Source organism: Xylanibacter brevis P6B11 (assembly GCF_000621825.1).
In the GTDB taxonomy this organism is placed as follows: Bacteria; Bacteroidota; Bacteroidia; order Bacteroidales; family Bacteroidaceae; genus Prevotella; species Prevotella brevis.
The window spans coordinates 1-57,671 of the sequence record NZ_JHXG01000012.1; the positions used below are offsets into that span (position 1 = coordinate 1).

A 57,671-nucleotide genomic window follows, 5' to 3' on the forward strand; every position below is an offset into this window, starting at 1 on the left:
CAGGAGGGGAGGGGGAAATGTACTTTCGTACTTCGTACTTTCGTATTTTAAGATGTTTTCAAATTGTGTCTATAATTTATATATTATATATAATATTATAATATTATATATAATATATAAATTTATAAAATAATATCTACCATCTTTGCCTCCTGTAGGTGAAAGTAAAAATATTGCTTATCGTACAAAAGTACGAATACGAAAGTACGAAACTATACGCTCATACCTGAATTAATCAAAGCAAAATTTGGTGGTGTAGGTTTTTAAATTTGGTTTCAGGTTTCAGGTTTCAGGTTTCAAGTTCCAGGTTCCAAGTTCTTGGACAAGCCAAGCGGCGAAGCCGAGCGCCAGGTGACAGTCCCTTGTCAGAACCTGAAGTCTAAAGTCTGATACTTGAATCTTGAATCTTGAAACCTGAAACTTGAAACCTGAAACTTGAAACCTGAATCTTGACGCTTGTCTTTGTCATCTCCGCAAGGGAGAAGTGTGGCATTAATTGTAATTATAGTTTTGGGTATTTTCTCAAAAAAAACAGCAAAAAGTTTCCTGATACCGAAACTTTTTCCTAATTTTGCAACGTCTAACAATTAGAATTACGATGAAAGATGAATAAGGATTTTATTACGTTAGAAGATTCAAAGGACCAGCTGATTGGTAAAGTAGGCACCCCGGAGCGTGATGCCTATGAGGATGAGTTAAAACTCTACGCCATTGGCGCTGCCATCAAACAGACACGTAAGCAGCAGAACCTTACTCAAGAGGAACTTGGTCGTATGGTTGGTGTACAGAAAGCCCAGATTTCAAGAATTGAGAACGGCAAGAACCTGACTTTTACTACAGTTCTCAAGCTGTTTAAGGCAATGAACATCAGCGTTAAGTTGGATATTGACAAACTCGGAAGAGTTGCTCTTTGCTGAAACAAATAAAAGTGGTCAATTTCGACCACTTTTATTTGTTAAGGTACTTATATGAACATCCGTCGGTCTAAAGACAAGTGGCAGGGGCTCAGAGCCCAGCAGACAGACGCTGCGTTCTGGCAGTTTGAAACAATGGCACTGGCCATGGCTAAACATGAAAATGGCGACAGCGCCGACATCGACACTTTCGCCATGTTGAAAGGGTGGGAAATAAAATAATCTCTAGCAATACTGTCTCAGCGCACCTATCAGCTCGTTGTTCTCATCACGATTGCCGATAGTGATGCGCAGGCAGTTTTGGCACAACTGAACGCGCGTTCGGTTGCGCACAATGATGCCCTGCTGCACCAGATAGTCGTAGATGCGCTGAGCATCGGTGACCTTAGCCAGGAAGAAGTTGGCATCGGTGGGATAGATCTTCTCGCAAAGGGGCAGGGCCTGGAAGGCCTCTATCACACGCGTGCGCTCGCTCTTGATCAGCTGCACCCAGCGATCCACCTCGTAGGGGTCGCTAAGCACCTTGATGGCCTGCTCCTGCGTCAGGAGGTTGACGTTGTAGGGATACTTCACCTTGTTGAACAGGCCGATGATCTCGGGCGAGGCGAAAGCCATGCCCAGACGGATGGCGGCAGAGGCCCACGCCTTGCTGAGCGTGTTGAGCACAACGAGGTTGGGATAGCGGGGCAACTCGAAGCGCAGCGGACGCTGCTGGGAGAAGTCGCTATAGGCCTCGTCGACCACCACGATGCCCTCGAACGAGGTGAGCACCTTCACGATCTCATCGCGATTGATGTCGTTGCCCGTGGGGTTGTTGGGGCTGCATATCCAGATGACCTTGGTATGGGCGTCGCATGCGGCCAACAGGGCATCGGCCGAGATCTGGAAGTTCTCGTCGAGCAGCACGGGGCGATACTCTACGTCGTTGATGTCGGCACACACCTTATACATGCCGTAGGTGGGCTCGATAGCCACCACATTATCCTCTTTAGGCTCGCAGAAGCAGCGATAGACCAGGTCGATGGCTTCGTCGCTGCCATTGCCCAGAAAGGTATAGTCCACGGGAATGCCCTTGACCTTCTCGATGACGTTTTTCAACTCTATCTGCAGCGGGTCGGGGTAGCGATTGAGCGGACCTCCGTAGGGATTCTCGTTGGCGTCAAGAAACACGGAAGCCTTCTTGCCCGAAAATTCGTTTCTTGCACAGCTATATGGAGCCAGGTTCCAGATATTCTTGCGTGCAAGTTTTTCAAGACTTATCATAATGATATGTGTATTATCCTCTGTAATCTACAAAAAAATACTTCTACTTTAATGCGTTCAGTCTCACGGTCATGGCATTCTTGTGAGCATCCAGCTGCTCGGCCTCGGCCATCAGCTCCACGGCATGGCCTATCTGGCGGATGCCTTCCTCAGACAGGTGCTGGAACGTGATCTTACGGCAATAGCTGTCCAGATTCACGCCGCTATAGGCGGTGGCATAGCCGTGAGTGGGCAGTGTGTGGTTGGTGCCGCTGGCATAGTCGCCGGCACTCTCGCAGGCATACTGACCCAGGAACACACTGCCGGCGTTGACAACACGTTCGGCCATCTGCTCGTAGTTGGCGGTTTGAATGATGAGATGTTCAGGCGCATAGGCATTAGAGAGTGCCATCATTTCGTCAGACGTCTGCACCAGCACCAGTCGGCTGTTTTCCAGCGCACGGGCTGCTATCTCCTTGCGGGGCAGCAGGTCGAGCTGTCTGTCCACCTCCTGTTGCACAGCGTTGAGCATGGCCTCTGAGGTGGTGACCATCAGCACCTGTGAGTCGATGCCGTGCTCGGCCTGTGAAAGCAGATCGGCTGCCACGAAAGATGCGTTGGCCTGCTCGTCGGCAAGCACGCATACCTCACTGGGGCCGGCAGGCATATCGATGGCCACATCGCCCATAGACACTTGCTGCTTGGCGGCCATCACATACTGATTGCCAGGACCGAAGATCTTATAGACCTTGGGCACGGACTCTGTGCCATAGGCCATGGCACCGATGGCTTGAACGCCACCTATTTTAAATATCTTGCTGACGCCGGCAATGCGCGCAGCCACAAGTATAGAGGGGTTGATCTTGCCTTCGCGGTTGGGGGGCGTGCAGAGCACAATCTCCTTGCATCCTGCAATCTTAGCGGGTGCTGCCAGCATCAAAACGGTGGAGAAGAGGGGAGCCGTGCCGCCAGGGATATACAATCCGACGCGCTCGATGGCTACACTCTTCTGCCAGCAGACGACGCCTTCGCGGGTTGTGATCTTGCGACCCGTGAATTGCTGGGCTTCATGAAACTTGAAGATGTTTTCATGTGCCAGCGTGATGGCCTGTTTCAGCTCGTCGCTGACCTGTGTCTCGGCCTCACTGATCTCGGCCTCGGTGACGGCGAGCGACGCCAGCGCCACGTGGTCAAACTGCTGCTCATACTTTCTGACGGCTTCGTCGCCATGCTGGCGCACGTCGGCCAGAACGCCGCTGACGGTGGTTTGCAGTTGGGTCATGTCGAGATGAGGACGCTGACAAATCTCTGCCCACTGTTCTCGCTTTGGATAACGTATAATCTTCATAACAAGATTAGTTTGTGGAATCAAAGAATCATCTTCTCAATAGGTGTGACAAGGATGCCTTGTGCGCCCAGGTCTTTCAGCTGGCCGATAATCTCCCAGAAGCGCTTCTGGTCGAGCACGGTGTGAACAGAGCACCACTCCTCGTCGGCCAGAGGAATGATGGTGGGGCTCTTGAGTCCGGGCAGAACATTGATGATTTCATCAAGCTTGGCCTTGGGAGCATTCATCCGTACGTACTTCTTGTCCTCGGCCTGCTTCACAGCCTCAAAGCGGAACAGCATCTGGTTGAGGATGTCGCGCTTCTCCTGGCTCATGTCGGGATGACCAATGAGCAGGGCCTCGCTCTGCATCACAACCTCTACTTCACGAAGATTATTGCTGACCAGTGTTGAGCCTGAACTTACAATATCGAAAATGGCGTCGGCCAATCCGATACCCGGGCTGATCTCTACACTACCTGTGATAACATGTACGTCGGCATGGATATGATGCTCGTCTAGAAAACGATTCAAAATGACAGGATAAGAGGTGGCAATAGTTTTTCCGTTGAACCACTCTAATCCCTGATAGTCGATGTCTTTGGGAATGGCCAGCGACAAACGACAACGACTGAAACCTAATCGCGAGATAATGTCGGCCTCGGCTCCGCGCTCCTGGTATTCGTTTTCACCAACGACACCGATATCGGCAACACCCGTTGCCACGCTCTGAGGAATATCGTCATCTCGCAGATACAAAACCTCTAATGGAAAATTCTGAGCTGAAACCAACAGTGTTCTTTTACTGGCAGTAACCTTGATGTCTGCCTCACTGAGCAACTGCATGGTATCTTCATACAGTCGTCCTTTTGATTGTACTGCAATTCTTAGCATAAGTCTAATTATCTTGAAAAATCGCTCGCAAAATTACTCTTTTTTTTTCTAATATGCAATAAAATATATAATTTTGCACCAAAATTTCAAATAGTTTGAGACTCTTTAGTGTAATTATACTCCTCGTTGGGATGCTTTCTGCTTGTCAACAACAGAAAGACACAACACCGCCTTGGGCTACGAACGAGAACAGCGACAGCCTGTTTGACCTCTCTGAGATTGAGCAGACGGGCGAGCTGATCGCCGTGACCATGAGCGGACCTGACACTTACTACGACTATCACGGTCATCATCTGGGCGTACACTATCTGCTGTGCGAGCAACTGGCTAAGCATCTGGGCGTTGAGCTGCGCATGGAAGTGTGTCGCGACAGTGCGGAAATGATGGGCAGGCTGGAGGCCGACGAAGCTGACATTGCCGTCTATCCCTTCGACAACGACTCGGTGCTGTTTGGATGGCGAGTGGGCAACAACAAGCCAGAACTGATACAGGAACTTGAACAATGGTACAAGCCTGATATGCTGAGCAACATGAGGGCCTACGAGCATCGCCTGCTGACCGAGTCGAGGGTGAGACACAGGGTGTATGCGCCAATGCTGTCGAAGGGGGTCATCTCGCGCTACGACCACCTGTTCAAGCGCTATAGCAAGACCTGCAACTGGGACTGGCGACTGCTGGCGGCGCAGTGCTATCAGGAGTCAACATTCGACGAGAAGGCGCAGTCGTGGGCTGGCGCAAAGGGACTCATGCAGATCATGCCTAGCACGGCCGACCATCTGGGATTGCCCAGAGACCAGGTGTTTAATCCGGAGAAGAACATCGCTGCCGCAACGCGCTTTCTGCACGAGCTGGAGTCGATGCTCAGCGATGTGCACAACAGAAACGAGCGCCAGAACCTGGCGCTGGCTGCCTATAACGGCGGCATGAACCATGTGCGCGACGCCATGCGACTGGCTGCAAGAGACAAGCGCAACCCGCATGCGTGGAACGACGTAAAGCCTTACATTCTGAAGTTGAGCCAAAGGGAGTACTACCAGGACACACTGGTGCACTATGGCTACATGCGCGGACAGGAGACTGCTGAATACGTAGATAAGATCAGAAAAAGATATCAAATTTATAGACGTTCTATCCGATGAATAATCACATGAAACTAGTAGCAGACAGTGGCAGCACCAAGACGGACTGGGCCATGGGCAATCTTCGCTTTAAGACCCAAGGAATCAACCCATTTCATCAAGACGATGAAGCAATACTAAAGATACTGTCGGAGGAGCTGTTGCCACAGGTGAAGGACTACGAGATACAGGAAATTTGTTTTTACGGAAGTGGCGTTCGCCAGGAGTTGGAAGACAAGATGACGGCGGCTCTGAGAAAGGTGTTCCCCAGCGCCACCTCCATCGAGGCGCACAACGACCTGCTGGGGGCTGCCAAGGCACTGTGTGGCGACCAAGAAGGTATTGCCTGCATCCTGGGCACGGGGTCTAATTCCTGCATCTACGACGGGCGCGCCATCGTATCGAATACGCCTGCACTGGGATATATCCTGGGCGACGAGGGTAGTGGGGCCGTGCTGGGCAAGCGCTTCCTGAACGCGCTCTACAAGAACCGTCTGCCAGAACAGCTGAAACGCGAATTTGAGCTATCGCAGCAGATGACGATGGCTGACGTCATAGCGCGGGTTTACAAGCAGCCGATGCCCAACCGATGGCTGGCGTCTTTATCGACGTTTATCAGCAAGCACCAGTCAGAAGAGGCAGTGCATCAGCTCATCGTAGATAATTTCAGCGATTTCTTCCGCTTCAACATCAACCCCTACGACAGGCGCGACCTGCCTGTGTCGGCCGTGGGTAGCATCGCTTTCTATTATGAATCCCAATTGCGCGAAGCCGCAGAAAAAGAGGGCTACGTCATGGGGAAAATCATGCGTAGCCCTATAGATGGTTTAGTATAAGTCCTGATTTAGAGGTTAGACTAAGCCCTGTTGAGGGTTAATCTAAATGGAATAGCTCAGGAAGGGGTATGGTGACAGGCGAATTGTCGGGATTCACCTCCATGATATCTGCCATCATGTCCCACCATTTCTGTGTGATGGGGTCCACGTTCTCCGTGTCCTGCGAGTTGCCTTCCTTGGTGCACTCCTGATAGGCAAACAGGATGTTGGTGTCCTTATCCCAGTAGATACTGTAGTTCTCCACGCCCTGCTCCTTGATCATCTGCTTGAGTTCGGGCCAGATGGCAGCGTGACGTTTTGCATACTCTTCCTCAAATCCCTTCTTGAGGAACATTTTAAAAGCAAATCTTTTTCTCATTGTTTTAGTCGTTTTTTGTTAATGATATATAGTAACCTAGTCGATATAGATTAAATACTGCCAGAACAGGATGCTTCCCGCATAGTATTCTTCGCTCTAACGCCCCAAACAGGCGGTGCCAACAGCGAATGAGGGTAAGCACCTGTTTGATGTGGATGCCGTTGACGATGGTGAGCATGCGAGAATAGCCTCGCAGTTCGTCTCTAAAAGAATATAAGGTGCGCAAACTCCGCTCTATCTTTTCCACATAGCAGACATTGCTCTCGAAGTCCACCATCATGGTGGGGTTGTCGATATGCGTAATGCGGATGCGGTGCTCTTTCAGCGTCTTTCCAAACATCACATCTTCATAACCGCTTTTCTTGAAGCGCTCGTCAAACGGATGACTGATCATCAGCGAGCGCTCTATCATGAAGTTGGTGGAACGAAACGACTGATAGGGACGCTCGCTGCGCTTCGTATAGTGGTGCATCGGAGCGCAATGGGTCTCGTAGAGACAGCGCAGATTTTGCGTATCTCCCTCTTTGATGCAGATGCCGCCATTGACGACGCCATCAGACGCACAGTCGAGATAGCGGGCGAGAAAGTCTTGACACACTATCTGCATATCGCAATCCAGGAACAAAAGCCACTGATACTGACTCTTTTGGGCCAGAAAATTGCGCGTGGCAGCACTGCCCGTATTGCGCTCTTTCTCAATAAAGGTGCAGTGGGGAATGGTGTTTATCTGCCTGTTCTGCTCGATGCTCGACACACGAGGGGAAGCATCGTCGGCCACAAGGATCTCGTACGTAAAATCAGGACGACGGGCACGCTCATTTTCACACATAGCAGCCAGTCGTCTCACAATATCAACACAAGCCTCGTTATAGACAGGAAGTAATATGGATATTTCGTTTTTACTCATTTCTTGAGCAAAATTACACAAAAAACCATAAAATGAACAACAAATCAAAGAAAAAGTTTGCGAGAATAGATAAAAAATAGTAATTTTGCACCCGCTATTACGAGATAATAGCATGAAATTCAAATTATTAATTAAATCAAAACAAAAAAACATGGCAACAAAAATCAGATTGCAGCGCGGTGGTCGCAAAGGTTATGCTTTCTATAGCATCGTAATCGCTGACGCTCGTGCACCACGTGATGGTCGTTTCACTGAGAAGATTGGTTCTTACAATCCTAACACCAATCCCGCCACAGTAGACTTGAATTTCGAGCGTGCATTGTACTGGGTAGAGGTAGGCGCACAGCCCACCGATACTGTTCGCAACATCCTCAGCGGTGAGGGCGTTTACCTGATGAAGCACCTCCGCGGTGGTGTGAAGAAGGGCGCTTTCGACGAGGCTGCTGCACAGAAGAAGTTCGATGCATGGAAGGCTGACAAGCAGAAGGGCCTTGACAAGGTTCGCGAGGAAGAGGCTAAGGCAAAGAAAGAAGCTGCTGCAAAGGCTCTCGAGGCTGAGAAGAAGGCCAACGAGGCTATTGCTCAGAAGGTTGCTGAGAAGAAGGCTGCAGCTGAAGCTGCTGCCGCTGAAGCACAGGCCGAGGCAGCTCCCGCAGCTGAAGAGGCTCCCGCAGAGGCATAAGCTTTTATGCTGAAATGAAGGTTAAGGTTGCGATCCTTTCAAGGGATTGCAACCTTTTTTAATTGTTTAACAAGTTTTTTTGTTAAAGATTTGCCGTTCAAAAAATAATTGTTATCTTTGCAAGCGAAAAAATCGACAGACAACATATAAACTTAAAATAATACATATTACTTTATGTCACAAATTACAGGTCACATCTCGCAGATCATTGGTCCTGTTATCGACGTTTATTTCGATACCAAAGGCCTGGATGCAGAGAAAGTGCTGCCTAAAATTCACGAGGCTCTGACTATTAAGCGTCCTAACGGCAATCAGCTGATTGTCGAAGTACAACAGCACATTGGCGAGGATACCGTGCGCTGTGTGGCTATGGACAACACGGACGGACTGCAGCGTGGACTTGAAGCACAGCCCATGGGCACACCTATTGTGATGCCCTCTGGCGAACAGATTAAAGGTCGTATGCTGAACGTGATCGGTCAGCCTATCGACGGTATGAAACAACTCGATATGCAGGGCGCATATCCCATCCACCGCGAGGCTCCTAAGTTTGAGGAGCTTTCCACAACTAAAGAGGTGCTGGCCACTGGTATTAAAGTGATCGACCTGCTGGAGCCCTATCTGAAGGGTGGTAAGATCGGACTTTTCGGTGGTGCTGGTGTAGGTAAGACGGTGCTCATCATGGAGCTTATCAACAATATTGCCAAGGGGCACAACGGTTTCTCGGTATTTGCCGGAGTAGGCGAGCGCACCCGTGAGGGCAACGACCTGATTCGTGAGATGATCGAGTCGGGCGTTATCCGCTATGGCGATAAGTTTAAAGAAGCGATGGCCCAGGGTAAGTGGGATCTGTCGCTGGTTGACCCCGAGGAACTGAAGAAGAGTCAGGCAACCCTCGTTTATGGACAGATGAACGAGCCACCTGGTGCTCGTGCTTCTGTAGCCCTTTCAGGTCTGACCGTAGCCGAGGGCTTCCGCGATGGTGGCGGTAAGGACGGCGGTGCTGCCGATATCCTGTTCTTCATCGACAATATCTTCCGTTTCACTCAGGCCGGTTCTGAGGTATCTGCGCTTCTGGGTCGTATGCCCTCTGCCGTAGGTTATCAGCCGACGCTGGCCTCTGAGATGGGTGCCATGCAGGAGCGTATCACTTCTACGAAGTCTGGTTCTATCACCTCTGTTCAGGCTGTCTATGTGCCTGCCGACGACTTGACCGACCCTGCTCCTGCTACTACGTTTACCCATCTGGATGCAACCACCGTGCTCGATCGTAAGATTGCCGAGCTGGGTATCTATCCTGCTGTGGATCCACTGGGTTCTACCTCACGTATTCTCGACCCACTCGTAGTAGGAAAGGCCCACTATGACTGTGCGCAGCGCGTGAAAGAGATTCTTCAGCGCTACAAGGAGTTGCAGGATATTATTGCTATTCTGGGTATGGACGAGCTTTCTGATGAGGATAAACTCACTGTGAACCGCGCACGTCGCGTACAGCGTTTCCTCAGCCAGCCATTCTCTGTTGCCGAACAGTTTACTGGTCTGCCAGGCGTGATGGTGCCCATCGAAGAAACAATCAAGGGATTCAATGCCATTCTGGATGGTGAGGTCGATGACCTGCCCGAGCAGGCCTTCCTCAACGTTGGTACTATCGAGGATGCTAAGGCTAAGGCCAAGAAACTGCTGGAGGCAGCCAAGGCCTAATGCCTAATGGCACATGTTCAACGTTCAATGTTCTATGATTTATGTTGCAGCTTAAGATAGTTTCTCCCGAAAAGATAGAGTTTGAAGGCGATGTAGAGAGTGTGCTCGTACCAGGAATGCTCGGACAATTTGAGATCTTGGTCAACCACGCACCTATCATCTCTTCGCTCGACAAGGGTAGGGTGGTTTACACACTACCAGGAGGCGAGAAAAGAACTCTCGATATTTTTGGAGGTTTTGTCGAGGTGCAGAAGAATGTTGTCAGCCTCTGTATAGAATTAATCGAAGCATGATAGAGAAGAAGTTGTTTTCTACAGCCATCCATTACAGCATTCAGCTTCTCATCATAGAGTGCGTGCTATTTGCAGGATTCCTGCTGATGGCACCACCTACGACCCTAGTTGGCTCTGTAGCTGGCATCTGTGCCACTTCTTTCTTCTATCTTCTTTGTGGTTGGATATGGTACATGGTCGCATCCAGACACCACGACTATCTGACCTCGTTCTATACGGGAACATCGGGATTTCGTTTCATGATGGCTCTTGCCGTGATAGGCATCTATTACATGACTGCCAATGAGCCTGATATGAAGACGTTTATCTGCGTGTTTGGCATCTATTATCTGGTAACGCTGATTCATTTCAGTATCTTCTTTTCGAGAGTATCTAACCGTTCGTAACGAGTTAATAAACAAAGAATTAAATGAAACGACTAAAGTCATTAATTATCCTGATAGCGTTAGCACTCCTGCCTTTATCATCATTGCTGGCTGAAGAGACGCCCAAGACCGAAGAACCTCTGAACATCTCAGAGATTGTCTTGGAGCATTTGGCCGACTCTTATGAGTGGCACATCGCTTCGTACGAGGGTAAGCATATCAGCATTCCGCTGCCCATCATCATCAGGAGTTCACATACTGGCGAGTGGCATTTCTGCACAGAGCACTCTCTGCCGGCAGGCTTCTTCTTCAACCCTGAAGCTCATGGCAAGATATACGAGCAGATGCCAGACGGCACCACCGAACGTCCGTTAGACCTCAGCATCACTCGCAACGTGATGCAGATCTGGATCGTTGTGGCACTACTGCTGGTAGTATTCCTCAGTTGTGCCAGGTGGTATAAGAAGCATGATAAAACCAGTAATGCTCCAGGCGGATTCGTCGGTGCTGTCGAGATGCTGGTGATGATGATTAACGATGATGTCATCAAGTCATCCATCGGCGAGAAGCACTATAAGCCCTACGCTCCCTATCTGCTGACGGTGTTCTTTTTCATTCTGTTCACCAACCTGTTAGGACTACTTCCTGTCTTCCCTGGTGGATCGAATGTCACAGGCAATATCAACATCACGTTCTTCTTTGCATTGTGCACGTTCCTGGCTATCAATCTCTTTGGTAATAAAGAGTATTGGAAAGAGATTTTCTGGCCCGAAGTGCCAATGTTCTTGAAGGCTATTCCACTGATGCCTGCTATCGAGTTGTTTGGTGTGTTCACCAAGCCATTCGCGCTGATGATCCGTCTTTTCGCCAACATGATGGCAGGTCACGCTATGATACTCAGTTTCAGCTGCGTCATCTTCCTGGGTTGGACAATGGGTGTTGGTCTTGGCATCGGACTTAATCTGTTCAGCATCCTGATGTTGCTATTCATGAATGCACTGGAACTCCTGGTGGCCTTTGTCCAGGCTTATGTGTTCACGATGCTTAGCGCTGTGTTCATTGGTTTGGCGCATCCGGAACATCATGCAGAATAAACTAAACAATAAAGAATTGAAAATATAAACATTATTAATAATTTAAAACTTTTAAAATTATGATTACATCATTATTATTGGCCGAAGGTCTGGCTCAGCTGGGCTGCGGTATTGGTGCTGGTATTGCAGTGATTGGTGCTGGTTTGGGTATTGGTAAGATTGGTGGTAGCGCTGTTGACGCTATTGCTCGCCAGCCAGAGGCTTCTGGTAAGATCTTCACACAGATGATTCTGACCTCTGCCTTCGTCGAGGGTTGTGCCCTTTTCGCAATTGCAGCTTGTGCATTCTTGATCAAATAAAACCGTATAGCAAATGGATTTCACTCAATTACCAGCAATCCTGACGCCAGATCTAGGACTTCTGTTCTGGATGTTGCTGGCGTTCTTGGTGGTCTTTGGTGTACTTGCTAAGTTTGGTTTCCCCGCCATCATCAATATGGTGGACGAGCGAAACAAATTTATAGACGATAGTCTGCGCAAGGCACACGAGGCTCAGGAGCGTTTGGCCAATATCGAGAAGGAAGGTGAATCCATCTTGCAGGAGGCACGCGAGAAGCAAGCTCAGATACTGAAGGAGGCCGCCGAGTCGCGCGACGCTATCGTCGAGCAGGCTCAGCAGAAGGCTAGGCTAGAGGGCGCCCGCTTGATGGAGGAAGCAAAGATTGCCATCGAGCAGGAGAAGAAGGCGGCCATCGCTGATATTCGTCAGCAGGTTGCAACCCTCAGCGTAGGCATCGCTGAAAAGGTTCTCCGTCAGAACCTCCGTGACGATAAGTCGCAGATGGATTTGATAGATCGCATGCTGGATGACTCTACTGTTAAATAATTAAGGTAAACGCGTATGGATATCGGAGTAATCTCTACGAGATATGCAAGGGCACTGCTGAAGAGTGCTACGGATGCCCAGCTTGAAGCACAGGTGTATCAGGAAATGATGACACTGGCTAAGAGCTATACCGATGTGCCCATGCTTCGACAGACCATCGACAACCCCATGCTGGACAAGTCCGAGAAGCAGAAGTTGCTGGAGGTAGCTACTGGTGGCACACCCTGTCCGCTGATGCAAACCTTCATATCTCTGGTATTGAAGGAGGACCGCGAAAGCATGATTCAGTTTATGGCCTACTCGTACATGACGCTTTACCGCAAGCAGAAGAATGTCATTCGTGGCAAACTCACCACCGCCGCGCGCGTTTCCGCTGAGACGGAACAGAAGATGCGCCAGATGGTGGAGAGCCGAACTCAAGGCACAGTGGAGTTTGAAACAGAGGTGAACCCCGACATCATTGGTGGTTTCATATTGGAATACGACACGTTTCGCATGGATGCAAGCGTGAAGACTAAGCTCAACTCCATTCTTAACATACTTAAGAAATAACGTTATCACGCAAAAACGTCGTAACGTCATAACGAATAAAAATTAAAACAATGTCAGATAAAATAAAACCAAGCGAAGTCAGTCAGGTACTTCTTGAGCAACTGAAAGGCATTCAGAATGCTGCACAGTTTGACGAAGTTGGTACCGTACTAACCGTTAGCGATGGTGTAGCCCGTATCTATGGTCTGCGAAATGCCGAGGCCAACGAGCTGCTCGAATTCGAAAACGGTACGATGGCTATCGTCATGAACTTGGAGGAAGACAACGTAGGTTGTGTGTTGCTCGGCAGCACATCAGGCATTAAAGAGGGCATGGTTGTTAAGCGTACCAAGCGTATTGCTTCAATTCGTGTCAACGATAATATGCTGGGACGCGTCATCAACCCTCTGGGTCAAGCTGTCGACGGCAAGGGCGACATTGATCTCACTGACGCTTTCGAGATGCCGCTTGACCGCAAAGCGCCTGGCGTTATCTATCGTCAACCAGTGAAAGAGCCGCTACAAACCGGTCTGAAGGCTATCGACTCGATGATTCCTATTGGTCGTGGTCAGCGTGAGCTTATCATTGGCGACCGTCAGACAGGTAAGACTGCTATTGCTGTTGATACGATCATCAACCAGAAGAGTTTCTATGAAGCAGGCAAGCCCGTTTACTGTATCTACGTAGCCATCGGACAGAAAGCTAGTACTGTAGCCAATCTTGTTCAGACACTGAAGGAGCATGGCGCTATGCCTTACACGATTATCGTGGCAGCTACAGCAGCTGATCCTGCAGCTATGCAGTATTATGCACCTTTTGCCGGAGCTGCTATCGGTGAGTACTTCCGCGATCGCGGTCTTCCTGCACTCGTGGTCTATGATGACCTTTCAAAGCAGGCCGTAGCTTATCGTGAAGTATCGCTGATTCTGCGTCGTCCTTCTGGACGTGAGGCTTACCCTGGTGATGTGTTCTATTTGCATTCTCGTTTGCTTGAGCGCGCTGCCAAGATGAACGAGCAGCAGGAAGTAGCCGAACAGATGAACGACCTGCCCGAGTGTATGAAAGGCCACGTGAAGGGTGGTGGTTCGCTCACCGCGCTGCCTATCATTGAGACTCAGGCCGGCGACGTATCAGCTTACATCCCAACCAACGTTATCTCAATCACCGACGGTCAGATATTCTTGGAGTCAGACCTCTTCAACCAGGGTTTCCGCCCTGCCATCAACGTAGGTATCTCTGTATCTCGTGTAGGTGGTTCGGCTCAAATCAAGAGTATGAAGAAGGTGGCCGGTACACTGAAGATTGACCAAGCTCAGTATCGCGAGTTGGAGGCTTTCTCTAAGTTCTCTAGTGATATGGATGCAGTGACCGCAATGACGCTGGATCGTGGTCGTAAGAACAATCAGTTGCTCATTCAGCCACAGTATAGCCCCATGCCCGTTGGTGAGCAGGTGGCCATCCTCTATTGTGGTGTGCACGGTTTGATGCGCGAGGTACCCATCGACAAGGTTCGCGAGTGCCAGAATCAGTTCCTCGACAAGTTGCGTTCGTCAGCTCCGGAGGTTATCGAGACACTGGCCAGTGGCAACATTGACGATGCCACCACGCAGAAGATTGAGTCAGTGATGGCTGATATCGCCGGAACATACAAAGCATGATAGCCTATGCCCAGCCTGAAAGAAATTAAAGGCCGTATTGCCTCGGTCAACAGCACGCGTAAGATCACTTCCGCTATGAAAATGGTGGCAAGTTCTAAGCTGCATCATGCTCAGGTGGCTATCCAGAACATGCTGCCCTATGAGTCAATGCTTGAGCATATTCTTAAGTCATTCCTCGCTGCCGAGGCAGAAGCTCAGTCTATTTATGATCAGGTGCGCCCAGTAAAACGAGTGGCTTTAGTTGTTTACTCTTCTAATTCTTCACTCTGTGGTGGGTTCAACGCCAATGTCATCAAGATGATGCTGAGCACCGTGAAGCAGCTGTCTGACCAACTAGGCGCAGAAAATGTCGAGGTGTATCCAATCGGAAGAAAAGTAGCAGAGAAAGCCAGGAAGATGGGTTTTAACGTGATGTATGATCAAAACGAAATGGTGGATCATCCTAACGTTAATCAATGCATCAAACTGGCCGCCGAGCTCGGCCAGCGTTTTGCCGATGGGGAAATCGACAAAGTGGACTTGATCTATCATCACTTCAAGAGTGCCGGATCGCAGATTCTTTGTAAGAAGACCTTCCTACCGATTGATGTTGAAAGCGAGTTGGAGCGTGATCACGAGCGTGATCTCACTTCGAATATTGCTACTAAGAAGTCGCAGGAATATCTGAAGAAGCATGGTGCTTCACATGATGAGGGTTCAAAGAAAGAGGAAACAAAGCCTCTGAATGACAACTTCATCGTTGAGCCTGATATGGATAGTGTGCTTTCTAGTTTGATTCCTAAGTACGCTCATCTGATGCTCTACACCGCACTTCTCGATAGTGTTGCCTCAGAGCATGCAGCGCGTATGGTTGCGATGCAGACAGCTACCGACAATGCCGACGAGCTCTTGCGTCAGTTGAATCTGCAGTACAACAAGAGTCGTCAGCAGGCTATCACTTCAGAATTGCTTGATATTGTGGGAGGATCTGTCAATAACTAACGTATTGACAAATCACTTTTCGAATACTAAACAAGCCCAGTGGTCATCCAGCCGCTGGGCTTTCTTTTGCAATCCCAGCTCAGTTGCTTTTCTTGTAAGTATTTCAATGTCATCCTCATAAAAACCACTTAATATAAGGATCGCATGTTCTTTCATTTTACCCACAAAGGCAGGCATATCTGCCAGCAGGATATTCCTATTGATATTGGCTGTTATGATATCGAAATGTCCTTGTATTGCATCATCCAAAACTTTAGCATCGCCAAGATATGACTGGAAGTGATCATCTACACGATTAATCACCGCATTATGCCTGGCATTATCTACACTCCATTCGTCGATATCATAACCAATGGCTTCGCAGGCCCCCAGTTTCAAAGCCGTTATAGCTAAAATACCGGTGCCTGTGCCACAATCTAAAAAGCGCTTGTTGTTCAGATCCAAGTCAAGAAGCGAGGTTACGATCATGCGGGTTGTTTCGTGTGTTCCTGTGCCAAAGGCCAAGTGTGCATCTATTTCAATGCCCATATCCATTTTCTCTGGCAGATGTCTTCCGTCATGAATCGCTAAGACACCTTCTCCACGCGAAACAGGCATCTGGATACAAATTGGCATGAATCCTTCCTTCTCCCACTGTTCATTCCAATCTTTATCCTCAGCTTCCTCAACAGTATAGCTGATAGAAAAGGGTAGGGGGAAATCTTCTATAATGCCATCAAGTGCAGACCTATCGAATAGGTTCTGCTGAACATATCCCTTAAGGCCGTTTTCGCACTCTTCAAAAGTTTCAAATCCAGCTTCTGCTGCCATCGAAGCAAAAACGTCACAAGCTGTCTGCTGCAGTTCTTCTGCTCCCTTTATAATAAATGTAACCTCGTAATACTTCATTTCTTTGTTAAATTTACCCGCAAAATTACAAAAATTAGGGAAAATCCTACTATGTTTTAGGGTTTTTCCGTAAATTTGCATGGAAATAAGTTTTATTTTTGCATCGTAAAAGAATATAAACTAAAGGATTTAAGAGATATGAAAAAGTTATTGTTACTGACCCTCAGCTTTGGCATCCTGCCAACTACCTTGCTGGCTCAGGATGACATGTACTTTGTTCCCAAAAAGTCGAAGCCCGCTAAAACGTATTCTTCTGCAGAGCGTTCTGCCGAGAATACTTATTATTCTGGTAGCTCCAGAAGTGTCGATGACTACAATCGTCGCGGCAACTCATACGATGTCTTGGCAAATGATTCGGCTAACGACGTGATAGATTTTGACGAGACCATGGGTGTCTATCCAGATTCAACCCAAGAGGATTACAGCATCACTAAGAAAATGGCTCGCTGGGAAGACTATACGCCATCGGAGTCTTACTGGGATGGCTATCTTGATGGACGGCGTGATTCCTGGGGCTTCCGCTCTTGGCATTCACCCTGGTATTACGCATCGTTCTATCCTTGGTATGATTACACCTGGTACGATCCTTGGTATGCTGGATGGGGATGGCACTATGGATGGTATGATCCTTGGTACTATGGCTCATGGTCATGGGGGTGGGGTGGTTACTACTCCTGGCACTACTACCATCCTTGGCATTATGGCTGGTATGGTGGCGTAACGCACAACTGGAATAGGGGATACCACGGCAACTATCGTGGTGTGGCTCATGGTTCTGGTGCCTACAGAGGTTCTTCGTTGGGAAGCCGTCGCACCACTACATCTTCTGTTGGTTCACGCAGTTACTCTGTTGGCTCTCGTGCCTCTTCAATAGGTTCGCGTGGCACCACAAACCGAGCTCAATCTGCTTCACCACGCTCTACAGGTTCACGCAGATCAGTAATCGGTGGCTCGTCTTCTACGCCAACTCGCAGCAGTGGAAGTGTGTTTGACTCTGGAAGCCGTCGTTCAAGTTCATCGTCATACGAAAGCCGTAGCACCGGTTCGTTCGGATCTAGCGGAAGCCGCGGATCATTTGGCGGAGGCTCATCCATGGGCGGCAGTCGTGGTGGCTCCATAGGTGGAGGCAGTCGCGGCGGTAGTCGTGGTGGCAGTCGCAGATAAAAATGGAAAAGTACTATAAATCAATTACGAAATAACCATTATGAAAAGATATATCGTTTTAGCAGCAGCTTCGCTGGCCATGCTGTCGGCAACTGCACAGGACACCTATGAGAATGCGCGTGTGTTAGGTTCAGACCTCAATGGTACTGCACGCTATGTTGGAATGGGTGGCGCACTCGAAGCACTTGGAGCCGATATCTCTACGATGTCAACCAACCCAGCTGGTATTGGTATGTTCCGCCATTCATATGCATCCATCTCGTTCGGTGGCGTCAATCAGGAAGAGGTGAACAAGTTTGATAATCTTGGCAAGACCAATCTGAGTTTCGATCAGGCTGGTTTCGTTTTAACCTTGAATCTATTTGACGAAGATGCTTATGTCAACTTCGGCTTCAACTACCACAAGAGCCGCAACTTCGACCAGATTATTCAGGTCAACAACCGCTTTGCACATGCCGCATCGCTCAATAAGCTGGCTTTTGCCAAGCATACATTTGGCAGTGATGTAGCTGGAGGATATTCATTAGGTTATAACAATTACACCAATAAATGGATGGGGTATAGAAATCTCAATGAGAATAATGACTATGGCTATCCATTCACTCAATGGGATTATTTATACCATAATGTATATAATGTGGATGATCAGAATACCTCAGCATTCCCGACGGGGGCCGATCATGCAATGCTTTTTAATGATGCAGATAACTACTACTTTGACAAGTCTCATCGTGGCTGGATAGCTGACTACGATTTCAACATCAGTGGTAATGTTCATAATCGTTTCTTCTGGGGCTTCACTTTAGGCCTGCACGATATCAACTATAAAGGTTATAGCCTTTACGATGAGGAAATAATTGATGCTAATGGATTTTCAACTGGCACAATGGTTCTTGAAGATGAGCGTCGCATCAGCGGAAAAGGTGTAGATATGAAGGCAGGTATCATCTTCTTGCCAATCGAAGAATCTCCATTCCGTATCGGACTTTCTATTTCTACGCCTACATGGTATGAGATGAAGTCAGAGAACTACACTGTGCTTCATAATAATACTGCTATCCCTGAAGGATTTGAACCCTGGGGCTATGATAATCTGTCTAGCGACGATGTCTATGAGTACAAGTATTACACACCTTGGAAGTTTGGATTGAGCTTAGGACATACCATCGGAAATTACCTGGCTCTTGGTGCCAGCTACGAATATAGTGATTATAGCACAGCAGACACCCGCATCTATGATGGCACATACGATGAGTACGACAACGAGAATTCATACTCTGACCGCGTCATGAACAATCATACAGATCGTACCTTGAAAGGTGTTTCATTGTTGAAACTTGGTGCCGAGTTCAAGCCAGATCCATCAATTGCTGTTCGTCTGGGTTACAACTACCAGTCGGCTGCCTACAATGAGAAAGGCTTCCGTGATACCACATTGGATTCTCCTGGCACATATTTCTCATCAACACCTGATTATGTCAACTGGAAGGGTACCAATCGTATCACAGCAGGTTTTGGTTATCGCGTTAACAAAGTATCGTTTGACATTGCATATCAGTACAGCATGACAAAAGGAATGTTTTATCCATTCCAGCCAGATGTAGAATTCAATGATAATGGTGCTTGGGAAACAAATATTTCAACTCCAAGCTCTTTAAATTTCAAACGTCATCAACTTCTGTTTACGTTGGGATATACTTTTTAAAACACTAAAAATATAGTTCCATATATATGAAATATAATTTCTAATATAAAAGGATTCTAACATAAAAGGATTTCTAGTTTAAAAGGATTCTAACATAAAAGAATTTCGATTATAAAAGGTGCAGATTCAGCTTTACACATGAACGCGAATCTGCACCTAAATTTATTTGTGCGTAACATCCATTCCTTTATTTGTAGTTTATCCTCTAAGACTTCATTTTAAATTCCTCCTTATTTTACTTTCAATCTTATATTACTTTCCACCTTATCTTACTTTTCACCATATATTATATATAAGCAGACTCTCATTGATAAAATAGGAGATAAATTATTTATGCCCTAATTGCCTATTTATCATAATGCCGATTATCGTTTGTTTGGTATTACCGTTTTATAGGGACCAAATGCAGCACCAAATCAATACAACTCATCAAAACAAACAGTCGCTTTAGGCTTACAAAAATTATTCTTTCAATAAAAGAAAACTTATCCTTTTAAGTAACTATACTTATACTTTTCAAAGACAATACTAATACATTTCATTTGCAAAAGCGTTACTATTGACTTGCAATAGCGTTAGTTTTGACTTGCAATAGCGTTAGTTTTGACTTGCAAAAGCGGTACTTTTGGTCTCCATCTAGACTCTAGATCACATCATTCTAGCCCCTAGATCGTCCGGTTCTAGACTCTAGATTGAATCATTCTAGACTCTAGAATCATCATTTCTAGCCCCTGGATTAAATTCAATCTACAAACAATTGTTTTATCAAAGTATCAGTATAAAGCTATTAAAGTTGTCGAATGAACGTTTAATAGCATTCTTTCACCAATACAACAACTACGATTTACAATTTGTAAAGCAACTCATAAAAAAATGATGCTATTTGTCATTTTGAAGTCTGTCATTCTAGCTTAAAATACCCTTTTGGCTTGATATGAATCAAGAACTGACGTTTATAAGTATCAAAAAGTACATTAATCCATAAAATAATTGATAAAATGTTTGCGTTTTCATATTTTTGCTATAACTTTGCAACCGCAAACGCAAAAAAAATAAACTTTAGTTCAAAAATTAATTAAAAAGGTAAAAGATTATGAATGCAGCACAAGTTGTAGAGAATCTTAAACTTAGATTCCCCAACGAGCCTGAATACATTCAGGCCGTGAGTCAAGTTCTTCCTACGATCGAAGAAGAGTACAACAAGCACCCTGAATTTGAGAAGTACAATCTGATTGAGCGTCTTTGCATTCCCGATCGCGTGATTGAGTTCCGCGTAACATGGGTTGACGACAAGGGCAACGTTCAGACAAATATGGGTTATCGCATTCAGCACAATAACGCCATTGGTCCTTACAAAGGCGGTATCCGTTATCACAAGTCTGTAAACCTGGGTATTCTGAAGTTCTTGGCTTTCGAGCAGACCTTCAAGAACTCACTGACAACACTTCCTATGGGTGGTGCTAAGGGTGGTTCAGACTTCTCTCCCCGCGGTAAGAGCGACGCAGAAGTAATGCGTTTCTGCCAGGCCTTCATGAACGAGCTCTATCGCCACATTGGTCCCGATGAGGACGTACCTGCTGGTGACATCGGCGTAGGTGGTCGTGAGGTTGGCTATATGTTCGGTCAGTACAAGAAGCTCACACACCAGTTCCAGGGTGTGCTCACAGGTAAGGGCATCCAGTTCGGTGGTTCACTGATTCGTCCTGAGGCTACTGGTTACGGTACTGTTTACTTCCTCACATCTATGCTGGCAACTCGCGGCATCGACCTGAAGGGTAAGAAGGTTCTGATTTCTGGTGCTGGTAACGTAGCTCAGTATGCTGCTGAAAAGTGTCTGCAGTTGGGCGCTATCCCCATGACTATGTCTGACTCAGATGGTTACATCTACGATCCAGACGGTATCGATCGCGCTAAGCTCGACTTCATCATGGAGCTGAAGAACGTAGAGCGTGGACGTATTAAGGAATATGTTGAGGAGTATCCTACAGCTAAGTACTACGAGGGCAAGCGTCCTTGGTACGAGAAGGCTGATATCGCTCTGCCTTGCGCTACTCAGAATGAGATCAATGGCGACGAAGCTGCTGCACTCGTAAAGAACGGTGTTATCGCTGTAGCTGAGGGTGCAAACATGCCTTCACTGCCCGAGGCCATCAAGATCTTCCAGGATGCTAAGATCCTGTACGCTCCTGGTAAGGCTTCAAACGCTGGTGGTGTATCAGTATCTGGTCTTGAAATGTCTCAGAACTCTGAGCGTCTGAGCTGGACTGCTAAGGAAGTTGATGACTACCTGAAGCGCATCATGAACGACATTCACGAGAACTGCGTGAAGTATGGTACACAGGCTGATGGCTACATCAACTACGTGAAGGGTGCAAACGTTGCCGGCTTCATGAAGGTAGCTAAGGCTATGATGGCTCAGGGTATCGTATAATCCAAGAAATACCATTTCAACACATAAACTGAATTCATAAAGAGGAAGGCCACCTGTAGATTCATCTATTAGGTGGCCTTTTTTAATTTTCTAGACAATTTGTGATAACAAAGAAGCCACTCAGCTGAATAATTAGCTGAGTGGCTTTAACTTGGTAAGAAATATAAACTTACTTTCTAATGATCTTCACTCCCCCATCCTGCTCTAGTTTAATGATACTAGATGGCTGATGTGGTTTGTGCTCTTGTCTGCGTGTCCAGCATACATAATCAACTTGTTCGATGATTCGTGGGTCGATGTCGCAGTAATTCTGGGCAGCTGGTTCACCACTGATATTTGCAGAGGTTGACACAAGTGCTTTCTGGAAACGGAAACAAAGCTCCTTTGAAAAAGCTTCTTGAGTGATGCGAATACCAATAGAACCATCTTCGGCAATCAGATTCTCTGCCAAATTAATGGCGCCATCGAGAATCAGCGTAGTTGGTTTTGCTTCTGCATCATTCAAACTGTCAATCAGCTGCCAGGCCACATCGGGCACATTTCTAACATAACGTTGAAGTCTTGCATCTGAGTCCACCAAGCAAATCAAAGCTTTTGAGTCGTCGCGCTGTTTAATCTGATAAACGCGTTTAACTGCATCTGCGTTAGTTGCATCACAACCAATACCCCAAACCGTGTCAGTAGGATAAAGAATCACCCCACCCTTTCTCAGTATTTCTACTGCATTTTTGATGTCTTGTTGCTGTGTCATACAAATATTATTTGCAATTAAAACTCACTTGTGAAATGGAATTGGATATGTTCAAAATCCTGTTGAGCCATCTGAAGGACATAGCCAGAGTCTGCTAAGAACACATCACGTCCCTGCTTGTCTTTGGCCATATATTGATATTTACGCTTCTTGAAATTCTCCAACTCCTGTTCGTCGTCACTAGAGATCCAACATGCCTTATACAGATGAACTGGTTCCCATCGACATTTGGCATTGTATTCATTCTCCAAGCGATATTGAATTACCTCAAACTGAAGCTGACCTACAGTGCCGATAATCTTTCTGCCGTTGAACTGGTTTACGAACAACTGAGCCACACCTTCATCCATCAGCTGGTCAATACCCTTTTGCAGCTGCTTAGACTTCATGGGATCGTCGTTTTCGATGTATTTAAAGAGTTCTGGTGAGAAAGAAGGCAATCCACGGAAATGAAGCTGTTCGCCAGCAGTTAGCGTATCGCCAATTTTAAACACGCCACCAGAATCAGGCAAACCAACAATATCTCCGGGCCATGCCTCGTCGATAGTAGATTTACGCTGAGCCATAAATTGCGTAGGAGATGTGAAACGCATCGTTTTACCCTGGCGCACGTGTAGATATGGCACATTGCGTTGGAACATACCGCTGCAAACCTTGCAGAAGGCGATACATGAACGGTGATTGGGATCAATGTTGGCAGTAATCTTGAATATGAAACCGGTAAACTTCTGCTCATCGGGTTGCACTTCGCGCTCCTCTGCCTTTGTGGGTCGGGGTGACGGTGCAATCTCAACGAAGCAATTCAAAAGCTCCTGAACGCCAAAGTTGTTCAGTGCAGAGCCGAAGAAAACGGGTGCCACCTCTGCAGAACGATATGACTCAACATCGAACTCTGGATAAACACCATCTACGAGCTCCAAGTCCTCACGCAGTTTCTCTGCATCGCTACTTCCAACTCTCTTATCCAGTTCTTCGCTATCAATATTTACTTCAACCTTCTCTGTGACACGCTGTTTATCAGGTGTAAAGAGATCAAGCTTTTTCTCGTAAATATTATAGACGCCCTTGAATTTTGCACCTTGGTTGATAGGCCAACTTAAAGGACGAACTTTGATTTCCAGCTCTTGCTCTAGTTCATCGAGCAGATCAAAAGGATCACGGCCTTCACGGTCCATCTTGTTGATGAAGATAATAACAGGTGTCTTGCGCATACGACAAACTGTCATCAGTTTGCGTGTCTGAGTCTCAACACCCTTAGCTCCGTCAACAACGATAATAGCAGAGTCAACGGCTGTCAGTGTGCGGAACGTATCTTCAGCGAAGTCTTGGTGACCTGGTGTGTCGAGGATATTTACCTTGTATTCAATATCTTTTCCTTCAGGGGTATAGTCAAACTCCATCACAGAGGTACTAACCGAAATACCACGCTGCTTTTCTATCTCCATCCAGTCACTGGTGGCCGTCTTCTTAATCTTATTGCTTTTAACAGCACCGGCTACCTGAATCTGTCCACCGAAAAGCAGGAACTTCTCAGTCAATGTGGTCTTACCTGCATCTGGGTGCGATATAATCGCAAATGTTCTTCTTCTTTCTATTTCTTCGCGCATTGCTTACTTTTATTTGGATTTCAAGCGAACTTGCCTAAAACTCTATTTATAATTTTTCTATACACTCTCTTAACGACTCCTCCCAATAGGGTATTTCTATCTGATAAGTCTCTTTTATCTTGGATTTGTCCAAAACACTATAGTGTGGTCTGGCTGCGGGTGTAGGATATTCCACAGTATGTAATGGGCGCACATGACAGTCTTTCACTCCTGCGATACGATGGATCGCTTTTGCAAAGTCATACCAAGAGATGACACCCTCGTTACTAAAATGATAGACGCCAGGAACAATTCCTTTATCAATGACTGTCATAATGGCTAAAGCTAAGTCACGAGCATAAGTTGGTGTTCCTATTTGATCAAAGATCACGCCTAGCTCATCACGTTCCTGCCCTAAACGAATCATGGTCTTCACAAAGTTGTTGCCAAACGTAGAATACAACCAAGCTGTACGGATAATCACTGACCTTTTGCAAGATTCACGTACAGCAATTTCTCCTTCTAATTTAGTACGACCATAAACGCTATTGGGGCATACGGGAGCGGTTTCTACATAGGGCACATGACTCGTGCCGTCGAACACGTAATCTGTACTGATTTGAATCATCCATCCGCCACGCTGTTCTACAGCTTTAGCTAAGTATCCTGGAGCGCTGCTGTTCAACAGTGTACATAGCTCCGTGTTGCTTTCTGCTTTATCCACTGCAGTATAAGCAGCGCAGTTGACAATGCCGTCAATCTCATGGATATTAACGAATGCCGCAATAGCTTCTTGATTCGTGATGTCCAATTCATTAACGTCAGTATTAAAGAATGTATGCAGAGGATACTTACCCTCCAACAGCTGCATCTCGTTACCTAATTGACCATTACAGCCCGTGATAAGAATATTCATGACCTACTCAAACTTTAATCCTTCTTCTTTATCTTTTTTATAATAGTCAGACAGCATCCCAATAAAAGTCGATACCTCTTTTACGGCATGCGATGTGCTAGTCGAAACCTCTTTTTTCTGCAAACGGAGCATCATAACACCATACAACAGATTCAAACAGGTCTCGATTTCACCCTCTTCCTTATTGGCACCATGATTGCGCAATTCAACAATAAAAGGTAAAACCTTATAATAGGCAGTGTTGTAAAAGGGGAACTTGGGCGATGCTAAAAGCTGTGCATGCAGTTCTGACAACAACTGAAGTGTTACTTTGTTGATCTGCAAATGACCTTGCGCCCGACAACCTTCCTCGTTCATCATCTTTATAAGATTGCCGAACCAATCAGCTTCGTCATCTTTTTGTTCTTCTGTATAATCAAAACAATCGATATATTCGCGACGAATACGAGAAAGCGAACAATCAAAAGCTCGAATAGTATCCTCTACCTGCCACATATAAAGCAGGTATTCCGCAATATTATTTTTACGTAATTCCTGTGCAATAAACATAATAAGAAATAACTAAAAAATATGATAAAGATGCAAACTTGTAAGCGTTGAGAGTAAAATAATAACACTACCGACAATCACTAACATGCCGATAATCTGATTAATCAGCTTGATACCATTCTGGTCGAACTTGGTTCTGATCTTATCAACTAACCACGACAGCGACCACCACCATAGCAAAGCACCGCCTATAATGCTAAGGAAACCAACAACCATATCAATAGGAAGATCTGGCTGAAGTCCAAATGCAAACTGGGCATAGAGTGCCATAAACAGAAAGATAATAAGAGGATTGCTTAAAGTCACCAGAAAAGCCGTTATAGCATTATGTGCCAATGTACCTTTCTTCTGACCAGGCTTTCGTATGTTTTTTGTAGGATCCGTGCGATAGGTAAAAATACCAAATAAAAGAAGCATCACACTTCCTGCTATCTGAAGATAGAAACGTGTGGTATCGTTGCTAACAAAATCTACCACATATCCCATACCCAAACCGGTAATTCCCGCATAAATCATATCACTTACAGAAGCGCCAACTCCTGTAACAAAACCATACCATCGGCCCTTGTTCAGTGTGCGCTGAACACAGAGTACTCCAACAGGCCCCATAGGTGCAGAAGCGATAATACCTATGAGCATTCCCTTAAATACAATATCTAGTATGTTTGGTATCGTGTTAACAACAAACGGCATAATGTTTGCAAAGGTACTAATTTTAATTAGAAATGAAGAATCCGCTAATAATAATTTTTGTTTCACTTATAAAAAATGTTAAGTAAGCAAATTATTCCAAATAATTAAGTTATCTTTGCAGTTGATTTTACTCACACTAAATGTACAATAATGGAGACTCAATCAACTATTAAGCCATACGTTATAGGCTTGGACTTAGGAGGCACAAACTCAGTATTTGGAATTGTTGATGCCCGCGGCGATATTAAAGCCACAACTGCTATAAAGACCGGAGGATTTACCTCTGCTGAAGATTATGTAGCAGCTTCTGTAGAAGCATTACAACCCATCATCGAGCAAGTTGGAGGTATTGATACCATTAAAGCTATGGGTATTGGTGCTCCTAATGGTAACTACTATAATGGAACAATCGAATTCGCTCCCAACTTACCTTGGGCACATGATGGCATCGTTCCCTTGGCAAAAATGTTCAGTGACAAGCTGAATGGTATTCCTGTAGCACTTACAAACGATGCCAATGCAGCAGCTATTGGCGAGATGGTTTATGGCGTTGCTCGCGGCATGAAGAACTTTATCGTTATCACTCTTGGTACTGGCGTTGGTTCTGGTATCGTGGTAAATGGCCAGTTGCTCTATGGTCACGATGGATTTGCCGGTGAGCTTGGTCACGTCATCATGCGTCGTGAAAATGGTCGTAGCTGCGGATGTGGTCGTACTGGCTGTCTTGAAGCTTATTGCTCAGCAACAGGTGTTGCACGTACAGCTCGCGAAATATTGTCAACTACTGAACGTCCTTCCCTACTCCGCGATATCAATCCTGCAGACATCACTTCACTCGATGTTTCTATTGCAGCCGAAAAGGGTGATGAGTTGGCAAACGAGATTTATGAGTTTACCGGAAACATGCTCGGAGAGGCTTGCGCAGACTTTGCTGCATTCTCATCTCCTGAAGCATTTATCTTCTTTGGCGGTATGACCAAAGCTGGCGAACTTATTATGAAACCTATCCGTGAGTCATACGACAAACACGTATTAAAGATCTTCAAGGGAAAAGCCAAGTTCTTGGTTAGCGGTCTTGATGGTTCTTCTGCAGCTGTACTTGGAGCATCTGCAGTGGGATGGGAAGTGTAAGATTAAAAAAGAATTAATATAAAAATCCCCTGTTATCTAATGATTGACGGATAACAGGGGATTTCGTTTATTAGAGTTCGTCGCATTCTTTCAGCCAAAGAGCACTCGAAGCATCGCTTGGCATGCGCCAGTCACCTCGTGGAGAGAGGCTTACGCTTCCCACCTTCGGACCATCTGGCAGGCATGAGCGTTTGAACTGTTGATTAAAGAAACGACGACAGAAGGTCTTTAACCAATGCTTAATCGTGTCGTCGTCATACTTGTCGCCGAAGGCATGCTGTGCCAACAAGAATATCTTTGAAGGACGGAAACCTACGCGCAGATGATAATACAAGAAGAAATCATGCAGTTCGTAGGGACCGACAAGATCTTCGGTTTTCTGAGCGATATTTCCATCAGCATCCGCTGGTGTCAACTCTGGCGAGATGGGGGTTTCTATCACATCTATCAAGGTTTCTCTTTCCTGAAGGAATGCTGGCTGGTTGGCAATATACTTGATGAGGTACTGTACCAATGTCTTAGGAACACCAGCGTTCACACCATACATAGACATATGATCACCATTATAGGTACACCACCCTAAAGCTAATTCTGAAAGGTCGCCTGTACCGATAACCATACCACCTACTTGATTAGCCACATCCATCAGTATTTGTGTGCGTTCGCGAGCCTGAGAATTCTCGTATGTTACATCATGATTCTCTACCTGATGGCCTATGTCTTCAAAATGCTGGAGAACAGACTTTGAAATATTGATTTCGCGAATCGTTATACCAAGTGACTGCATCAGTTTGACGGCATTCTCATGAGTACGGTCTGTGGTGCCAAATCCAGGCATCGTAATACCTGTGATACCACGACGAGACAATCCCAACTTGTCAAAGGCGCGAATGGTAATAAGCAATGCTAATGTTGAATCAAGACCACCACTAATACCAATAACGACATTCTCACAACGCGTGTGATGAAGACGCTTGCATAAGCCCATCGTCTGAATATTAAGAATCTCTTCACAAGCATCAATCATATCTTCATCCTTGGGAATGAAAGGATAAGGATTAATTGTTCTGATGAGTTCAAACTCACGATGTTCTACCAGTTTGGTATTAATCACACGAGCTACAGCTCCAACCTGGGCCGAACGGAATGTTGTGTTGTTTTGGCGTTCAAGACGAAGTCTGTCTATATCTATTTGCTGAATACGCAGCTGAGGGTCGATAGAGAAGCGATCAGCTTCAGCGAGCAAGATGCCATTTTCATAGATAAGTGCATTTCCGCCATAAACGACATCCTGTGTTGATTCGCCAAAACCACAACTGCTATACACGTAGCCACACATCATGCGTGCACTCTGCTGAGCAAGAAGCGAGCAGAGATACTTATGCTTTCCATTTAATTCATCTGTGGCAGAGAGATTTAAGATAATATCTGCTCCAGCCAAGGCTAGATTATTGCTTGGTGGCAATGGAGCCCAGACGTCCTCACAAATCTCAATGCCAAAGCAAGCACCATCGCAAGTACGGAAGACGATAGGCTCGTTTGATATGTGAATAGGACTACCAGCCAGATAAATGTCCTGTGGAATCAAATCGGCAGCAGAAGCGAACCACCTTTTCTCGTAAAACTCATTATAATTTGGCAGGTGCGTTTTGGGAATGACACCAAGGATGCTACCTTGCTGGATGACAACTGCACAATTGTACAATAAGGCGCCAACACGAACAGGAAGTCCCACAACAGAGATGATGTTCAACTTGCGAGTAAAGTCAAGAAGAACTAGCAGGGATTCTTCTGCCTTGTCGAGAAGGAGTTGCTGGCTGAATAGGTCCTGACAAGTATATCCCGTGATGCTTAGTTCTGGGAACACAATAAGTTCTACGCCCTTTCCTTCAGCCTGAACAATAAGACTCTCAATCTGCTGGACATTAAATTCCACATCAGCCACACGAATACTTGGTATTGCTGCGGCTACTTTCATTAATCCGTATTTCATTTGATTGTCACTTGTGTGGCACCATAACCGTATTCGCGGAAAGATGCATCTTGGTAAATATAATGTTTATACTTATACTGTAGCTCATTGATGATAGCTTTACGCAACACGCCCTCACCTTTTCCATGAATAAAGATAATCTTTGTTCCCTTTTTCTTTTCATAGGTTTTAAGTGTCTTGCGCAAGACATCCAATTGGTAGTTAAGGATGTCTGTGGCATTCATGCCATTCGTTGTTTCCAGAAGAGCATCTGCGTGCAGATCAACAACAATGGGGTCGCCTTCTTTATATTCCTTTTTGATTTCTGGGCGTGCCTGGGGGGTATTATCGCCTTTCTGATACATATTCGCCTTCAGCTGTTGAGCGTCGATGACCAAAGGTCGTACAGGCTTGTCGTCCTTGATAATGGTATATACCAATGCTGGCTGCTCAAAGAATGCATTATTCTGAAAGGTATGTAGCTTATAGAACTTGACAGCATCTATGCGAAACTGAACATCTACAGAGGGTTTCAGCAAATAATGCTTGGTCGTTTTATAAGGCAGAATTTGTATGGCCACACGCTCTAAATCATTAAGATCCTCACGGCCAAACTCCTCTAAAAAGAGTTTCGTATTTGGTTCTACCTCTTCGGTGACTCTTAACTTCCAACTATTTCCTTCTGCCGTAGCATAGGTGAAACGCATATAATAATTGGAGTCGTTGACAAAATAGGCCTCAAAGCGCGTATTGGTCAACTCCTTGATATCGATAGGCACAAAAGCCAAATATGCAGAGAGCGCTTCCCCACCCTTTCTCTCTTCTGGTTGAGCTTTAAAGGTGATTGGTTTGTCAGCTGGTTCTACTTCTTTTTCTACGGAATTATTGGTCTGCTGTTTCATCTCTATGACATGACTCGTGTCATAGTTTTCCTCGCCAATGACCACCACTTCACTCATTTGCATTGGTACCTGAAAACCATCCTCGTCTTCAACCAATACAATATTCTTACCCTGGAAGCCTGCGACCTTTCCGCCGCCAATTTCGCTCAGGAATCTTACTTTATCTCCTATCTTCATTTTCAAGTACAATTAAGGTATCAACAAAGAACTATCGCCATAGCTCAAGAAGCGGAAATCGTGAGCTAATGCATAATCATATATTTTGTGCCAGTCGCCATTAACAAACGCACTTACGAGTAAGAGTAAGGTGGATTGTGGTTGATGGAAATTGGTTACCAGCATCTTAACAATTTTATATTTGTAACCAGGAGCTATAATAATCTGTGTGCTGCTATGAAGTGCAGGCAAATGATTATTATCAAGCCAATCAATCAGAGCCTGGATAGACTGCTGAACTGTAGCTAACGCAGCATCATCGCTTTCATATGGTTCCCATTGGTAAACATGAAGTTCTGCTTCTGAGATCTGAGGGTTCTTAAGAACCTTTAATCCCATATAATAGAGACTTTCAAGCGTGCGCACACTGGTTGTGCCAACAGCAATGGCACAACAATCATGTTTCAGCAGTTTCTCCAATGTCTGTCGACGCACGCAGATATATTCTGTATGCATCTCATGATCGCTAATTTCCTCGCTTTTCACGGGTTTAAAGGTACCTGCTCCAACGTGAAGAGTGAGTTCTTCGCGATCGATACCATGATTATCTAAAGAACTGAGAACACTGGGAGTAAAATGAAGACCGGCTGTAGGTGCAGCAACACTACCTTTGATCTTAGAATAGACCGTCTGATAGGTGGTCTTATCACTCTCTTGGGTTTCTCTGTTCAAATAAGGCGGAATGGGTAGTTCACCCATTGACTCTAGAATCTCAGCAAAAGAGATGTGATCATTATCCCAGGAAAAATCTATCCAATGACTAGTGCCATGAATTTCCCCACGCGTAGCAGTGAAGTTCAACGTTTCATCATTAATGGTCAACTGTCGTGTTAAAGTACCTTCTTTCCATTTCTTTAAATTACCTACAAGACATAGCCAAGAACAACTACCTTTGGTTTGAAACATCTGCTCATAATCTGCCGGTTTGGCAGGTTCTAAGAGGAAAACCTCGATAAGCGCCCCCGTTTCTTTACGGAAATGAAGTCTTGCTTGGATTACTTTTGTATTGTTGAAGACCATCAATGCGCCTTGTGGCAGATATTTGGAAAGATTGAAGAAACGATCTTCGCTAACAATCCCTTTATTATAAACCAGCAGTTTTGAGTCATCGCGTTTAGCTAAAGGGAATTTTGCAATTCGCTCATCTGGCAAGGGATAATTATAATCACTGATATGAATATGTTTTGTTTCCATTTTCTTTAAATATATAAATAGCAACAAGCTCTAAGAATTGAATACAATATGGTTAGCATAAAAACAGTGAGAACGATATCGACATCCGACTTCTGATAGCCTGTTTTTGTATAATGAGAGGATATATAACTATTTGAAGAATATAGTTGCTTCTTAACACGGAAATAAATAAAGCCGATGCTTAAACCGACGATGCCACCCCAACATAAACCGCAAAGGATATCGCCAGGAAAATGAACACCTAAATACAGACGTGTCCAACAATTAATGAATGACCATGTAAATAAAGTGATGGATAGAATTCGACTTTTAATCAGTAATGCAAAGAATACCGCAATACTGAACGTATTGGCAGCATGCGAAGAGAAAAAACCATATTTCCCTCCTCTATAGCCATTTACCACATCAACATATTGACCAATAACATCGTCATGAGTGGGGCGCCATCTCATAACAAATGGCTTCATAAACACGTCATTTAAGGTTCCTGCCAGAAAAACACATAGACCAGCACCTCCTAATATTAATAATATTTTTTGGATGCTGTCATTATTCTTTAATACAATATAGAATAGCGACAAGTATAGAGGAATCCAAGTTCCAGCGGTGGTCAGTGTTTTTGCTAATCCATCAATGAACAAAGATTCACTACCATTAACTGATAATAGTAGTTGTCTGTCTATATCTATAAGTGTATTTATATCCATGATTGCAATAATTAAATGATTTCCATCTTATCAGCCTCAATCCATCCTATTTTGCCATCAGAGAGGCGTATCTCTTTCCATTCATTCATTGTGTCGTCGGTAATACTTACTTTTGTTCCTTCATGCAACAAAAATATGTCTTTTCCCCCTTGAGATGGCGCACTTTTAATAGGTACGGCAGAAACTGTTATGATAGCTTGATCGTGTATTGACATCTTATATTGCTGTTGCCAAGCACAGATGATAGCAACAACAAACAAAAGGAAAGCCGAAAGACCTCCGAAAAAGCCAACCTTTCTAATCCACAGAGGGTTAGAAAACAGATACAGTAACAATAACAATATAGCGAGAGCCAAACTGGCAAGTGAAAGGTATGCCCAACCATTGGCACTCATTAGATTAATGACTGCATGATACCATGTGACGAAGAACAGTTCACTCTCTGGTGCAATCTTATCAACGGTCTTACTACGAGCCATCTGAAGATTGTGTTTAATATCGGCATCGGCTGGCGATAATCTCAAGGCACGCTCATAAGAAATAATTGCCTGTGTAATCTCGTCTGTTCTGTAATAAGAGTTACCCAAGTTATAATACAACTCAGCACTAACTCCTGTTTCCAGAATCTGCTTATATTGTTTTATTGCTAATTGATAATTACCACTTACATACGAGCTGTCTGCTTCAGCTTTGCTAACTGCATGACTGCTAATGGGCGCAAATACAAATATAAGAAGTAACACCAAATACTTTTCAATATGTTCTATTGCAGTCATTGCTGAATTATATACTTTTGTCATGTTTACTTTTGAATCACCAGGGGCGTATCTTTCAAACTCACACTCGTCTATTGCTTCAACAAATTGATCAATAGTTTGTTGGTTTACTTGTCGTTCATTTAAACGCTCACTGATATTGTCTCTTGAAAGTTTCTCTACTGAGATATTCAATTTGTCGCCAACATAACCCCACAAAGCTCTTAGCACTTCATCGAAGAACTGATCAGGAAGATTATTCTTCATGAGTTTAGCTGCTTTCTTTAAGCGTTTGGCTGCAATTTTATTGGCTTTCTTTCCGCGCATCCTTACAACATCGGCATTCTCTATAGCGCGTTTCCTAAAGATAACAAACAGCGCAATAAAGATAATCAATAACACACCTATTGATATCCAATAATCCATAGATGCAAAAAATGACTGATCCTTTTGTTGAAGAATAACATCACCAACTTTGATGTGATGAATATCGCTATCTAATAATTGCAATTCTTCTTGATTAGCAAAATTCTCAATTTCATTATCATTGCCATCACCTTTTTCTACCATGAGATGAAATGGCTCCGTAGTGAGAGTCTTATATTGGCGCGTTTTAGTATCGAAATAGGTAAACTCTACTGCAGGTATATCGTATTGACCTTGATGACGTGGTACGGCTAAATACTCATAAGTAACGTCTCCCTCTAGCCCATTTGCTGTCAAATGCGTTTTTTCTGTTAGCTTAGGATCGTATGTATCAAAGTCCTTAGGAAACTGAATTTCCGGTTGCTTAATAAGTTTCAGATTTCCGACACCACTAATTACGACTTTGATTGTTAGCGGGTCGTTAGCCTTAAGTCGTGTTTTGTCAATTTCGGATTTAATAGAAAAATTACCCACTCCACCTGAGAAGTCACTGGGTTTGTTGGGAAGAGGATCGACATGAATAGATATGCCGGGGGCCTTTATCTGTTTCTTGACTTCCACATAGCCAGAACCTCCGTTAAAGAAGGCTTCAAAAGGATCAACATTTCTATTCTCTTGTACAACGATACCATTGAACGTAATGCTGGGAACTTCAAGTTTACCCGTTATCTGCGGGAACATGACATATTGGCTCCATGTGACTGTCTTGTAGTTTCTTCCATTATATTGCTCAATCTTAAAGCTCTTTTCCTGTGGCAAGGGAATTTCCTGCGTATGAAAGCCTTTCAGGTCTGGCATTTTTCCCTCTAGTTGTGAAAGACGCACCAATGTATATACTTTATAAGTAAGCAATATGGGTTCCTGCTCTACAACATGTTGTTTTGATGCTGTAACTTTAATAAACAAGTCTGCTCCGGATATATTAGAACCTGAAGCACGTGTTTCTCCTTGCTGTCCTCTGCTCTGGTTAGAGTTTGACGAAGAACCAACAACCTGAATCTTGACAATGTTTGACTTTACATGCTTACCGCCAATACTAATGGTAGCAGGCGGAATCGTAAAAGTACCATTCTTTTCTGCACTAAGAATATATGTATATGTAATGGTAGAAGAATGCGATGTCTTACCATTAACCATGCTGAAACTACTCTGACTTGAGGTACTTGGCCCCATCAAAACCTCAAAAGCATCTGGTATTTGACCAATACGGAATCCAGACACATCTTGAGTTGTGGCTGTATAAGTAAGCCTGAATTGCTGGCCTTTTTCCACCTGTTGAGGCGCATTTGCAGTCAGTTGCTGTGCTGCTGCTGTTGTGTGAAGCAACAGCAACATCAATATTGCGTGTAGAAGTCTATTTTTTAATATCATAATGCAATTAACATTACCAGTTCTTTTCAATACGTCTCCTTTGAGGTTGTTTCTGGGCATCCTTCATCCTTTCTTGAGTTTTCTTCTCTTGTTGCAATGCAGCTTTCAGAAGTTGCTCTGCATTTTCCTTGCTCATTGGAGGTTCTTGATTTTGTTGCTTATTTTGTTCGTTTTGCTTATTCTGCTCTTGCTTTTGCTGTTCCTGCTTTTGTTTATCTTGTTGCTCTTTATCTTTATTCTGGCCGTTATCTTGGTTTTGCTGAGGCTGATTTTTAAGCTGACGCTGACACAACACTAAATTATAACGTGTCTCATCATCATTTGGATTAATTCTTAAAGCATTCTTATAGAATTCAATCGCTTTCTGAAAATCCTTTTGCCCTTGGTAAATAACGCCAATGTTATGATAACCCATAGACTTGCGCATGGGGTTTTGTTCTGCTTCAATAGCCTTCTGAAAAATAGCGACCATAGAGTCGCCAAGTTCCTTAGGCGTAGATTTCCATTCCATAGGAAACATGGATGTCGCAAGATTGTATTTTGCACGAGCCAAGTTTTTGTCAGCATCAACAGCCTTCATATATATGATTTGTGCATCCTTTCTTTTTCCTGCATGAAATTGCTTGTTTCCACGTCGGATATATTTCCTAGCTTGTATATTTTCCTGCTCTTGAGCGAATGCGGAAGTGCAGGAAATAATGAAAACGCCTATGAAAAGAATAAATTTATTCATCATTATCATTTGAAGATTTTAATCTTATTCAGTAAATGATTCTTTCGTTCTAATACGATTACCTCCAATAGAAGAAGTATAAGGGCAATTACGCCAAACGTCTGGAACTGTTCCGAATAATTACTGTAAACAGACGAGTCGCTCTTCTCAAGTTTATCAAGTTCATTATCCAGGACCTGTTGCGCATTTGAGGTGTTGTCAACATGTATATAGACGCCACCACCTGCCTGAGCAATCTCTTTACACATATCCTCGTTGAGTCTTGAAATAACCGTCTCACCAGTACGATCAATCATATACCCACCGGTTTCCTTATCAGGAATAGGTGCACCTTTTGATGTTCCAATACCCAACATATAGATATTCATGCCTTTGTCCTTAGCATCTTTAGCAGCTTCAAGTGCCCCTCCTTCATGGTCTTCACCATCAGTTATCACAATGATTGCCTTTCCTACGTGTTCTTGCTGGGTAAAACTATGAGATGCTATATTAATAGCACTGGCAATATCTGTGCCTTGATTAATAATCATGGAAGGCTCAATACTATTCAGAAACATCTTGGCTGATACATAGTCACTAGTGATAGGCAACTGTACAAAAGCATCACCCGCAAAGACAATCAATCCGATTTTATCGTCGCTGAAGTTTTCTACTAGTCCTTCAACCAGCATCTTCGCTCTATCCAAACGACTGGGAGTGACGTCTTGAGCTAACATCGAGTTACTAATATCAATCGCAATCATAGTTTCAATGCCAGAACGTTTCTCCTCACTTATCTGACTGGCCTCTTGAGGACGGGCTAACATCAGAACCATAAAGATCAAAGCAAATTCTAGTAACAGAAACTTTATAATACCACGCCATTTTGAAACATCTGGCATCAGCTGTTTTAAAAGGATGGGATCGCCAAACTTCCGAAGGTTATACTTTCTTTTGAAGAATTGAGCAATATAAATAAGTGCCAATATAATCACTATTGACAAAAGCCATAAATATTCCGGATTTTCAAATCTAAACATCTTTCTTTTCTTTTATGGAATACGACGAAATACTGTCACCCTCATCAAAACCTCTATCAAAAGGATGATCAAAGCAATGAAGGCATATCTTTGATAGTCTTCATAGAATCTGCTAAATTTCTGGACTTCCAATTTCGATTTCTCCAATTTGTCAATCTCATGATATATATCTCGCAATTCTTCAGCATTTGTAGCTCTATAGAACTTTCCATTTGTAGTGGAGGCTATGTCGCTTAGCGTCTTTGTATCTATTTCGACTGGCACCTGGATATACTGAACGTCATTGCCAACCGTCAGCGGATATGGAGCTGTTCCATTAGTACCCACACCGATGGTATAGATTCTAACACCTAAACTGTTTGCAATCTCTGCAGCTGTCATTGGCGATATGTCACCTCGGTTATTTGTACCATCCGTCAAAAGGATAACTACACGACTTTTGGCTTGAGAGTCTTTAAGTCTGCTGACAGCATTGGCAATACCCATACCTATTGCTGTTCCATCCTCTATCAATCCTCTTGCGGCTATGTCTGTACGAACATTCTGCAATAGAGATAATAACGAAGCATGGTCTGTTGTCATTGGACATTGAGTAAATGCTTCTCCCGCAAAAATAGTTAAACCTATATTATCATTTGGGCGGTCTGCCACAAACTCTGCAGCAACTACTTTAGCTGCTTCAAGTCGATTGCGAGCATGATGGGCACGATCTTTTATATCTTCTGCCAACATAGACGTGGAAACATCCATTGCCATCATAATATCAATGCCCTCGATATTCTCCTTGGTTTTTGAGTCATGTGTTTGAGGTCTTGCAAGAGCTATGACTAGAAAAGTAAATGCAAGAACACGAAGAATTGGCAATACAGGTATGAGAAGCACTCGCCAACTACGTGGCGCCTGACTAAACGGGAAAGTGTTTGCAAGGCGAATCGTTGGCTCGTTTTTCTTTCTGTATAAAAGATACCAGATTATATATGGTATTATGAGAAAGAGTAGAAATAAATATTCTTTATTAGCAAACTCCATTTATATGTTACTTTTAAATAAGTTCATAAACACAATATAGAACATAGCCAAATAACAACAGCAAGAGAGTACACAAAACAGAAATAGTTATCTGTAAGGCCAACCTACTGTTCTTTGAACGTATTTCTTCGGTTGTCAATTGTTCTTTTATGGTCGATTGAGACTCTGGGATTTCAACCTTAGTCTGATTGATAAAATCAACCGCATTGACAAGATTGGCATCGTTCTCATTAATGAGCGTCGAATACTTCGCAAACTTGACAAGATCCGCCGTATTAAATAATTGTTTTAACTCTTCGAGTGATTTAGGATCATCTGTAGACATAAGTCTTTCAATAATCTCTTGGCTTGTCATCTCCATGGCATTAAAACCATAACGTTCCTCAATGTACTTACGAAGTGTATCAGTAAGCTTTGTATAGTAATCCTTAGGATCCTCTGCCATAACCATCTTATCAGCCTTGATCTCCTCTATAACCATCATTGCTTTCTGATGAGGAAGTACCCTTTTGACGATTTTAATCTTTGCAATAATAGGTTTATTATCCCTTAAACGCAAATAGAGATAATAAGTTATAGAAAAAAGAATGATGATAATGAAACTGAGCCAGAAAGGGGCACTCCATTCTCCACTCCACATAAAAGGATTGTCCTGAACGCTCTTTGGACCATAGTATTTCTCATAATTGGTCGTATCAACATCAACTGTTAACACCTTAAGAGCTAACTTGTTAGTTTTATACTCCTTACCATCAACTTTAACAACAAAAGGCGGCAAATAATAAAGTGTATCTTCAAAAGAAGTCAATACATATGAACGAGAATGACGCACGCGACCATCTTCAATAGTTTCCGGCTCTTTTTCTATAGCCCCAAGAAATTCAATGCCAGCAGGTATTAATCCCTCCTTGGGAAACTCAACGTGAGAACCTTGAGGTGTTGTGGCACAAATATTAAGTTCTACCTGCTGACCTACAAGCATTTCTACAGAGCTAAGATTAGATTCAACCTTAACCTGTGAATAAACTTGTATAAACAACAAGAAGAGAAAAATACTATTTATAAATCTTTTCATTAACCTCTTTGTTTAAACAGTACCATTAGAGATTTCACAAAGTCTTCGTCGGTTGCAATGCTGACATTATCAACATTGCTTCTAACAAACATATCCTTTAACTCAGATTGCTGCTTCAACCAATATTGGTGATACATCTTTCTGAGCCTTTTACTCGATGTGTCCACATATTGTTCGTGACCCGTCTCTGCATCAACGACTTTCATTAATCCAATATTTGGCAATTCGCTAGCACGTTTGTCGTATATCTGTATAGCTACTACATCATGTTTACGATTTGCAATGACAAGTTGTTGCAGAAAACTATTCCGTACGTAGAAGTCGCTCAGAATAAAAGCAGTACAACGACGTTTCGAAACACTTGTTAAGAACTCAACAGCTTTTCCGACATCCGTTTTTTTACTATCTGCCTTAAAATCGAGCATTTCTCGAATAATATATAATATATGCTTGCGACCATTCTTGGGGGGGATGTATTTCTCAATCTTATCAGAGAAGAAAATCACTCCTATCTTATCATTATTCTGTATTGCAGAAAACGCAAGTGTTGCAGCTATTTCGGTAGCTAGGTCTCGCTTCATCATACGTTGAGTACCGAATTCAAGGGAGCCACTAACATCTATAAGTAACATGACGGTCAATTCGCGCTCTTCTTCAAACACCTTGACGTAAGGCTTATTAAAACGAGCTGTAACGTTCCAGTCGATATCTCTTACATCATCACCGTATTGATATTCGCGAACTTCAGAAAAGGCCATACCACGACCTTTGAAGGCCGAATGGTATTGGCCCGCAAAAATATTTGAACTAAGACCTCGAGCCTTAATTTCAATCTTTCTGACTTTCTTTATGATTTCTGATGTTTCCATCAGGGTACTTCAACTTTATTTATGATTTTACTAACAATTTCCTCGCTTGTCACATTTGACGCTTCAGCTTCATACGTTAATCCGATACGATGACGCAATACATCATGGGCAACTGCTCTAACATCTTCAGGTACTACATAACCGCGACGTTTGATAAACGCATATGCACGAGCAGCCTTTGCCAAATTGATACTTGCACGTGGAGAGCCACCAAAAGAAATGAGATCTTTGAGTTCCTTAAGCCCATAGCGTTCTGGGAATCTTGTGGCAAAAACAATATCTGCGATATACTGTTCAATCTTCTCGTCAATATAGACTTCTCGTACAATTTCACGAGCTTTCAAAATCTCTGCTGCAGTAGTTACTGGTGTCACCTTGGGAAGTGAGCCACCAATATTTTCGCGAATAATTTTCTTCTCTTCTTCAAGAGTTGGATAGTCTATAACCACTTTGAGCATAAAACGGTCAACCTGAGCTTCTGGAAGTGGATACGTTCCTTCTTGTTCTATTGGGTTTTGTGTTGCCATCACAAGGAAAGGACTAGGCATATCGAAAGTTTCGCTACCGATAGTTACTTGCTTCTCCTGCATAGCCTCCAATAACGCACTTTGAACTTTGGCTGGAGCACGATTTATCTCATCTGCTAATACGAAGTTAGCAAAGATAGGTCCCTTTTTAGTTTGAAAGCGTTCGTCTTTTTGAGAATATATCATTGTACCAGTCACATCTGCAGGCAAAAGATCCGGAGTAAACTGAATGCGACTATAGTCTGCATCAATCAGTTGTGAAAGCGTTTTGATCGCCAATGTTTTTGCCAAACCAGGTACACCTTCAAGCAGAATGTTGCCGTCACTCAACAATCCAATAAGCAGAGAATCGACGAGATGTTTCTGTCCTACAATCACTTGGTCCATGCCTGCTACCAAATTGGTAACAAAGCTGCTTTGTTGTTCAATCCGCATGTTGAGTTCGCGGATATCGATATTTTCCGTCATAATATTTCTTTATTTTATATTATTTCTTTAATCTCTTTTTAACTACAAGCTTCGGAATAAGAATATCTTGTCCTTCCTCCAAAACTGTAGTAGCTTTCATGCCATTATATACTTCCATATAGCACTCCATACCTTCTCCTAAAATAGATCTAGATATGCGACCCAGCGTTTGTCCTTTACGTGCTTTTACAACTTGGTCTGTACCAACGATATAGTAAGCACCGGTTCTTACTCTGGAATCCATATCTTCATATTTCTTGTAGAAACTAATAGTGTCATTGATGTCTTTTTCGGCCTTGACAGTATCCGTGAGAACAACATGATCTTTTACCATTGTCGTTGTATCTTCAGTATGGGTATCTTCAGGCTCTACTAACATTTCCACTGAAGGCTTTTCTTCTTTAGAAGGTATTGCACCAATAAATTGTCCGATGAAATAGCCTGCCACTAATGAGAATACAGCAACACCGACAATTAAGAATAAAAACAAGTATGTGTTTCCGTTTTTCTTTTCTACATTATGCTCTTTAACTTCACTAAGCAATTTCACTTGAGAAGATACGGAATCAACAGTTTTGGACACTGCATCAGAAGACCTCACTTGAGATACTTGCTGATTTACATCTGGCTGCATCTCCTTTTGAGATTCTTCTTCATTAGCTAAAATATCCTGTTTAGTATGCAAGTCAGCTTCGTTATTTTCTTCAACCTCAACTTTTCCAACAGTTACATCTTGTGCGTCGGCTTTAGAATTTAACGGAGACTCCTCTGCAGATTCCTCTATAGTCTTTGATAATTTATCTTCCTCTGACTCTGGCTCTATTGCTGCTTCATTAACAATTTCTGGTTCTATTTGAGATTCTGTCACCATTTGTTCAGGTTCTTCATTCTCTATAGTACCAATCTCAGTGCCTGTTAGGTCATCCGTTTCTTCTTCTACAGTAACATCTTCAAAATTTACGCCATCGTTAAGAATCACCGTTTCGAATTGAGAGAATGGACGGTTCACCAGTTCTTTCATGGCAGTATCAGGGGTAAACGTCAACTTATCGTGCCCGTCAATAACTACTCGATTACCAGTGTTAACATCAACACTCTCACGGGATTCGACACCAATAATCTTGAAAGTGCCTAATCCTTTAATCTTTACAAGTTTATCAGTATCAATCCCCTCTTGAATGATTTCAACAAGAGTTTCGATAAACTTTTTAGCTTCTTGCTTGCTGATATCGTGCTTCTCTGCCAATACAGCAGCATGATTAAGTATGTTGACTTTTTCCATTATTGCTTCTCTCCTTTCTTAATTTTATCTTTTAATGAAGAGATAGGCTTAAAACCAAGAACCAATTTAGGAGGCACGAGCATACGCTGACCTGTCGCAGGGTTAGTAATTACACGCTCCATCTTCTTTTTCACTTCAAAGGAACCCAGACTGGTTATTTGTATAGCATCACCTTCTATGAAGGTATCTCCCATAGCGCCAATCAGGGTGTTCATCATATTTTGCGCCTTAGATACTTTGTATCCAGTACGCTTAGCTAAACTGGCTATAAACTCTTTGTTATTCATAACTATTCTACAATTTCTCCGTATAGGTCAAATTCATCAGCATCAGTGATATGCACGTTATACATTTCTCCTATTTTCAGATCGTACGTATTCGAAATTAACACTTCCGGATCAACCTCTGGCGAACAGTATTCAGTACGCCCAATATAGTAGTCACCTTCCGTTCGATCAATCACAACAGGCATTGTTGTACTTACTTTAGAAGATTCTATCTCGGCACTGATATTCTGCTGGATACGCATCAGTTTATCCAGTCTCTGCTGTTTTACTTCTTCTGGAACATCATCTTCATAATGTTCTGCAGAATACGTACCATCTTCTTCTGAATAAGCAAAGGCGCCCATACGCTCAAATCGTGCCCATTTTACAAAATCAACCAATTCTTTAAAATCTTCATCTGTTTCACCAGGGAAGCCGACCATAAGCGTCGTACGAATATGAATACCTGGTACTTCTTTTCGAAGTCGTTTGATTAATTCTATGGTTTCTGCCTTTGTCGTGTTTCTGCGCATTCTACTCAACATATGATCAGAGATATGTTGAAGAGCAATATCCAGATAACGACAAACATTGGGCTTTTCGTTCATAACCTTCAACAGTTCCCAAGGAAAATGTGTGGGGTAAGCATAATGAAGGCGAATCCAACGTACACCTTCAATATCAGCCATCTGTTCTATAAGCTGGGCTATGCGTTGCTCGCCATAGATATCAACGCCATAATAAGTCAGTTCTTGGGCAATGACCTGAAATTCAGTGGTTCCACCTTTTACCAAAGTCCTTACCTCGTCCAAGATTTCCTCAATAGGCCTGCTTTTGTGATGTCCTGTAATCAAAGGAATTGCACAGTATGCACAATGACGGTCACATCCTTCACTAATTTTGATGTATGCATAGTGACGTGGAGTTGTTAGTTTTCGTTCGCCGGTGCAATATTTACTGCCATTAAGATCTGTCAATAGCTGACGATAGTTAAACTTGCCATACCATCCGTCAACCTCGGGAATCTCGCTTTCTAAATCAGCAAGATATCGCTCCGAAAGACATCCCATTACAAAGATTTTCTTTATTCTCCCCTCTTCCTTTGCCTTTACCAATTCAAGTATAGTGTTGACACTTTCTTCTTTTGCATCGGCTATAAACCCACAGGTATTGACAACGACAACATCACTTTGTGGATTGTCGCTATCATGAGTAACATCATAACCATTTGCTTCGAAAAGTCCCATCAAGACTTCCGAGTCAACAAGGTTTTTAGAACAACCGAGAGAAATAAAATCTATCGTTTTACGCTTCATTCTTAAACAATGAGTCTACAAAATCTTTTCTGTCAAATAACTGTAAATCTTCCATACCTTCGCCAAGACCGATGTACTTTACGGGCACCTTAAGTTGATCGCTAATACCGATAACAACACCACCCTTAGCAGTTCCATCAAGTTTTGTAATGGCTAACGAAGTAATCTGTGTAACAGCAGCAAATTGTTTGGCTTGTTCAAAAGCATTCTGACCGGTTGAACCATCCAATACCAACATCACCTCGTCAGGAGCAGTTGGTATTACTTTCTTCATAACATCTTTGATCTTTTTGAGTTCATTCATCAGACCGACTTTGTTATGCAAACGTCCTGCAGTGTCGATAATGACAACATCTGCATTGTTAGCCTTTGCGCTCTGCAAAGTATCAAAAGCAACACTAGCAGGGTCACTGCCCATTTGCTGCTTAACAACGGGTACGCCAACACGTTCTCCCCAAATACAAATCTGCTCAACAGCAGCTGCACGGAATGTATCTGCCGCTCCTAAATAAACCTTCTTTCCAGCCTGTTTGAATTGCCAAGCCAACTTACCAATGGTAGTAGTTTTGCCTACGCCATTAACGCCTACTACCAAAATCACGTATGGACGATGATCTGTTGGTAAATCCCAATTGCTATTATCTTCAGTATTATTCTCTGCAAGAAGAGCTGCTATCTCTTCACGGAGTATATTATTGAGTTCACTCGTAGAAACATATTTATCACGAGCAACACGTTCTTCTATTCTCTCAATGATCTTCAACGTTGTGTCTACACCAACATCGCTAGTAATAAGAACTTCCTCAAGATTATCCAGAACATCATCATCGACTTTTGACTTACCTGCAATAGCACGCGTTAATTTATCAAAAACCGATGTCTTTGTCTTTTCTAACCCTTTGTCTAATGTTTCCTGCTTGTTTCTACTAAAGAATCCAAATAATCCCATACAATTGTATTTACGTAAATTTTAAATGCAAAAGTACAAAAAAGAAAAGATATGCGCAAGAGTTATAACAAAACTTTGTTCTCTTTTCACATATCTTTACTATATACTTTCGTACATAGAAGGTAAAAACCAACAAAATGTACTACAAAATAGTCATTCCTGCCCTTGAAGTTGCCGATGAAACCAATCTTTTATGCATCAAGCTGATTTCAGAAAAGCGGATAAGTGCTTGTTTGGCCGACTTTGATAAACTCACATTATCACTTAAAAGTGCAACAACAGCTTGATCAATAAACTCATTTATTGCCCTTTCATTCAACTCCACATGCTGCATAAACAACCGACTCAACGTATGGTAGCCAACTATCTGTGGAAAAGTGGCACTTTGAGACAGATAAACGAACGCTTTACCACCTGAAAACGGCAACTTTTGCACGAGATTAAAGGCCAATTGCTCTGCTATTTCAACCGTAGGTATCTGTTCGACCCACAAATCCAACACCTCAGGAAGCATCTTTTCCGGAGGCATTATCATAGTAGCCAAGATTTTACATTCGCGAATATTCTCCTTCCAAAGTGCTATTGCCAAATCATAATCTTGCCCGATTTCATCGGCTTTATTTTTAAGAAAAAGAATGCCAGCGCCCCAATTCAAATGATAGTTCACGCCCTTATCACGCATGGATTGCGCAATTGAGCCATCCATAATCAGTCGAAATGACTGTTTAATATTCTTTAATTGCTCTGCTGTTGTCATTATATTAATGTGCCATATTCAGAACTATAACGCAACATCTGATGCTCATATGATTCCGAATAATTAATCTGAATATCGACGATATCGCCCATTTTATCGTAGACAGGCAACATCCACGGATTAATAAACCCTTTATAGGGTGCAAGATTTAGACCTCTATACCTTTCAAGAACTTCCTGATGTAGTTCTGGATCTATCTTAACTGCATATCTTTCTACTAGATCTCGAGCTGCATCATAGTCACCCTCGCTTTTGATTCTCTGAATCTCTGCAAGAAGACGCGCAAAAAGGTCTCTTAATTCTTCGAAATCATCAATCTCCAATTGCGTGACGCCATCTTTCTTTTTCAATCGCATAGAACGGGCACGCTCTAAACACCACCTGGCGATTAGAGCTCTATTTCTCATGTGAGCCTCTTCTATATCATGCCCAATATTTATTCGAACTAGCTGAGTCATCAGTCCGTTCAAAATATAGGTAAAATAATTACTCTTATATGCTTCATTATTGGGAAGAAGTCCGAGAGCGACTAGCTTATCGTCTGCCATATAATATAACGCGAAGAGGTCAGCCCTAGCTTCTTCGATGACATTGCCATATGATTTGAGCGCATCTGAATCAACACCTGGTAGTAGTTTACCACTTCCATGCCCCAGACACTCATGCAAATCTGTATGCAAATCATCGCAAACATCGTCATATTTCCGAATAAGCTCAAGTATCTGTTTATCCCTAACAAATTCATCGAGAAATCCGTTTCCTTTTGAGGACTTTCTATATGCATCCGTAATATTACTAATCGTAATACTCTTTGATCCATGTCGTGCCCTAATCCAGTCCGCATTAGGAAGGTTGATGCCAATTGCTGTGGAGGGATACTCATCGCCTCCAAGCATGGCCGCACATATCACATTTGCAGAAACGCCCTTAACGACGTCTTTCTTAAACCGAGCATCAACAGGAGAATGATCTTCAAACCACTGCGCATTCTTGCTAATAGTACGAGTACGCTGGGTTGCTTCCTCATTAAGGTATTCTACAAGGCCTTCCCATGATCCCTTAAAACCTAAAGGATCACCATAGACTTCGATAAAACCATTAATAAAATCGACCTTGGTATCAAGACACCTAACCCAATCTATGGAATATTTATCAAAATCACGCAAATCACCTGTATTATAATACGTTATAAGCGAATCTATAACATTCTTTTGTTGAGCGTTCTCGGCTACATCTTTTGCTTTTTCCAACCAATACACGATGTGTCGAATAGCATTTGCATATCGTCCGTTTGTCGACCATACTTCCTCAACAATTTGCCCATTCCTTTTTACAAGAGTACTATTCAATCCATACGAAGGAGGCTCTGGATCATCAACATTCTTTTTAGAGTTATAGAAAGATTCAGCCTCTTCCTGCGTCACATCCTGATAATAGTTACATGCGGACGTTCTGACAAGATCTTCGCCATCAGTCTTATTTACTCTTTTGGGCTGTACATTTTCGTCAAATATAACAGGAAAGAGTTCTTCACACATTTCATCCACCGTCTGTCCATCATTAAGTGGAAATGACTGTGGATTACATTGTTTTATCGCTAAACGAAGATAATCTTGACTAAATCCTGGCTTAAATTTGTCTGATGAATAGTGATGATATATACCACTTGAGAACCAAATGCGTTTTAAGTATTCTTCCAACGCACGAAAATCGTTGTTATCCCGATCAATATTATAATTAGAATATATAACCTCCAGTACTTTTCGAATACGAAGGTTATATATACCAAATTGGTCAAAAGTAATGTCTCTCCCGAATACAGTGGCCTTTGCTAAATAATAAATAAGTTTCTTTTGTTGAACGGTGAGCTTTTCAAAACCATCAAGTTTGTATCTTAATACTTGAATGTCTGCAAATCGTTCACTTAGATAGTTAAAATAGTCTGACTCCATCAAAAACCTACTTTTTCTTTCTCTGATTAGAAGAATGTGACACGCGGTATTCTTTCGGGGTTATACCCATAATACGATAGAACGAAGCATAAAATGACTGGCGGTTAGCAAAGCCTACCATATCACTTACCTCCTCGATTCTCAAATCCTGATAGCGTTTGTCAACGAGAATTGACATAGCCTCTTCTATACGATACTTATTGACAAAAGAGGTGTAGTTCATATGGAACTTAACATTTACAACAGCTGAAATATAGCGAGTATTTGTTCCTAAAGCTTCAGCAAGTTTCTTAGCAGAGAAATCGCGATCTTTATACTTCTTCTGCATAACAATAATGTTCAGAATCTTCTCTTTAAGTTCGTCCATCAAAGCGGGATTAACCAGATTTCTGTACGCGGCCTCTTTCTCTTTTTTTTCTGTAATGTTGTACTTTGTCATATAACCAAAAATCTAATCTAAAAATTTTACTATCCAATTATTTTTCTGCAAATATACATTAATTTATTTTAATGGCAATGGAAAATTAAAGAAAATTGCACAAATTAAAAGATTATTTTGTATTTTTGCACGAATAATTAAAGTATATTTAACATGAAGACTATAAATGTGGCAATCTTTGTTTCTGGGAACGGTACGAATTGTGCTAACATTATTCGATATTTCAAGAACTCTAAAAGTGTAAAAATCAAGATAGTCTTGAGTAATCGTCCAGATGCTTTTGCATTAGTCCGCGCACAGCAACTTGGCGTGCCAGCCATCGTGATAGATAAGGCTCAGTTAAATAGCGAAACAAAAATGATGGAAATCTTACAAAGTCACGCCATAGATTACATTGTTTTAGCAGGGTTTCTTTCAATCATCCCTGACTTTATAGTTAAGTCTTTTCCCAATCGTATTGTAAATATTCATCCATCACTACTTCCCAAGTATGGAGGAAAAGGAATGTGGGGATATCATGTACACGAAGCAGTAAAAGCGGCAGGAGAAAATGAGACAGGCATCACAATACATTATGTCAACAATGAGTGTGACGGGGGTACAATTATCGAACAATTCAAGATTTCCCTGAGCCCCGAGGACACCGTCGAAGATATTGAAAACAAGGTGCACATGCTGGAAATGAAGCACTTCCCAAAGATTTTAGAATGTATTTTCTTAGGTAAGTTTGCTTAATTTCAATATTATTTTGTAATTTTGCACGTTGAATAGAAATTGAAACACAATATAAACAGATGAAACCAACAGCAATTTTGCTTCTGCACTGTCCCGACCAGCAAGGCATTATTTCAGAAGTAACGAAATTCATTACCGACAACGAAGGCAATATCGTTGATCTTGACCAATATGTAGATCGTCAAGATGGTGTCTTCTTTATGCGCATACAATGGGAACTTGATGGATTCCTGATACCCCGCGAGAAGATTAAGGAATATATAGAAACATTATACACGAGACGCTACAATATGGAATTCTCGCTATATTTTAGCGACCAACGTCCACGCATGGCGATTTTTGTATCAAAAATGAGCCATTGTCTCTATGACTTGTTGGCTCGTTGGAAAGCTGGCGAATATGACGTTGACATTCCTTGTATCATTTCCAATCACGAAGATCTTCGCTATGTAGCTGAGCAATTTGGCATTCCATATTACGTATGGAGCATCAAGAAAGACCATTCTAACAAAGCAGAAGTTGAGCAAGCTGAGATGGACTTGCTAAAGAAAGAAAAAGTCACATTTATCGTCTTAGCCCGCTATATGCAGATCATTAGCGATGAGATGATTGCTGCATATCCTCACCATATTATTAATATTCATCATTCCTTCCTACCTGCTTTTGTTGGTGCTAAGCCATACCATCAGGCTTGGGAGCGCGGCGTCAAAATCATTGGTGCCACAAGTCATTACGTAACAGCAGAGTTGGATGCTGGTCCCATTATTGAGCAGGATGTAACACGTATCACTCACAAAGACACCCCTGAAAGTCTCGTTCTAAAAGGAAAAGATCTTGAAAAGATTGTTCTGTCAAGAGCGGTTACAAAACATATCCAGCGAAAAGTACTAACATATAAAAACAAAACGATTATTTTCAGTTAATGCAAGTAGCTGTCGTAAAATATAATGCAGGAAACGTCTATTCAGTTTTGAATGCGCTGAAGAGAATTGGCATTGATCCAATACTAACGGACGACGCCAAGTTGATTCGTCAAGCAGATCGTGTGATATTTCCTGGGCAAGGAGAAGCCAGTAACGCAATGGCATATCTTCGTCAGCATGGCTTAGATGAAGTCATTCGTTCTCTGCGCCAACCAGTACTTGGTATATGCATTGGTCAGCAGTTGCTCTGTCGACACTCTGAAGAAGGCGATGTGGACTGTATCGGAATATTTGATGCAGAAGTCAAGCGCTTTCAGCCCACTATACATCAAGAAAAAGTTCCATGTATGGGATGGAATCAGCTGAGAGATGTAAAATCGCCTCTTTTTGAAAACAACAGTTATGTCTATTTTGTGCATAGCTATTATGTGCCATTGTGTAACGAGACAATTGCCACTGCAGATTACATTCTGCCCTACTCTGCCGCATTACATAAGGACAACTTTTATTCATGCCAATTTCATCCTGAAAAGAGTGGCGATGTAGGTGAACGTATTATTAAACGTTTTATTGAATTATGATTGAACTTATACCAGCAATAGATATCATTGACGGCAAATGTGTTCGTCTAACAAAAGGTGATTACGAAACGAAGTCGGTATATGGCGAACCCATCGATATGGCTCAACAGTTTGAGGCATTAGGTTTTAAACGTCTCCATATGGTTGATTTAGATGGTGCCAAGTCAAAACATATTGTTAATGATTCTGTGCTTCGTCAGATTACGGAAGCAACAAATCTAATTGTTGACTTCGGAGGTGGTATCAAGACTGATGATGATATTCAAAAGGCATTTGATGCAGGAGCTTCTATGGTGACTATTGGCTCAGTAGCTGTCACAAATCCTGAATTGTTTGAGAATTGGCTGAACAAATATGGTCCTGATCATATTATTTTAGGAGCTGACGTACGCAACGGGAAAATCAGTATTAATGGCTGGAAAGACGATTCAAACGATGAACTTCTATCTTTTCTGAAACGCTATGTGAAGATGGGTGTAAAAAACGTATTGTGCACAGAAATATCTCGTGACGGAACATTGTCAGGACCTGCCACTCCACTATATAAAGAAATAATGAATATCTATCCTCATCTTCACCTAATTGCTAGTGGAGGCATTGGAAGTATCGAAGATATAAAAAACTTGAGCGACTCCGCTATACCAGCCGTTGTTTTTGGAAAGGCAATCTACGAAGGAAAGATAGACATGAAAGAATTGATTCAATTAAAGAACACACAAAAATGGGGTTAGCAAAAAGAATCATCCCTTGTTTAGATGTGAAAGATGGCGAAACAGTAAAAGGTACCAATTTCGTCAATCTTCGCTCGGCGGGAGATCCTGTCGAGCTGGGCAAGTTATATTCTGCTCAAGGAGCCGATGAACTTGTATTTCTTGACATCACCGCTTCGTATGAAAAGCGTAAAACGTTCACTGATATGGTAACTCGTGTTGCACAACAGGTAAACATCCCCTTTACTGTAGGAGGTGGTATTAATGAACTTTCAGACGTTGAACGCCTACTATATGCAGGCGCTGACAAAGTCAGTGTAAATAGCGCGGCCATCCGCCGTCCAGAGCTAATAGAAGAAATTGCCAATCGATTTGGATCACAGGTATGCGTGGTAGCCATCGATGCTCGTTTTGACAGTGATGGCTGGCATTGCTATCTCAAAGGAGGACGTGAACGCACAGAATTAAACCTATTCGACTGGGCTCGTGAAGCACAAGAACGTGGAGCAGGAGAAATATTGTTCACATCAATGGACCATGATGGCGTTAAAGAAGGTTTTGCCAATGAAGCTCTTTGCCATTTGGCTGACAGTCTTTCAATACCCATCATCGCTAGTGGTGGTGCCGGCAAGAAAGAAGATTTCGTTAATGCGTTTACACAAGGACATGCAGATGCAGCCCTAGCTGCAAGCGTGTTTCACTTTGGGGAAATATCTATTCCTGAACTAAAAAAATATCTGTATAATGAAGGAATTAATGTTAGACTTTGAGAAGATGGGAGGTTTGGTGCCTGCCATCATTCAAGATGCAAGTACTAAAAATGTTTTAATGCTAGGCTTCATGAATGAAGAAGCATATCAAAAAACGCTAGAGACAAAACATGTCACATTTTGGAGTCGTACTCGTAACACACTTTGGACAAAAGGTGAAACCAGCGGACATTTCCTAAACCTTGTTGACATGAAGGTTGATTGTGACAACGACACCTTGCTTGTAAAGGTCCATCCACAAGGTCCTACATGTCACAAGGGTACTGACACATGTTGGGGTGAAGATAACAACCCTTTGGAAAGCAGTTCTCTTACTTTTCTTTCAGAATTGCAGGATTTTATAGAACAGCGTCATAAAGAAATGCCAGAGGGAAGCTATACAACAAAGCTTTTCAAAGAAGGTGTAAATAAGATTGCGCAAAAGGTCGGTGAAGAAGCCTTGGAAACTGTCATCGAAGCAACAAACGGAACAGATGAGCATTTGATATATGAAGCATCCGATCTTCTTTATCATTTATTGGTTCTTCTCACACACAAAGGAAAGAGAATCGAAGATGTTGCTGACGAACTTCAAAAACGCCATGATCCTGAGTGGGATAAAAAAAGACGTGCTGCAAAAGCTGCAGGCCAAATGAAATAACAATAAATGATTAGTGATGTTGATAGATTATAGAAATGCAACAATATGTCAACAAGACGGAAAGGTTGTTCTTGAGAATGTAAACTTCACGGCCGATGAAAACTCGTTTATTTATATCACTGGCCGCGTTGGATCTGGCAAAAGTTCCCTGCTAAAGACCATTTACAAGGAACTTGATGTAGAAAAGGCAGATTGTGCTAACGTTCTAGGTAGTGACATGCTATCAATTAAGAGCAAGGAGATACCTGCTTTACGTCGTCAGATGGGAATTGTATTTCAAGATTTCCAGTTACTGACTGACCGATCTGTTCATCATAACCTTCAGTTTGTATTGAAATCCACAGGATGGAAGAATAAATCTGAGATTGAATCTCGCATCGAGCAAGTACTGAAAGTCGTTGGTATGTATGACAAGATTGACTGCATGCCACATGAGCTTTCCGGAGGTGAGCAACAGCGCATTGCAATTGCCCGAGCAATTTTGAATTCGCCCAAATTAATTATAGCAGATGAACCCACTGCCAATCTCGATCCAGATACAGCAAAAGGAATTATGGAACTTCTTTACGGATTCTCCAAACAGCAAACTGCAGTTGTCATGAGTACACATAATCTTCAACTACTCGAGCAATTTCCTGGTGTTGTATATCACTGTGAAAACAATCAAATAATCAAAGAATAACAACAAAAATAATTAAGATATGAAAGTTATGAAATTTGGCGGAACCTCAGTAGGATCTCCGCAAAGAATGAAGGAAGTAACTAATCTTGTTACAAAATCAGGAGAACCCGTAATGGTGGTTCTTTCTGCAATGTCTGGTACAACAAACTCTCTGGTTGAGATTTCGGATTATCTATATAAGAAGAATCCAGATGGTGCCAATGAGGTTATCAACAAGTTAGAGCAGAAATACGAGCGTCATTTGCCAGAGTTGTATTCTACAGAAGAATACAGAAAGATAACACACGATTTCCTTGCAGAAGAATTCAACTATCTGCGCTCGTTTACAAAAGAGCTGTTTACTTCTTTTGAAGAAAAAAGCATCGTTGCACAAGGCGAGATGATGTCTACCAACATGGTGGTAAATTACATGAAGGAACAGGGAATTAATGCCGTGTTGCTTAATGCGCTCGATTTTATGCGAACAGATAAAAATAGCGAGCCAGACCCCGTATATATCAAGGAGAAGCTCGCCGCATTAATGGAGCAGCATAAAGACGTTCAAGTATTTATCACACAAGGTTTTATTTGCCGTAATGCATATGGTGAAATAGATAACTTACAGCGCGGAGGTTCTGACTATACAGCTTCACTGATAGGCGCTGCCATTGGTGCCGATGAGATCCAAATATGGACAGATATTGATGGCATGCATAACAACGACCCTCGAGTTGTTGATAAGACAGAACCTGTTCATCAGCTTCATTTTGAAGAGGCTGCAGAGCTTGCATATTTTGGAGCTAAAATTCTGCATCCCACATGCGTACAGCCAGCAAAGTATGCAGGCATTCCTGTGCGTTTGTTAAATACGATGGAACCAGAAGCCGAAGGAACCACTATCTCCAACCAGACAGAATACGGAAAGATCAAAGCTGTTGCGGCAAAGGATAATATCATTGCTATTAAGATTAAATCTTCACGTATGCTTTTGGCAACTGGATTCTTGCGTAAAGTGTTCGAAATCTTTGAGTCATATCAAACTCCAATTGATATGGTATGTACTTCAGAGGTTGGTGTTTCTATGTCAATTGACAACTCTGCTCATCTTGGCGAGATTGTTGACGAATTGAAGAAATATGGCACTGTTACCGTAGATACAGGTATGTGTATCATATGCGTCGTTGGTGACCTTGACTGGTCAAACATTGGTTTTGAGACAATGGTCATGGATGCAATGAAGAACATCCCCGTTCGCATGATTTCATATGGCGGAAGCAACTATAATATTTCTTTCCTTATTCGTGAGGAAGACAAAAAGCGTGCTTTACAAAGTCTCAGCGATCAACTCTTTAACTAAATCACAACAACACAACACAATACTATATTCATGAAAGGATTATTCCCTATTGAGAAATTCGGCCATATCAGAACGCCGTTTTACTACTATGATACAGAACTGCTTCGCAAAACGCTAGATACAATAAAAGAAGAAGCACAAAAGCATGAAGGGTTCTGCGTACATTACGCTATTAAGGCAAACGCCAATCCTAAAGTTTTACGATATATCCGAGAAGCAGGATTTGGCGCCGACTGTGTCAGTGGTGGTGAAGTAGAAGCATCACTTCGTGCGGGGTTCCCTGCATCGAAGATAGTATATGCTGGCGTCGGAAAGAGCGACTGGGAAATCAATCTAGGCTTAGACAATGATATCTTCTGCTTTAATGTTGAAAGCATACCAGAGTTGAACGTCATCAATGAACTAGCTCATCAGAAAGGAAAAATTGCTCGTGTAGCTTTCCGTCTCAATCCCAACGTTGGTGCTCACACTCATGCTAATATCACGACAGGACTAGCAGAAAACAAGTTTGGCATCGATATGAGAGATATGGTTAAGGTTATGGAAGAAACTGCCAATATGGAAAACATCAAGGTAGTTGGTCTTCATTTCCACATCGGCTCTCAAATTTTGGATATGGGAGATTTTGAGGCTCTCTGCAATAGGATTAACGATTTGCAGCTTGAATTAGAACGTCATCATCTCACTGTTGAGCATATTAATGTCGGTGGTGGCCTCGGAATAGATTACCAACATCCAAATCGAGTTCCTATTCCAGACTTTAAGTCGTATTTCAACACATTTGCAAAGAAATTAAAACTACGTCCAGGTCAAACCCTTCATTTTGAATTGGGTCGTTCTGTAGTAGCACAATGTGGCACGCTTATCACTCGAACGCTCTATGTGAAAGAAGGCTATGTGAAGAAGTTCGCTATTGTTGATGCAGGATTTACTGATTTAATTCGCCCAGCACTCTATCAGGCATATCACAAGATTGAAAACCTGTCAAGTGATGAAGCATCTGAATCATACGATGTTGTAGGCCCCATCTGCGAATCTACAGATGTGTTTGCCAAACAGATTGACCTGAACAAAGTACATCGCGACGATTTGATTGCGATTCGGTCTGCTGGAGCTTATGGAGAGATTATGGCTAGCAGCTATAATTGCCGCACACTCCCACAGGGATATACTAGTGATGAATTCGTATAAAACGAAGTGAATATGCGTATATTGAATGTCTATTCTCATGATAATCACCAGTTAGCACGTTATGTAAACATGCTATGTTCGGAGATGCCGTCTTCTATTGATATGAAGAGTGTAGATGACTCTCTAGACATGAAGAAGACCCTTGAGAATATTCATCCCGATATCATACATATTCATGGTTCAATAAAATGGAATATTACGAACGACTTCCGAATTGTCATTTCACCTCATGGCGAAAATATAAATCGTGACGCATATGTTGTGATTGCCAGAAGTGAAATGGAACGAAAAAAACTATCAGAAACTTACGAACGTTTGGAAGTCGTTCGCAATCCATTTTTAACCAAAACAACAACAAATGATGCATGTTGTAATCAGTTGGAAGCAATATACCGTAAAGTCATTGACTCCGATGTATTTCCTTTGATGGATTCAAATACCATACAGATGATGCATGCAATGTTGAAAGCAGGTATTACAGGAGATGCACGTTGGGTTCAACTTGAGGAGTTCCATCCGGTTGACTGGCATAAGCTTCACATCTATGCACACTATCAGGGAATATCAGATATTATTAGATTTGGTGCCACAGTTCTTGATCTACAAGAACCAACTTCTCAAGTGATCAACTCATATCTTCCTCCTCATTATAATGAACCGATACCATTAGAACGTCATGATGCAACAAGTATAATAACAAAAATCATAGAAGGTGATGTTGCTTTACTTCGCTTTGTAGAATTAGACATTGCCTTGCGACGCGGAGACATTGACGAAGAAAGTTTTCTTCATGACCTAAAGGAATTGCATTTCGATACTTACCTTCCAAGTATTTTGCAGATACTTAAAGAAACTACATGGTTGGACGAAGGATTTATGCCTTGTCTCCCTCAAAACAATAAATATACAAACAAATTACGGACTTTGATGGCTAATTATCTAAGAATATGATAGACGAACGCTACTTACATCTCTTATCTACGACCTATCCTACCGCAGCAGATGCTGCTAGTGAAATAATTAACTTAGAAGCTATACTAAACCTACCCAAAGGGACAGAACATTTTTTAGCTGATATTCATGGAGAACATGAAGCATTTCTACATATTTTGAAGAATGCCTCTGGTAACATCAAACGCAAAGTCTCCGAGATATTTGGGAATACCATTCGTGAAAGCGACAAGAAAGAACTTTGTACTCTGATTTATTATCCTGAGCAGAAATTAGAGTTAGTCAAGGCTAATGAAGACAACATTGACGATTGGTACCAAACAACTATACACCAGTTGGTTCGTGTCTGCCGTGATGTTTCTAGCAAATACACCCGTTCAAAAGTTAGAAAATCACTTCCCGTTGAGTTCTCGTATATAATAGAAGAGCTATTACACGAAAGTCTTGACGACCAAGACAAAGCTGCCTATGTGTCAGTTATTGTAGATACAATCATCTCTACAGGAAGAGCCGATGATTTTATAGTTGCCATTTGTAATGTAATACATCGTCTGGCTATAGATCAACTACATATTTTAGGCGACATCTATGATCGTGGTCCTGGAGCACATATCATTATGGACACTTTACGCCAATATCATTCTTGGGATATACAATGGGGAAATCACGACGTATTATGGATGGGAGCTGCTGCAGGAAATGATGCTTGTATTTGCAACGTTCTAAGATTGTCATTAAGATATGCCAATCTCGCAACACTCGAGGAAGGATATGGAATTAATCTTGTACCTTTAGCAACTTTTGCTCTAGATGTTTACAAGGATGATCCTTGCACAGAATTTATGCCATTACTTGTTAAAGGACAGTCTTTAGACGAAAAGACGATTCACCTAATAGCCAAGATGCATAAAGCCATTTCTGTCATTCAATTCAAAGAAGAAGCTAGAATTTTCCATCGCCGTAAGGATTGGCAGATGGAAGATCGCTGTATGCTAGAAAATATCGACTACAAAAATGCCACCTGTATTGTAAATGGTATTTCATATAAAATGAACAGTTGTTATTTTCCTACAATCAATGAGAACAACTGTAATGAATTAACGACAGAAGAATCCACCTTGTTAAGCAAGCTACATCACTCTTTCCGTGTCAGCGAGAAACTTCGTAAACATATACGAACGATGCTAAGTCATGGATGCATGTATAACATATGCAATCAGAACCTCCTTTTCCATGCTTCAATCCCATTGAATGCTGATGGCTCATTAAAAAGAGTGAGAATTCTGAACCGAGAGTTATGTGGTCTAGAACTTATGGATTATATTGGCCAAATGATTCGTTCTGCTTTTCAAAATGACACCCCACAGGACATAAAAGAATATGCAAAAG

58 protein-coding genes (1 of these 58 running past the window's edge) are annotated in these 57,671 nt (G+C 42.8%); 29 read left to right on the forward strand and 29 right to left on the reverse strand.

Translation table 11 applies throughout. The features are described 5' to 3' along the window. Nucleotides 1–605: 605 nt before the first annotated feature. Together T496_RS0107710 and T496_RS15130 are read left to right on the forward strand one after the other, a co-directional pair. A complete protein-coding gene (locus T496_RS0107710; protein WP_027450242.1) occupies nt 606–917 on the forward strand; it encodes a helix-turn-helix domain-containing protein in 312 nt (103 codons plus the stop codon). Nucleotides 918–968: 51 nt separating this feature from the next. Continuing rightward, nucleotides 969–1,136, forward strand: a complete 168-nt coding sequence (locus tag T496_RS15130) for a hypothetical protein (RefSeq protein WP_197018941.1) — start codon at nt 969–971, stop codon at nt 1,134–1,136. A gap of 3 nt (nt 1,137–1,139) precedes the next feature. On the opposite strand, the gene hisC is transcribed toward T496_RS15130, so the two are convergent. From hisC to hisG, 3 genes are read right to left on the reverse strand one after another with little or no spacing between them, the layout of a single operon-like run. Continuing rightward, complete coding sequence (gene hisC / locus T496_RS0107720; protein ID WP_027450243.1) at nt 1,140–2,177, reverse strand: histidinol-phosphate transaminase; 1,038 nt, start codon at nt 2,175–2,177, stop codon at nt 1,140–1,142. A 43-nt stretch (nt 2,178–2,220) separates the two neighbouring features. Further along, nucleotides 2,221–3,504, reverse strand: coding sequence for a histidinol dehydrogenase (hisD, locus tag T496_RS0107725; RefSeq protein WP_027450244.1), 1,284 nt, complete (start codon nt 3,502–3,504; stop codon nt 2,221–2,223). Between the two features lie 20 nt (nt 3,505–3,524). Next, a complete protein-coding gene (gene hisG / locus T496_RS0107730) occupies nt 3,525–4,376 on the reverse strand; it encodes an ATP phosphoribosyltransferase (RefSeq protein ID WP_027450245.1) in 852 nt (283 codons plus the stop codon). 131 nt (nt 4,377–4,507) lie between these two features. On the opposite strand from hisG, the gene T496_RS13720 reads away from it, so the two are divergent. Both T496_RS13720 and T496_RS0107740 read left to right on the forward strand, forming a co-directional pair. Further along, nucleotides 4,508–5,515, forward strand: a complete 1,008-nt coding sequence (locus T496_RS13720; protein ID WP_052342134.1) for an MltF family protein — start codon at nt 4,508–4,510, stop codon at nt 5,513–5,515. Between the two features lie 8 nt (nt 5,516–5,523). Then, nucleotides 5,524–6,330: an ATPase gene (locus tag T496_RS0107740; protein ID WP_027450246.1), complete on the forward strand. Its 807-nt coding sequence runs from the start codon at nt 5,524–5,526 to the stop codon at nt 6,328–6,330. Between the two features lie 37 nt (nt 6,331–6,367). Here T496_RS0107740 and rhaM read toward each other — a convergent pair whose 3' ends face one another. Both rhaM and T496_RS0107750 read right to left on the reverse strand, forming a co-directional pair. Continuing rightward, a complete protein-coding gene (gene rhaM / locus T496_RS0107745; protein WP_044109435.1) occupies nt 6,368–6,688 on the reverse strand; it encodes an L-rhamnose mutarotase in 321 nt (106 codons plus the stop codon). A 4-nt stretch (nt 6,689–6,692) separates the two neighbouring features. Next, the gene (locus tag T496_RS0107750) at nt 6,693–7,595 is read right to left on the reverse strand and encodes a glycosyltransferase family 2 protein (RefSeq protein ID WP_027450248.1); all 903 of its coding nucleotides are present in this window, start codon (nt 7,593–7,595) and stop codon (nt 6,693–6,695) included. Between the two features lie 151 nt (nt 7,596–7,746). Between T496_RS0107750 and T496_RS0107755 the strand changes: the two genes are divergently transcribed. From T496_RS0107755 to T496_RS0107800, 10 genes are all read left to right on the forward strand, one after another. After that, nucleotides 7,747–8,277 (forward strand): 30S ribosomal protein S16, encoded by a 531-nt coding sequence (locus T496_RS0107755; protein WP_027450249.1) that lies wholly within the window; start codon nt 7,747–7,749, stop codon nt 8,275–8,277. 174 nt (nt 8,278–8,451) lie between these two features. Then, the gene (gene atpD, locus T496_RS0107760) at nt 8,452–9,978 is read left to right on the forward strand and encodes a F0F1 ATP synthase subunit beta (protein ID WP_027450250.1); all 1,527 of its coding nucleotides are present in this window, start codon (nt 8,452–8,454) and stop codon (nt 9,976–9,978) included. A gap of 41 nt (nt 9,979–10,019) precedes the next feature. Beyond that, nucleotides 10,020–10,271, forward strand: coding sequence for an ATP synthase F1 subunit epsilon (gene atpC, locus T496_RS0107765; RefSeq protein ID WP_027450251.1), 252 nt, complete (start codon nt 10,020–10,022; stop codon nt 10,269–10,271). After that, entirely contained in the window at nt 10,268–10,657 is a 390-nt protein-coding gene (locus tag T496_RS14435) for a hypothetical protein (RefSeq protein WP_027450252.1), read from the forward strand. The genes atpC and T496_RS14435 overlap by 4 nt, the downstream gene beginning before the upstream one ends. Before the next feature lie 23 nt (nt 10,658–10,680). Next, nucleotides 10,681–11,730, forward strand: a complete 1,050-nt coding sequence (gene atpB, locus T496_RS0107775; protein ID WP_027450253.1) for a F0F1 ATP synthase subunit A — start codon at nt 10,681–10,683, stop codon at nt 11,728–11,730. A 56-nt stretch (nt 11,731–11,786) separates the two neighbouring features. Further along, nucleotides 11,787–12,029: an ATP synthase F0 subunit C gene (atpE, locus tag T496_RS0107780; RefSeq protein WP_027450254.1), complete on the forward strand. Its 243-nt coding sequence runs from the start codon at nt 11,787–11,789 to the stop codon at nt 12,027–12,029. A 13-nt stretch (nt 12,030–12,042) separates the two neighbouring features. Further along, complete coding sequence (gene atpF, locus T496_RS0107785; RefSeq protein WP_044109437.1) at nt 12,043–12,555, forward strand: F0F1 ATP synthase subunit B; 513 nt, start codon at nt 12,043–12,045, stop codon at nt 12,553–12,555. A 15-nt stretch (nt 12,556–12,570) separates the two neighbouring features. Next, nucleotides 12,571–13,107: a F0F1 ATP synthase subunit delta gene (locus T496_RS0107790; RefSeq protein WP_027450256.1), complete on the forward strand. Its 537-nt coding sequence runs from the start codon at nt 12,571–12,573 to the stop codon at nt 13,105–13,107. Nucleotides 13,108–13,157: 50 nt separating this feature from the next. Continuing rightward, complete coding sequence (gene atpA / locus T496_RS0107795) at nt 13,158–14,744, forward strand: F0F1 ATP synthase subunit alpha (protein ID WP_027450257.1); 1,587 nt, start codon at nt 13,158–13,160, stop codon at nt 14,742–14,744. A gap of 6 nt (nt 14,745–14,750) precedes the next feature. Next, nucleotides 14,751–15,725, forward strand: a complete 975-nt coding sequence (locus T496_RS0107800; protein WP_027450258.1) for a F0F1 ATP synthase subunit gamma — start codon at nt 14,751–14,753, stop codon at nt 15,723–15,725. A 12-nt stretch (nt 15,726–15,737) separates the two neighbouring features. Here T496_RS0107800 and prmA read toward each other — a convergent pair whose 3' ends face one another. Beyond that, entirely contained in the window at nt 15,738–16,694 is a 957-nt protein-coding gene (gene prmA, locus T496_RS0107805) for a 50S ribosomal protein L11 methyltransferase (protein WP_316928897.1), read from the reverse strand. Nucleotides 16,695–16,751: 57 nt separating this feature from the next. Between prmA and T496_RS0107810 the strand changes: the two genes are divergently transcribed. The 3 genes from T496_RS0107810 to T496_RS0107820 all read left to right on the forward strand — a co-directional run bounded on the left by T496_RS0107810 (nt 16,752) and on the right by T496_RS0107820 (nt 21,913). Beyond that, nucleotides 16,752–17,777, forward strand: a complete 1,026-nt coding sequence (locus T496_RS0107810; protein WP_027450260.1) for a hypothetical protein — start codon at nt 16,752–16,754, stop codon at nt 17,775–17,777. A gap of 40 nt (nt 17,778–17,817) precedes the next feature. Further along, a complete protein-coding gene (locus tag T496_RS0107815) occupies nt 17,818–19,482 on the forward strand; it encodes an OmpP1/FadL family transporter (RefSeq protein ID WP_027450261.1) in 1,665 nt (554 codons plus the stop codon). Between the two features lie 1,093 nt (nt 19,483–20,575). Continuing rightward, on the forward strand, nt 20,576–21,913 hold the full coding sequence (locus T496_RS0107820; protein ID WP_027450262.1) for an NADP-specific glutamate dehydrogenase: 1,338 nt from the start codon (nt 20,576–20,578) through the stop codon (nt 21,911–21,913). A gap of 169 nt (nt 21,914–22,082) precedes the next feature. Here T496_RS0107820 and T496_RS0107825 read toward each other — a convergent pair whose 3' ends face one another. Genes T496_RS0107825 through T496_RS0107845 form a run of 5 tightly spaced genes read right to left on the reverse strand, consistent with a single transcriptional unit; the run spans nt 22,083 to nt 26,408 of the window. Further along, entirely contained in the window at nt 22,083–22,664 is a 582-nt protein-coding gene (locus T496_RS0107825) for an L-threonylcarbamoyladenylate synthase (RefSeq protein WP_027450263.1), read from the reverse strand. A 17-nt stretch (nt 22,665–22,681) separates the two neighbouring features. After that, a complete protein-coding gene (locus tag T496_RS0107830; RefSeq protein WP_027450264.1) occupies nt 22,682–24,271 on the reverse strand; it encodes a peptide chain release factor 3 in 1,590 nt (529 codons plus the stop codon). 46 nt (nt 24,272–24,317) lie between these two features. Next, the gene (gene rfbD, locus T496_RS0107835) at nt 24,318–25,166 is read right to left on the reverse strand and encodes a dTDP-4-dehydrorhamnose reductase (RefSeq protein ID WP_027450265.1); all 849 of its coding nucleotides are present in this window, start codon (nt 25,164–25,166) and stop codon (nt 24,318–24,320) included. Between the two features lie 3 nt (nt 25,167–25,169). Continuing rightward, on the reverse strand, nt 25,170–25,715 hold the full coding sequence (locus T496_RS0107840) for a DUF4924 family protein (RefSeq protein WP_027450266.1): 546 nt from the start codon (nt 25,713–25,715) through the stop codon (nt 25,170–25,172). A gap of 12 nt (nt 25,716–25,727) precedes the next feature. Then, nucleotides 25,728–26,408: a LysE family translocator gene (locus T496_RS0107845; protein WP_027450267.1), complete on the reverse strand. Its 681-nt coding sequence runs from the start codon at nt 26,406–26,408 to the stop codon at nt 25,728–25,730. 150 nt (nt 26,409–26,558) lie between these two features. Here T496_RS0107845 and T496_RS0107850 point away from each other — a divergent pair, with 150 nt between their 5' ends. Continuing rightward, nucleotides 26,559–27,539 (forward strand): ROK family protein, encoded by a 981-nt coding sequence (locus T496_RS0107850; protein WP_027450268.1) that lies wholly within the window; start codon nt 26,559–26,561, stop codon nt 27,537–27,539. Between the two features lie 70 nt (nt 27,540–27,609). On the opposite strand, the gene T496_RS0107855 is transcribed toward T496_RS0107850, so the two are convergent. The 18 genes from T496_RS0107855 to T496_RS0107940 all read right to left on the reverse strand — a co-directional run bounded on the left by T496_RS0107855 (nt 27,610) and on the right by T496_RS0107940 (nt 47,763). Beyond that, nucleotides 27,610–29,532: an NAD(+) synthase gene (locus T496_RS0107855; RefSeq protein ID WP_027450269.1), complete on the reverse strand. Its 1,923-nt coding sequence runs from the start codon at nt 29,530–29,532 to the stop codon at nt 27,610–27,612. Next, nucleotides 29,529–30,590 (reverse strand): DUF2027 domain-containing protein, encoded by a 1,062-nt coding sequence (locus tag T496_RS0107860; protein WP_027450270.1) that lies wholly within the window; start codon nt 30,588–30,590, stop codon nt 29,529–29,531. The genes T496_RS0107855 and T496_RS0107860 overlap by 4 nt, the downstream gene beginning before the upstream one ends. Nucleotides 30,591–30,602: 12 nt before the next feature. Next, nucleotides 30,603–31,823, reverse strand: a complete 1,221-nt coding sequence (locus T496_RS0107865) for an S-adenosylmethionine:tRNA ribosyltransferase-isomerase (protein ID WP_027450271.1) — start codon at nt 31,821–31,823, stop codon at nt 30,603–30,605. Nucleotides 31,824–31,828: 5 nt separating this feature from the next. Further along, nucleotides 31,829–32,530: a phosphatase PAP2 family protein gene (locus T496_RS0107870; RefSeq protein WP_027450272.1), complete on the reverse strand. Its 702-nt coding sequence runs from the start codon at nt 32,528–32,530 to the stop codon at nt 31,829–31,831. A gap of 11 nt (nt 32,531–32,541) precedes the next feature. Continuing rightward, nucleotides 32,542–35,082, reverse strand: coding sequence for a BatD family protein (locus T496_RS0107875; RefSeq protein ID WP_027450273.1), 2,541 nt, complete (start codon nt 35,080–35,082; stop codon nt 32,542–32,544). A gap of 13 nt (nt 35,083–35,095) precedes the next feature. Further along, nucleotides 35,096–35,818 (reverse strand): tetratricopeptide repeat protein, encoded by a 723-nt coding sequence (locus T496_RS0107880; protein ID WP_027450274.1) that lies wholly within the window; start codon nt 35,816–35,818, stop codon nt 35,096–35,098. Between the two features lie 2 nt (nt 35,819–35,820). Further along, nucleotides 35,821–36,834 carry a vWA domain-containing protein gene (locus T496_RS0107885; protein ID WP_027450275.1) on the reverse strand — a complete coding sequence of 338 codons (1,014 nt, stop codon included), beginning with the start codon at nt 36,832–36,834 and terminating at the stop codon, nt 35,821–35,823. Between the two features lie 12 nt (nt 36,835–36,846). Further along, nucleotides 36,847–37,863 carry a vWA domain-containing protein gene (locus T496_RS0107890; protein WP_027450276.1) on the reverse strand — a complete coding sequence of 339 codons (1,017 nt, stop codon included), beginning with the start codon at nt 37,861–37,863 and terminating at the stop codon, nt 36,847–36,849. Between the two features lie 13 nt (nt 37,864–37,876). Further along, nucleotides 37,877–38,938, reverse strand: coding sequence for a hypothetical protein (locus T496_RS0107895; RefSeq protein WP_027450277.1), 1,062 nt, complete (start codon nt 38,936–38,938; stop codon nt 37,877–37,879). Next, nucleotides 38,938–39,807, reverse strand: a complete 870-nt coding sequence (locus T496_RS0107900; RefSeq protein WP_027450278.1) for a DUF58 domain-containing protein — start codon at nt 39,805–39,807, stop codon at nt 38,938–38,940. Before T496_RS0107900 ends, T496_RS0107895 begins: the two co-directional genes overlap by 1 nt. Further along, nucleotides 39,807–40,802, reverse strand: a complete 996-nt coding sequence (locus tag T496_RS0107905) for an AAA family ATPase (RefSeq protein ID WP_027450279.1) — start codon at nt 40,800–40,802, stop codon at nt 39,807–39,809. The genes T496_RS0107900 and T496_RS0107905 overlap by 1 nt, the downstream gene beginning before the upstream one ends. 19 nt (nt 40,803–40,821) lie before the next feature. Further along, nucleotides 40,822–42,084 (reverse strand): HU family DNA-binding protein, encoded by a 1,263-nt coding sequence (locus tag T496_RS0107910; protein WP_027450280.1) that lies wholly within the window; start codon nt 42,082–42,084, stop codon nt 40,822–40,824. Beyond that, nucleotides 42,084–42,371 carry an HU family DNA-binding protein gene (locus T496_RS0107915; RefSeq protein ID WP_027450281.1) on the reverse strand — a complete coding sequence of 96 codons (288 nt, stop codon included), beginning with the start codon at nt 42,369–42,371 and terminating at the stop codon, nt 42,084–42,086. The genes T496_RS0107910 and T496_RS0107915 overlap by 1 nt, the downstream gene beginning before the upstream one ends. Before the next feature lie 2 nt (nt 42,372–42,373). Then, a complete protein-coding gene (gene rimO / locus T496_RS0107920) occupies nt 42,374–43,666 on the reverse strand; it encodes a 30S ribosomal protein S12 methylthiotransferase RimO (RefSeq protein ID WP_027450282.1) in 1,293 nt (430 codons plus the stop codon). Then, on the reverse strand, nt 43,656–44,615 hold the full coding sequence (ftsY, locus tag T496_RS0107925; RefSeq protein WP_027450283.1) for a signal recognition particle-docking protein FtsY: 960 nt from the start codon (nt 44,613–44,615) through the stop codon (nt 43,656–43,658). The genes rimO and ftsY overlap by 11 nt, the downstream gene beginning before the upstream one ends. A gap of 142 nt (nt 44,616–44,757) precedes the next feature. Continuing rightward, complete coding sequence (locus tag T496_RS0107930) at nt 44,758–45,372, reverse strand: DNA alkylation repair protein (RefSeq protein WP_027450284.1); 615 nt, start codon at nt 45,370–45,372, stop codon at nt 44,758–44,760. Next, a complete protein-coding gene (locus T496_RS0107935) occupies nt 45,372–47,324 on the reverse strand; it encodes a dipeptidyl-peptidase 3 family protein (protein ID WP_044110886.1) in 1,953 nt (650 codons plus the stop codon). The genes T496_RS0107930 and T496_RS0107935 overlap by 1 nt, the downstream gene beginning before the upstream one ends. A gap of 7 nt (nt 47,325–47,331) precedes the next feature. Further along, nucleotides 47,332–47,763: a helix-turn-helix domain-containing protein gene (locus T496_RS0107940; RefSeq protein WP_027450286.1), complete on the reverse strand. Its 432-nt coding sequence runs from the start codon at nt 47,761–47,763 to the stop codon at nt 47,332–47,334. Between the two features lie 153 nt (nt 47,764–47,916). Here T496_RS0107940 and purN point away from each other — a divergent pair, with 153 nt between their 5' ends. The 11 genes from purN to T496_RS0107995 all read left to right on the forward strand — a co-directional run. Further along, complete coding sequence (gene purN, locus T496_RS0107945; RefSeq protein WP_027450287.1) at nt 47,917–48,498, forward strand: phosphoribosylglycinamide formyltransferase; 582 nt, start codon at nt 47,917–47,919, stop codon at nt 48,496–48,498. A gap of 59 nt (nt 48,499–48,557) precedes the next feature. Then, the gene (gene purU, locus T496_RS0107950) at nt 48,558–49,421 is read left to right on the forward strand and encodes a formyltetrahydrofolate deformylase (RefSeq protein ID WP_027450288.1); all 864 of its coding nucleotides are present in this window, start codon (nt 48,558–48,560) and stop codon (nt 49,419–49,421) included. Beyond that, a complete protein-coding gene (hisH, locus tag T496_RS0107955; RefSeq protein WP_027450289.1) occupies nt 49,421–50,002 on the forward strand; it encodes an imidazole glycerol phosphate synthase subunit HisH in 582 nt (193 codons plus the stop codon). Before purU ends, hisH begins: the two co-directional genes overlap by 1 nt. Continuing rightward, a complete protein-coding gene (hisA, locus tag T496_RS0107960) occupies nt 49,999–50,733 on the forward strand; it encodes a 1-(5-phosphoribosyl)-5-[(5-phosphoribosylamino)methylideneamino]imidazole-4-carboxamide isomerase (protein WP_027450290.1) in 735 nt (244 codons plus the stop codon). Before hisH ends, hisA begins: the two co-directional genes overlap by 4 nt. Then, a complete protein-coding gene (gene hisF, locus T496_RS0107965; protein ID WP_027450291.1) occupies nt 50,724–51,482 on the forward strand; it encodes an imidazole glycerol phosphate synthase subunit HisF in 759 nt (252 codons plus the stop codon). Before hisA ends, hisF begins: the two co-directional genes overlap by 10 nt. Next, complete coding sequence (gene hisIE / locus T496_RS0107970) at nt 51,457–52,122, forward strand: bifunctional phosphoribosyl-AMP cyclohydrolase/phosphoribosyl-ATP diphosphatase HisIE (protein WP_044109442.1); 666 nt, start codon at nt 51,457–51,459, stop codon at nt 52,120–52,122. Before hisF ends, hisIE begins: the two co-directional genes overlap by 26 nt. 16 nt (nt 52,123–52,138) lie before the next feature. Then, entirely contained in the window at nt 52,139–52,804 is a 666-nt protein-coding gene (locus T496_RS0107975) for a cell division ATP-binding protein FtsE (protein WP_027450293.1), read from the forward strand. A gap of 19 nt (nt 52,805–52,823) precedes the next feature. Then, entirely contained in the window at nt 52,824–54,140 is a 1,317-nt protein-coding gene (locus T496_RS0107980) for an aspartate kinase (protein WP_027450294.1), read from the forward strand. Nucleotides 54,141–54,170: 30 nt separating this feature from the next. Further along, entirely contained in the window at nt 54,171–55,331 is a 1,161-nt protein-coding gene (gene lysA / locus T496_RS0107985; RefSeq protein ID WP_027450295.1) for a diaminopimelate decarboxylase, read from the forward strand. A 102-nt stretch (nt 55,332–55,433) separates the two neighbouring features. Next, entirely contained in the window at nt 55,434–56,282 is an 849-nt protein-coding gene (locus tag T496_RS0107990) for a hypothetical protein (RefSeq protein WP_027450296.1), read from the forward strand. Next, nucleotides 56,279–57,671, forward strand: partial view of a fructose-bisphosphatase class III gene (locus tag T496_RS0107995; RefSeq protein WP_027450297.1) — the 5' portion only. 566 nt of this gene lie beyond the right edge of the window; only the first 1,393 of its 1,959 coding nucleotides appear in the window; the start codon lies at nt 56,279–56,281; its stop codon lies beyond the right edge, outside the window. Before T496_RS0107990 ends, T496_RS0107995 begins: the two co-directional genes overlap by 4 nt.

Excerpts from the sequence above, each read along its gene's own strand:
- T496_RS0107710 (WP_027450242.1), top strand. The coding sequence starts at position 606 with ATGAATAAGGATTTTATTACGTTAGAAGATTCAAAGGACCAGCTGATT.
- T496_RS15130 (WP_197018941.1), top strand. The coding sequence starts at position 969 with ATGAACATCCGTCGGTCTAAAGACAAGTGGCAGGGGCTCAGAGCCCAG.
- hisC (WP_027450243.1), bottom strand. The coding sequence starts at position 2,177 with ATGATAAGTCTTGAAAAACTTGCACGCAAGAATATCTGGAACCTGGCT.
- hisD (WP_027450244.1), bottom strand. The coding sequence starts at position 3,504 with ATGAAGATTATACGTTATCCAAAGCGAGAACAGTGGGCAGAGATTTGT.
- hisG (WP_027450245.1), bottom strand. The coding sequence starts at position 4,376 with ATGCTAAGAATTGCAGTACAATCAAAAGGACGACTGTATGAAGATACC.
- T496_RS13720 (WP_052342134.1), top strand. The coding sequence starts at position 4,508 with ATGCTTTCTGCTTGTCAACAACAGAAAGACACAACACCGCCTTGGGCT.
- T496_RS0107740 (WP_027450246.1), top strand. The coding sequence starts at position 5,524 with ATGAAACTAGTAGCAGACAGTGGCAGCACCAAGACGGACTGGGCCATG.
- rhaM (WP_044109435.1), bottom strand. The coding sequence starts at position 6,688 with ATGAGAAAAAGATTTGCTTTTAAAATGTTCCTCAAGAAGGGATTTGAG.
- T496_RS0107750 (WP_027450248.1), bottom strand. The coding sequence starts at position 7,595 with ATGAGTAAAAACGAAATATCCATATTACTTCCTGTCTATAACGAGGCT.
- T496_RS0107755 (WP_027450249.1), top strand. The coding sequence starts at position 7,747 with ATGGCAACAAAAATCAGATTGCAGCGCGGTGGTCGCAAAGGTTATGCT.
- atpD (WP_027450250.1), top strand. The coding sequence starts at position 8,452 with ATGTCACAAATTACAGGTCACATCTCGCAGATCATTGGTCCTGTTATC.
- atpC (WP_027450251.1), top strand. The coding sequence starts at position 10,020 with ATGTTGCAGCTTAAGATAGTTTCTCCCGAAAAGATAGAGTTTGAAGGC.
- T496_RS14435 (WP_027450252.1), top strand. The coding sequence starts at position 10,268 with ATGATAGAGAAGAAGTTGTTTTCTACAGCCATCCATTACAGCATTCAG.
- atpB (WP_027450253.1), top strand. The coding sequence starts at position 10,681 with ATGAAACGACTAAAGTCATTAATTATCCTGATAGCGTTAGCACTCCTG.
- atpF (WP_044109437.1), top strand. The coding sequence starts at position 12,043 with ATGGATTTCACTCAATTACCAGCAATCCTGACGCCAGATCTAGGACTT.
- T496_RS0107790 (WP_027450256.1), top strand. The coding sequence starts at position 12,571 with ATGGATATCGGAGTAATCTCTACGAGATATGCAAGGGCACTGCTGAAG.
- atpA (WP_027450257.1), top strand. The coding sequence starts at position 13,158 with ATGTCAGATAAAATAAAACCAAGCGAAGTCAGTCAGGTACTTCTTGAG.
- T496_RS0107800 (WP_027450258.1), top strand. The coding sequence starts at position 14,751 with ATGCCCAGCCTGAAAGAAATTAAAGGCCGTATTGCCTCGGTCAACAGC.
- prmA (WP_316928897.1), bottom strand. The coding sequence starts at position 16,694 with ATGCAAATTTACGGAAAAACCCTAAAACATAGTAGGATTTTCCCTAAT.
- T496_RS0107810 (WP_027450260.1), top strand. The coding sequence starts at position 16,752 with ATGAAAAAGTTATTGTTACTGACCCTCAGCTTTGGCATCCTGCCAACT.
- T496_RS0107815 (WP_027450261.1), top strand. The coding sequence starts at position 17,818 with ATGAAAAGATATATCGTTTTAGCAGCAGCTTCGCTGGCCATGCTGTCG.
- T496_RS0107820 (WP_027450262.1), top strand. The coding sequence starts at position 20,576 with ATGAATGCAGCACAAGTTGTAGAGAATCTTAAACTTAGATTCCCCAAC.
- T496_RS0107825 (WP_027450263.1), bottom strand. The coding sequence starts at position 22,664 with ATGACACAGCAACAAGACATCAAAAATGCAGTAGAAATACTGAGAAAG.
- T496_RS0107830 (WP_027450264.1), bottom strand. The coding sequence starts at position 24,271 with ATGCGCGAAGAAATAGAAAGAAGAAGAACATTTGCGATTATATCGCAC.
- rfbD (WP_027450265.1), bottom strand. The coding sequence starts at position 25,166 with ATGAATATTCTTATCACGGGCTGTAATGGTCAATTAGGTAACGAGATG.
- T496_RS0107840 (WP_027450266.1), bottom strand. The coding sequence starts at position 25,715 with ATGTTTATTGCACAGGAATTACGTAAAAATAATATTGCGGAATACCTG.
- T496_RS0107845 (WP_027450267.1), bottom strand. The coding sequence starts at position 26,408 with ATGCCGTTTGTTGTTAACACGATACCAAACATACTAGATATTGTATTT.
- T496_RS0107850 (WP_027450268.1), top strand. The coding sequence starts at position 26,559 with ATGGAGACTCAATCAACTATTAAGCCATACGTTATAGGCTTGGACTTA.
- T496_RS0107855 (WP_027450269.1), bottom strand. The coding sequence starts at position 29,532 with ATGAAATACGGATTAATGAAAGTAGCCGCAGCAATACCAAGTATTCGT.
- T496_RS0107860 (WP_027450270.1), bottom strand. The coding sequence starts at position 30,590 with ATGAAGATAGGAGATAAAGTAAGATTCCTGAGCGAAATTGGCGGCGGA.
- T496_RS0107865 (WP_027450271.1), bottom strand. The coding sequence starts at position 31,823 with ATGGAAACAAAACATATTCATATCAGTGATTATAATTATCCCTTGCCA.
- T496_RS0107870 (WP_027450272.1), bottom strand. The coding sequence starts at position 32,530 with ATGGATATAAATACACTTATAGATATAGACAGACAACTACTATTATCA.
- T496_RS0107875 (WP_027450273.1), bottom strand. The coding sequence starts at position 35,082 with ATGATATTAAAAAATAGACTTCTACACGCAATATTGATGTTGCTGTTG.
- T496_RS0107880 (WP_027450274.1), bottom strand. The coding sequence starts at position 35,818 with ATGATGAATAAATTTATTCTTTTCATAGGCGTTTTCATTATTTCCTGC.
- T496_RS0107885 (WP_027450275.1), bottom strand. The coding sequence starts at position 36,834 with ATGTTTAGATTTGAAAATCCGGAATATTTATGGCTTTTGTCAATAGTG.
- T496_RS0107890 (WP_027450276.1), bottom strand. The coding sequence starts at position 37,863 with ATGGAGTTTGCTAATAAAGAATATTTATTTCTACTCTTTCTCATAATA.
- T496_RS0107895 (WP_027450277.1), bottom strand. The coding sequence starts at position 38,938 with ATGAAAAGATTTATAAATAGTATTTTTCTCTTCTTGTTGTTTATACAA.
- T496_RS0107900 (WP_027450278.1), bottom strand. The coding sequence starts at position 39,807 with ATGGAAACATCAGAAATCATAAAGAAAGTCAGAAAGATTGAAATTAAG.
- T496_RS0107905 (WP_027450279.1), bottom strand. The coding sequence starts at position 40,802 with ATGACGGAAAATATCGATATCCGCGAACTCAACATGCGGATTGAACAA.
- T496_RS0107910 (WP_027450280.1), bottom strand. The coding sequence starts at position 42,084 with ATGGAAAAAGTCAACATACTTAATCATGCTGCTGTATTGGCAGAGAAG.
- T496_RS0107915 (WP_027450281.1), bottom strand. The coding sequence starts at position 42,371 with ATGAATAACAAAGAGTTTATAGCCAGTTTAGCTAAGCGTACTGGATAC.
- rimO (WP_027450282.1), bottom strand. The coding sequence starts at position 43,666 with ATGAAGCGTAAAACGATAGATTTTATTTCTCTCGGTTGTTCTAAAAAC.
- ftsY (WP_027450283.1), bottom strand. The coding sequence starts at position 44,615 with ATGGGATTATTTGGATTCTTTAGTAGAAACAAGCAGGAAACATTAGAC.
- T496_RS0107930 (WP_027450284.1), bottom strand. The coding sequence starts at position 45,372 with ATGACAACAGCAGAGCAATTAAAGAATATTAAACAGTCATTTCGACTG.
- T496_RS0107935 (WP_044110886.1), bottom strand. The coding sequence starts at position 47,324 with ATGGAGTCAGACTATTTTAACTATCTAAGTGAACGATTTGCAGACATT.
- T496_RS0107940 (WP_027450286.1), bottom strand. The coding sequence starts at position 47,763 with ATGACAAAGTACAACATTACAGAAAAAAAAGAGAAAGAGGCCGCGTAC.
- purN (WP_027450287.1), top strand. The coding sequence starts at position 47,917 with ATGAAGACTATAAATGTGGCAATCTTTGTTTCTGGGAACGGTACGAAT.
- purU (WP_027450288.1), top strand. The coding sequence starts at position 48,558 with ATGAAACCAACAGCAATTTTGCTTCTGCACTGTCCCGACCAGCAAGGC.
- hisH (WP_027450289.1), top strand. The coding sequence starts at position 49,421 with ATGCAAGTAGCTGTCGTAAAATATAATGCAGGAAACGTCTATTCAGTT.
- hisA (WP_027450290.1), top strand. The coding sequence starts at position 49,999 with ATGATTGAACTTATACCAGCAATAGATATCATTGACGGCAAATGTGTT.
- hisF (WP_027450291.1), top strand. The coding sequence starts at position 50,724 with ATGGGGTTAGCAAAAAGAATCATCCCTTGTTTAGATGTGAAAGATGGC.
- hisIE (WP_044109442.1), top strand. The coding sequence starts at position 51,457 with ATGAAGGAATTAATGTTAGACTTTGAGAAGATGGGAGGTTTGGTGCCT.
- T496_RS0107975 (WP_027450293.1), top strand. The coding sequence starts at position 52,139 with ATGTTGATAGATTATAGAAATGCAACAATATGTCAACAAGACGGAAAG.
- T496_RS0107980 (WP_027450294.1), top strand. The coding sequence starts at position 52,824 with ATGAAAGTTATGAAATTTGGCGGAACCTCAGTAGGATCTCCGCAAAGA.
- lysA (WP_027450295.1), top strand. The coding sequence starts at position 54,171 with ATGAAAGGATTATTCCCTATTGAGAAATTCGGCCATATCAGAACGCCG.
- T496_RS0107990 (WP_027450296.1), top strand. The coding sequence starts at position 55,434 with ATGAAGAGTGTAGATGACTCTCTAGACATGAAGAAGACCCTTGAGAAT.